This window comes from Shewanella kaireitica, from assembly GCF_023284045.1.
Taxonomy (GTDB): domain Bacteria; phylum Pseudomonadota; class Gammaproteobacteria; order Enterobacterales; family Shewanellaceae; genus Shewanella; species Shewanella kaireitica.
In genome coordinates this window covers 1-57671 of the sequence record NZ_JAKIKQ010000008.1, presented here as the reverse complement: position 1 = coordinate 57671, position 57671 = coordinate 1, and the positions used below count along the sequence as shown (strand labels likewise).

Sequence of the window (57671 nt, the reverse complement as noted above, 5' to 3'; positions counted from 1 at the left end):
CATTAACTATTTTACCCGCCATTTCACTGGCGCTAGTCACTAGCATTGTCGCCTATGGTTCTTTAGGGTTAGCGCCTTTTCCTGGTATGCAGCAAGTCGCGATATTCTGCGCTGCAGGGCTGATCGGCGCATACTTAACCTTGGTGTTTGCTTACCCTAAATTGGCTTGCGCGAAACTTAAAGATAGCCAGCATCTTCTCGATATAGCTGATCGCTACCAAAACTTTATGCTTAAGCGTGTTATGCCATCATCTCGATTAACCAGTAGCATATGGTTACTAGTCGGTATGACTTTTACAGCGATGGGATTGAACCAACTTCGCAGTGACGATGATATTCGCCAGTTGCAGCACACTCCCACAGCTATTCAACAACAAGAAGACAGTTTACGCACGGTGCTAAGTGGCGGCACTGACAATCAGTTCTTGCTGGTTCACGCTAATAGTGAAGAGGCGCTTAAGTTACAGCTTGAGCAGCTCGAGCCACTACTTGAGTCGGCAGCTAAACAACAGTTGATAGGAAACCATTTCAGTTTAAGTCGCTTTCTTCCGAGTGAGAAAACCCAAGCGAGTAACTATCTGCTACAGCAACAGATCTATCTAGATAATTTAACTGAAATCTTAGCCAGATTAGGTATTGAAGAGAGCATAGCTCAACCACTTGTGGATGAGTATCACGCCGCAAATGGCCGCTATATCGAGGCAAATACATTTATAAACTCAGCAGCTGGCCAGCAGTTAGCTCCATTGTGGCTTATACCTGAGCAAGGCTCAGATTACGGCGCGATTGTCATGCTCGGCGGTATTAAACAACTTGATAAACTCTCAACGCTGTTTAGCAACAACCCCAATGTACAGTTGATTGATAAAGTCGGTGAGATCTCAAAACTGATGAGCCACTACCGACAACTTACCTTAGCATTACTGGTTATCGCGCTGATTGCAGCATTAGCTATTTTTACATTGAGGTTCGGCATTAAGTTAGCCATTATTGTCGTCTGTGTACCTGCGTTTTCAGCTTTATTAACCCTATCCGCTTTAGGTTTACTTCAGGCACCATTGACACTATTTCATGCCTTAGCACTAATTTTAGTGTTTGGGATCGGTATCGACTACAGCCTGTTTTTTGCTGAAGCCAAACAACAGACTCGCGGCGTGATGATGGCGGTGCTTATGTCTGCCACCTCTACCCTACTGGCCTTTGGTTTACTCGCCTTTAGCCAAACCCCAGCGATTAGCGCGTTCGGTTTAACACTACTAATCGGTATTAGCTTTACCTTTTTACTCTCTCCCTTTATTCAGATTTTCACAAGGAAAACAGCCGAATGCTAAGCACTCACGCACATCAAAACACTACCAGTGTTGAAGAGGTCGATGTCGCCATTATAGGTGCAGGGCCATCAGGTAGCATTGTTGCAAGCTTGCTGCATGCCCAAGGAAAGCGTGTGCTAGTGCTTGAAAAGCAACATTTTCCACGCTTTTCCATTGGGGAGAGTTTGCTACCTTGCTGCATGCAGGTAATAGCAGAAGCCAATATGCTTGACGCGGTTAACCGAGCGGGCTTTCAATATAAAGATGGCGCCGCATTTAGATGTGGCGACCGATATACCACTTTTGATTTTAACGATAAGTTTAGCCAAGGACCGGGCACAACTTTTCAAGTTGAGCGGGCAAAGTTCGATAAACTACTGGCAGATGAAGCCACCAAGCAGGGTGTTGAAATCCGTTATGGCCAATCGGTAGAATCGGTCGATTTAACCGACGTGCCGCAACTCAGCGTAAAAAATGAAGCGGGCGAAAGCTACAGTGTCAACGCCAAGTTTATCCTAGATGCCAGTGGTTTTGGTCGCGTATTACCGCGATTACTTGAGTTAGAAAAACCATCGAGCTTACCGACACGCACTGCAGTATTTAATCATATTCAAGACAACATCACTTGCAGCGACTTTGACCGAAATAAGATCCTTATTAGCGTTCATCCAAAGAACCAAGATATTTGGTATTGGCTTATTCCATTTAGCGATGGCCGCTGCTCTATTGGCGTAGTAGCTGAGCCCCACCAGCTTGGCGATTTAACCGCTAATCTAGACGATGTATTGCTAGAGATGATCTCTCAAGAGCCAGGACTTAAGCGATTATTAGCCAATGCTGAGCTGATTAACGATAGCGGGATATTAAAGGGTTACTCCGCTAACGTGACCACCTTAGCAACAGACAAATTTGCACTGCTTGGTAATGCTGGAGAGTTCCTCGACCCCGTATTTTCATCGGGCGTCACCATTGCGATGCAGTCTGCGTCTTTAGCAGCCAAAGCGCTGGTTAAGCAACTCGACGGTGAAAGTATTAATTGGCAAACTGAATATGCTGAGCCGTTGATGAAAGGGGTCGATACCTTTAGAACTTATGTTGAAGCATGGTATGACTGCCGCTTTCAAGAGGCTATCTTCTATCAAAATCCTGATGTCACCATTAAGCAGATGATCTGCTCAATACTCGCTGGCTATGCATGGGATCAGAATAATCCCTTCGTTAGTGAGTCTAAAAGACGCCTTAATATGGTTGTAGAGCTATGCCGCAGTTAGGATTCCGATTAAAAACACTCGCCATTGTTGCGCTACTGCTATTAACGGGCTGTAGCCAAACACTGCAAAGACAGACCTGCGTTGAGCTTCCAAGCGATGTGAGTTATTGCCTTGCGCCGATTACTGGTAGCGGTCAGAACCCACAAGCAGCAGTAGCTGAGCGCAGCCTGACACAAAAAGCCACCATAAAAACTCAGTTAAGCCAGCATGAATTATTAACTCAACTTGAGCTTACCGCACTGCAGTTAACCTTAGTCGGTTTGGCTCCACTAGGGCAGCCACTATTCACCCTCACTTATGACGATCATCAGCTCATTAGTGAGCAAAGTGCACTGCTCGGCTCGCAATTTAAGGCAGAGTACCTGCTAGCTATTATGCAGCTTATCTATTGGGATGAAGACAGTATTAATCAACATCTACAAAATGGTTATATACAAGGCTATAATTGCGATGCAGGCTATTGCCGAAGGCTTTATGTCGATAAGCAACACAGTGTTATTGACGATGAGGCAATTGTCACAATTAGTTATAGTCAGCGGAACCTTTGGTCAGCTAACGTCAAACTCAATATAGATGCAGCGAACTTTGAGCTCATCATCAACCCGTTATAAACCTGTTATGGTGATTTAAAGTGAACTCAAAGACTGCAATAGCAATAACACAGATAGGTTTATGTACGCCATTAGGTGACAGCCCATCCGCCGTGTTCAATAACCTGATTAATGCCAACATTGACGGTATGAAATGGCGCGACGACTTAATGCTTGAGCGTCCTGCACTTGTGGGTGAGGTCCGTAGCGTATTGCAACCATTAGCTATAAAATGGCAGCATTTTGATACCCGTAATAATCAAATAGCGTTAGTCGCAGCTAAGCAGATTAAACAGCAAGTCTTAGCAGCCAAAGAGCAATATGGCGCAGATAGAGTGGCGGTAATCATCGGCACCAGCACCTCAGGTATTGCCACTGGTGAGCAAGCTTTGGCTCAACACAGTCAGTACGGCGAGTTCCCGACTGGATACGACTATGCGCAGCAAGAATTAGGCGATACCAGCCAATTCTTACGGCATTACTTTGGCCTAAGCGGCCCGTGCCTGACCGTTTCAACAGCCTGCTCTTCAAGTGCTAAAGCCTTTGCAAGTGCCCGCAGAATGCTCAATGCTGATCTGTGTGATATCGCTATTGTTGGCGGTGTCGACTCCCTGTGCCAATTAACCCTCAATGGTTTTAACTCGCTTGAGTCAATTTCCAAGGGACATTGTCAGCCTTTTAGTGTCAATCGTGACGGTATCAATATTGGTGAAGGGGCAGCGCTATTTCTGTTAGCCCGCGCAACGGAGCGGGATGAAATACTATTAGCTGGAGTAGGTGAATCAAGCGATGCCTACCATATCTCCGCACCGCACCCTGATGGCATAGGTGCTATCACAGCTATGCACTCAGCGCTAAATATGGCGCAGTTAGCACCAGAGAAAATTAGTTACTTAAACTTGCACGGCACCGCAACACCGAAAAATGACGCAATGGAAAGCCGCGCCGTCAATACGGTATTTAGTCATCATCCACCTGCATGCAGCTCGACTAAACCGCTGATTGGCCACACCTTGGGAGCGGCTGGAGCCATTGAGGCGGCGTTTTGCTACCTGCTACTTAGTGACTTAAATACTGACAGCCTATTACCTCCACAAGTGTGGGACGGACAGCAAGATCCCAATAACCCAGTATTACCTTTAGTCGTTCAAGGGGATTGTGCTCCACTACAGCATGTTATGAGTAACTCTTTCGCCTTTGGCGGCAGTAATGCCAGCCTAATTCTTAGCAGGAATAGACAAACAACCGAGCGAGCGAATACAGATGTTTGATATAACCACCCTTGCCAGTCAAGACGTTGAGCAGTTTATTCCTCACCGACAACCCATGGTGTTGATTAGTCAGTTACTTGAGTTTGAAGCCGATAGCTTGCTCACTCAAACTGTTATCAGCAGCGCTAGCGCCTATTTTGATGAAAGCCTATCTGGTGTGCCCAACTATGTCGGCATTGAATATATGGCGCAAAGTATTGCCGCCTTAGCAGGAGTAGAAGCACGGCTAAGAGACGATATTATTAGAGTGGGTTTCCTGCTGGGCACCCGTAAGCTGAAGATGCATATCACCCATTTTAAAGACGGCGAGACCTATCAAACCCATGTCACTCGACTCTATCAAGAGGACTCAGGTCTAGCGGTATTTGATTGTAAGGTAATGCACAATAAACAGCTGGTTGCTGAGGCTAATGTTAATGTATTTCAGCCACAAGATACCCAAGCCTATATTGCTGAAGCCACTGATTAATAAAAAATAACATCATAGACAACAGCGTAATCCCATTAAGCAAATCTAAGGGCGCTGTTAGGGAGAAAAGATGACTAAAAGAATCCTCATTACAGGTTCTAGCCGCGGTATTGGCAAAGCAGTCGCGTTAAAACTGGCAGAATCTGGATTTGATATCGCCATGCATTATCACCAAAATATAGACGCCGCCAATGAAACAAAGTACGCATTAGAGCAACTCGGTGTATCGGTATCTTGCCTTAAATTTGATATTGCCGATCGCGCAGCAGTTAAACAAGCTATTGAGCAAGATATCGAACAACATGGCGCCTATTACGGCGTTGTCTTAAATGCTGGCATAAACTGTGATACCGCTTTTCCTGCGATGACGGAGTCAGAGTGGGACAGCGTAGTACATACTAACCTTGATGGCTTTTATAATGTTATTCACCCAACCGTGATGCCGATGGTACAAGCAAGGCAAGGCGGGCGCATTGTCACCATGGCTTCAGTATCGGGTATTGCAGGTAATCGCGGCCAAGTTAACTACAGCGCCTCAAAAGCCGGCATTATCGGTGCCACTAAAGCGCTATCACTTGAGCTAGCGAAACGCAAAATCACCGTCAACTGCATTGCTCCTGGCCTTATCGAAACTGATATGGTGTCAGATATTCCAAAAGATATGGTCAACACGATTGTGCCGATGCGACGGATGGGCAAAGCCTCTGAAATCGCAGGGCTGGCTAATTTCTTGATGTCAGATGACGCAGCCTATATCACACGCCAAGTGATTTCGGTTAATGGAGGCATGATATGAACCGCCTGCCACGCAGAGTCGTAATTACAGGCATAGGCGGAATAACCGCTCTAGGCCACGACTGGCAAACCATTGCTGCTAACCTAAAAGCACAGAAAAACTGTGTCGTTAAGCTTGATGAGTGGGATAAATTTGATGGACTAAATACCCGCTTAGCCGCTCCAGTTACCGACTTTCAGCAGCCAGCGCACTATTCACGTAAAAAAATTCGCTCCATGGGACGAGTATCCATTATGGCCACCCGCGCCAGTGAGCTCGCGCTGATTGATGCCAATCTGCTGGACGATCCTGTCGTCACTTCCGGCGCGATGGGAATAGCCTACGGCTCATCTACTGGCAGTACCGACCCGATTATCGCCTTTGGCGATATGCTCAAAACTGGTGATATGTCTGGCGTCACTGCTACCAGCTACATACGTATGATGGCGCATACTACCGCAGTCAATGTTGGAGTATTTTTTGGCTTAAAAGGCCGAGTGCATACGACAAGCAGCGCGTGTACCTCTGGCAGTCAAGGCATTGGTTACTCCTACGAAGCGATCAAATACGGCCAGCAAGATCTTATGCTAGCCGGTGGCGGTGAAGAGCTTTGCCCAACAGAAGCCGTGGTGTTCGATACCCTGTTTGCTACCAGTACCCAAAATGATACTCCAGCCGAAACACCGAAACCCTTCGATAAACAGCGTGACGGATTAGTGATTGGTGAAGGCGCATGTACCTTAGTGCTTGAAGAACTTGAACATGCAAAGGCTCGCGGCGCAAAAATCTATGCTGAAATAGTAGGTTTCGGCACCAACTCTGATGGCTTACATGTCACTCAGCCAAATGCTGACACCATGGAAAAAGCCATTAGATTGGCACTCAAAGATGCCCAAATCGATGCTGGAAAAATTGGTTATGTGAATGCTCATGGCACCGCTACTGATCGCGGTGATATTGCTGAAACGCAGGCGACTCATGCGGTTTTTGGTGGCTCACAACCAATATCATCGCTGAAAAGTTATACCGGGCACACCTTAGGTGCTTGCGGGGCGCTTGAAGCTTGGACGAGCATAGAGATGATGAATGAAGGCTGGTTTGCCCCAACACTGAACCTCACGGAGATTGACCCCGAATGTGGGCAGCTCGACTATATCAAAGACGCTATTAGGCAGATTGAAACCGATTATGTCATGAGTAATAACTTTGCCTTTGGCGGCATTAACACCTCTCTCATCTTTAAAAAGTGGTCTAGTTAACGCTCAGACAGTGCCTCCAGCTTGGGGGCTATGTTTTCAAAAAACATTGATTAGAGAAATCTTATTGAATTAAGTCTAATGATAAGTTTTAATAGACCCTCTACTATTGACGTCACAACGAGAGAAAACCTATGTCTGAAGTAACACTGTCGAAACTGTCTCATTGTGAGCCTGGTGATAAATGTTGGCAACTGATTAAGCAAGGTGCCTTGGTGATTGATGTACGCAGCCCACAAGAGTTTGCTGGCGGCCACCTACCACAAGCGGTTAATGTTCCGTTGGATACTTTAGCCACTTGGGTTGCCCGTGTTAGCAACCCTCAGCAAATATTTTTACTCTATTGCGGTGCAGGGATCAGAGCGCAAAAAGGCTGTGATATTCTATCAGCAAGTGGCCTTCCAAGCGTAGTCAACGCAGGTGCCCTTAAAGATTTACTCGCCTGTGAGCCAAAGCGTTAACCAGTTGCTTAAATGAGATGCCGTAATCTTTACGGCTTTAACACTGGCTAGACAAAATGATTTAAACTCTCCTTTCTGACCTCCAGCCTCCTCTACTTTCAGCAAAAAACATCAAAAAATTGATAATTTTTTCACCTTCATAAACATAAACATACTCGATAAACCAACGTAAAACAGTAATGACAGGTAGACAAAATGTAACTAAATTGTGATCGTTATTTTTTTGAAGGCCGTATAGCGAGATGAACCCAAACAAAACAAGGGAAATCCTATGCAACGCCTATATCCTAGTGCCTTAATTATTTCTGCACTCGCATTAACAGCATGTGGTAGTGATGATGACAATAATCCAAGCCCAGAACCAGCAGTGCTCACTGTTGTTGATACATCACAAGTTCGTGTCATCCATGCCAGTGCAGATGCCCCCATGGTCAATATCACCGCTAACGGAGCTAGCCTACTCACTGATGTTGACTATGCTCAATCTTCAGGACTGCTAACTGTTGATTCCGCAACTTATGCCATAACTGTCGATGCCAAACTTCCAGGCGATGACACCCTCACTGTATTAGAAGCCAATTTGGATGCCGAAGCAGATATGGAGTACACCGCTGTCGCAGTCGGCAGTGTCGCGGATAACAACTTAGGGCTGGTACTAATTGCCAATGCTGCAGCAGAAATTGCCGCCGATTACGCCCGCGTACAAGTGCTGCACGGCACTGTTGGTGTAGGTGAAGTTGATGTATACGTTACCGAACCAAACGCAGATATCAGTATGATGTCAGCAACTCTATCGCTTGATTATCTCGCTTATACTGATCAGATTGAACTCGCTGCAGGAGATTACCAGATCCGTATTACCGCTGCGGACCAAAAAGATGTCGTTTATGACTCTGGGGCTGTCAGCTTAATGGCGCAGGCAGACTACTTACTCACTGCCGTTACTAATGTATGGAGCGGAGCTGCCCCTGTAGCGCTACTTGCTGCGCTGCCTGAAGGGCAAGCATTAATCCAAGACAAGGATGCTGGCGCTGATTTACGAGTTATTCATGCTGTCGCCGACGCTCCCGCTGTTGATGTATTCTTAGACGGCTCAACGACGCCTGCAGTTGATATGTTGTCTTTCAAGCAAGTCACTGGATTTTTAAATGTACCTGAAGGTGACCACACTGTGACAGTTGCTGCTGATGCAGACAATTCAGTGGTAGTTATTGACGCTGCCGAAGTCACTTTGGAGCAGGGAATGAGTTACTCAGCATTCGCGGTAGGTTCACTAACAGACTCAGATATTTCACCATTCATTGTAATGGAAAGTCCTCGCAGAATTGCCACCGCAGCCAAGCTTAGTGTATCGCACACTTCATACTCAGCGGGTAATGTAGACATCTACTTAACGGCTACTGACGATATCAGTGATGCCACTCCAGCGTTAAGCGATGTACCCTTTATGGCGACTTCAGGAGCATTGTCAATTGCTGCTGGTGACTATGTGGTTAACGTGACTCCACATGACAGCAAAACCGTGGCTATTGGTCCACTGCCAGTAAGCTTAATGGCAGGTGGGATCTACAGTGTAGCTGCCGTCGACAATATGGGCGGTGGAGTACCTTTAGGTGTAATTTTAATGGACGACTTTGTAGCAAAATAAAAGACTAAAGACTTACAAAGCGGCATGCTTCTAATGCCGCTTTTTTGTGTGAAAAATTTAGTCACTGCTTTTCGGTCGACTGACGAAACGACCATCAAATACGGCACACAGTTTATCAGCACACCAAAGCTCTATAGATAAATTGACTCGAATTCGTTTACCACGTTGCAATGCTGATAGATCTGTATCTATCCATTCTGTTTTGGCAACAGGATCTGCAGTAATAGGGGCAATATAACGAACATTGGCATCCGCCAGCACGATATCAGCATCCACCTTCGCCAGCTGTTGTTGCAGCCACACCATGCCCCAACCCGTTAGGGTCATAAGCGTATAAATACTGCCGGCAAACATAGTTTGATGCAGATTCACATTGGGGGTTAATGGCGCAGTAACACTAAAACTTTGCCCGGAAAAACTGAGAGGAGCGATCTGCATAAACTGACTAACGGGAATCGTCTGATACCAAGTGCTTTGCAGTTGCTTTAGTAAGCTATCTTCGTCAAAAGCCAGTTTTTGCATAACCACTATACCTGCAAATTAAAGGTAACGGGGCCGTCATTGACCAAGGACACTTTCATGTCAGCAGCAAACTCACCCGTTTGTGTGTTAACGCCTTTCGAAAGACAAAAATCAACAAAAGCTTGGTAAAGTTCTCGCGCTTGTTCAGGTGTTCCCGCACCCGAAAAACTTGGGCGTAGACCGCGACCAGTATCTGCTGCTAAGGTAAACTGCGACACCACTAATAAACTGCCACCCGCTTGCTCTAGATTGAGGTTCATTTTACCATTCTCATCGGAGAAGACTCGATAACTCATCACCTTAGTTGCCAGTTTTTCCATTTTGGCTAAATCATCTTCGCGCTCAACACCTAATAGCACTAACAGGCCTTTATCTATCTCTCCAATGGTTTCACCATCAACGACTACGTTAGCTTCACTTACACGTTGAATTAAGGCAATCACTTACACACTCTCCCTTAAAAATTAATAGCTTAAATAAAAAATCGAAGACGAATGCTGCGCTTACGGATAACTGAGCGATCGCAAGTTCACTTTCGGAAAATAGTTTTCCCGCATTCTATAGGTTGGCATTTATACCGACAAATTCTAAAAAAACAATTGATGGGCTAAAGCCCAACCTACAGAAGATACATACTTTTCGTAAGCGCAAAGTTACGTATATAACCAAGTCACATCCGTAAGGTCATTTGTCTTAGCGTTCTCTACAACCTTTATTAGCCTTGCCTAAAGCCAAGAGCTTTCTGCTCCTAAGCCTTATTTTCCTTGAGCCTTGTTTAAATCGACTGAATATTCTGCATAACTGGGATCGGTTTAATCACATCTTCCGCCCCCTCAGGTAGCGACTTGCCAACCTGACGTAAACCTTCATCAGTCCACAATATAAAGCGACGGATCTCTTCCATGCTAATGGTATCAACAAAGGTTGCCGCACCTTGCACTTGGATGACTGCCCCTCGCTCTCTCACGACAAACTTAGCAAAGTTAAGTTTCTGATTAAGGGTACCAATCATCACTAATATCTCTTTGCTACCCACATACTTAGGATGAATAGCATAGAAGCGGTTCATTAAAATGCGGTCAATCCCTTCAGGGTTAATGCTAGGTTGTAAGATAAACTGGCTACTATCAAACTCCACAGCCACACCATTAGGACCCGCTTTCTTCGCTAAATAACTTTTATTCAATAGCGCTTCTAAAAGTTTGTCAGCAGCCTCTGCATCTGTCATATCACCAAGAGTCACGCTATCTGGGGCTTTAGTCGTTACTTCAACTTCAGTATTACTCTCTGTTGCTGCGCATGCTGTCAGCCCTAACATTAAAGCTATGATTATTAATTTTCTCATTTATGCTTATTTCCTTTCTCTATTATTTGGGCCATTTCCCGAATCGCGCTTACCACGGCTCTTGTCATTTTTATATCAGCCAAGGCATGGTAACCGCCTTTAATTTCCACCAAGTTAATGTGTTGGTTTTTGTAGTCTTGTAAAAAGCTTAATAGCACTCCAATCGGGCAAACCCAATCTAGCTCTCCTTGTATAATGACGGTTCGCGCCTGAATATTTACGAGTGAATCACATAGTTGTTCGAAAGCAGCAAAATAATTATTAGCCACATAATAAAGCTCGATGCTTGCTAACACCTGACTGAGATTTGTATTTTCCTTATATTGCTTACAACCTGGGTAAGCCAAAGCCATTTCCCAACGGAGCCAACGACGGGTAAAATCCTTGCGAACGCTAGCGCATTGATTATCCAATCCATCTCTATAACATGAAAAAAGCTGCTGCTTATCGGAGCTTGCAACAACACTAAAATCAAGCTGCTCAGATGGAAATAACCGCGCAGCCCCTTGTTGTCCATATAACCACCGAATACTCTCTTCGCTAGGAATGAACGCCCCCCACAACACCTGTTCGATGACTCTAGTAGGGTACGCCGCTGCGTATAACAGCCCTAGTGTTGCACCAAACGAACCTCCAGCAAGAGTCCATTTTGATATGTCCAGCCACTCTCGAACCTGTTCTATATCCGTGAGTAGCTTATTAACATTATTGTGCTTGAGCTCACCTCTAGGACGCGACAGCCCCGCCCCCCTTTGATCCATGAAAATGACTCGATATATAGACAGATCAAACAAAACGAGCTCTTCGGTTGAACAACCAGCTCCAGGACCGCCATGCAGATATAACAGCGGGATCCCATCCATATTGCCATATTGAGCCACGTAAAGTTCATGCCCATCGCCAACGGTCAGCCAGTCCCGTGATATTGACTGACACTCCACCTTTTTAAGCTCCGTCTTCAGCAGTCGGTTTCGTCTTTTTTGCAGCTTGCTTTGTTCTTTCTGCCGCTAAATCCAATTCTTCTAACTGAGCCGCTTCCGCTAACCGTGCCGCTCTGGCGATCTGACGCTCACGTAAATACTCTGGCATTGCAGCGGTAATTTCAGCACCAACTAACACTATGATCCAGGAAACATATACCCAAACAAACAAAATCGGGATCACCGCTAACGCGCCGTAAATAGCTTCATAACTAGGGAATTGAGTCACGTAAAATGCAAAGCCTTTTTTACCAAGTTCAAACAACATTGCTGCGACAATCGCTCCCAAGAGAGCATGGAAAAACTTTACCTTCTTATTTGGCACCACCATATAGAGCAGCAAAAATGCCGCTACAGAGAACATCATCGGCAAGCGCTCAATGATTAATGGCACCACGCCAGACAGCTCTGAGTCATTAAATAGCTTAAGCGACACCAGATAGGAAGTTGCAACCAGACTTGCCCCCACCAATACAGGCCCGAGTGTCAGCACCATCCAATACATAGAGAAGGAAACCGCGATCTGACGCTTCTCTTTAGTACGCCAAATACTGTTGAGTGACTTATCTATTGCAGAAATCAGCATTAGCGCCACCACAACCAAAGCGGCAATACCGACGGTTGTCCCTTTAGACGCATTATCAACAAACTCATTAATATAGAGCTGTACCGTATCCCCCGCAGCTGGTAAGAAGTTGTCATAAACAAATCCTTCAAGTTGACCTCGTATACCAGCAAAAACTGGAAATGCCGACAACATAGAAAACATCACCGCAACGATTGGAACTAAAGACAACAAGGTAACGTAAGCAAGATGCCCTGCCTTAATGTTGACTTGATCCTCTTTAAAGCGGCGCAGCAAATGTAAAAAAAATGCCCAAATACTCCACAAAAAAGACCGAAATTGATTTACTGCTATCTTATTTTTCACTTGTTACTCTTGATTCTGTTAAAGTTGTACCAAATCTGTACGACGATAAATGATTTATTTAGATCTATATCGGTACAATAAAGCTTATAACCTTCTCTTTACAAGTATAAGGATTGAATTGATGTCTCAACAAGGTTCCGCAGGCAATGTTATCGCCGCTATCGCAAGCTTTTTCTTTCCCGGTCTAGGGCAATTAGTACAAGGTCGCATATTAGCCGCATTGGTGTTTTGTATTGTCGCGGTAGTCGGTTATGCCATGTGGTGGTTAATCTTCCCAGCTATCATCGGCGGTATTGCACACCTGTGGAGTATTATCGATGCGGCTAAATTTCGCGCCAACTAGTGAATTTTACTTTAAGCCTAAATTTTAGAATCACTTTCAGGACTGAATAAGATGAAAAAAATATTATCGGTTGTCATTGTTAGTGCCAGTTTATTGCTGACTGGCTGTCAAAGCGCCTACTACGGTGCAATGGAAAAAGTCGGTTATCATAAACGCGATATCATGGTCGATCGTGTTGAAGACGCTAAAGAGTCTCAAGAGGAAGCACAGGAGCAGTTTAGCTCTGCACTTGAAGAGATGCAGGCACTGCTTAATCATGACGGTGGCGACTTAGAAAGTGCCTACAATAAAGCAAAAGATGAGTATGAGTCAGCCCAAGATGCCGCCGATGATGTGACTAAGCGTATTGATAAAGTTGAAGATGTGGCCGAAGCCTTATTTGATGAGTGGCAAACAGAAATTGGCGAAATAAGCAAAGCCAGCCTTCGCCGCAATAGTGAGTCGAAACTAAAAGAGACTCGTCGTTCATATACTCAGTTAGTAAAAAGTATGCGTCGCGCAGAAAGTAAGATGCCACCAGTACTCACGGCGATGAAAGACAATATGCTGTACTTAAAGCACAACCTTAACGCCCAAGCCATTGGTGCAATCAAAGGTGAATTTACTAGCTTGCAAACTGATATATCAGGGCTTATCAAAGAGATGAATAAGTCGATTGATGAATCAACCAAGTTTATTGCTTCATTAGAAGGCAAATAAGCGCAGTCTAAAGTGAGGTTCCTAGATATTGACCTCTAGGAGCCATACTTGTGATCTTTCCCTTACTTTTTCACAAGCCATTTCCAATTACTCGATCCGCTGCACATCCTTGCTGCCGCAAAAGAACTTAATTGCTATAAAGCTTTCACATTAGTATCAATCATTACTAAACGTATTTGCTATGAGCTTTATCGAATCCTTAACGCTTACATTGGCACTCACCTACAGTGTTAGTCTGCTTTATTGGAGTGGCAAAAAATGGGGAGCAGCAGCAAGCGGAGTCCTCGTTTCAGCCGCTGTCTTATCAAGTCTATATTGGCCCCTAATAGCTGCTCTCGCGATTGCCGTCATCATCATAGGGATAGTTAACAAGTTCCAGCCTCAAGTCGCTCAGGGCGATATGAGGAGCAATAACCTTCGTGAAGGAGTCCAACATCTGCTGGCATTATCGATGCTGCTGGTTGGGGTGCAATTTGCCGTGAACAGTGCACTGCTCAAAGCTGGCGTGACCCCTTGGCTAATGCGCCCAGATGTGGGCGACGCCTTTCTGCCCATTGCAGGCGGCATCGAACTAAAAGCCATTGTGACACTGGGTATATGGGATCAAACTCACCCAGCAGCTGCAGTCATGCTCACCGTCGTGCTATTAACTGGCTTGCTCTGTAAACGTGCTTTTTGCGGCTGGGCTTGTCCACTTGGGATCGCTGGAGAGTATCTGTATAAACTCAGAAAGCGCTTTATCAAAGCTGAATACTTGCCACCAGCATGGTTGGATTGGCCGCTAAGAATGCTCAAGTATCTAATCTTAGCTGGCTTGCTATACATTATTATAGGGATGCCAGCCGCTGGTATACCGGGCTATTTGAATAGTAATTACCACAAGATAGCCGATCTCAAAATGGCGCTGTTTTTTATCACTCCAGGCTTAGTCACGTTAATTTGTTTTGGCTTTATCTTGAGTTTGTCAGCATGGCGCCGACAAGGCTTTTGCCGTTACATCTGCCCTTATGGAGCACTACTGGGGCTAGTTAGCTTTCTAAGCCCCTTTAAAATTCGCCGTAGCACACAGCATTGCTTGATTGAAAGTAAAGGCATGAACTGTGATAAGTGCACTCGTGCTTGTCCGGCGAATATTAGCGTACACACTCAAGGTAATGTTCGCTCAGATGAGTGCCAAGCCTGTATGCGCTGTGTGTCGGCTTGCCCAAAGAAAGAAGCTTTAACGTTTAGTACCCGTAACGGCATAAAACTGTCTGCACGAGGCCTGACGATCGGGTTAATTGCACTACTGTTTTTAATTCCACTTATCGCCTATCTAAGTGGTTTCTGGGTCAGCCAGACTCCAACAGAAACGAGGATGTATTTGATCCAACATTTAAACTCGATAGGTCACTAGCGGCTTATTAAAGCAAAAGCTATTGGGCAATTCATCACTATGAGTTGCCCTTTTTTAAATCTAAATTTTTGTTAATGGAGAAAGTTGGAACCATCTAAAACTTTCGCACTCTGACTATATGAGGCCAATGTTTACGCGCCAATTTTATTAGCTAACCACTGTAAAATGCTTTGCTAAATATTTGTTTTCTTGTTTTGTTCATCATCCCAACTGCACATTCCTAGTTAGGTTTGGCACCAGATTCAGTTTCGACGCTAGCGCACTCCAAATTGAACAACTTTTACGGCAATCCATATGGGTTGCCTTTTTTTTGTTATATCGCCCCTAAAACTTCATTGCCCATAAATGACAACAAAATGGTTTTGGGGTCAGTGTAACGCAACAAGCTACTACCAGATGGAACACTCTTACTCATAAAGAGTTGGCCATGTATTAATACCAGCACTACCCATCCATGGGTACTGGCATAAATGTTCCAGACACAAAAAAGCCCCGAGCATTTTCATGCTCAGGGCTTTTATAACTTTATGCTTGAAACAAACTAACTGCGCAGCATTAGCTGCAGCAAATTATTTTGCGTCTTTAGCAGTACGGTTATGACGCTTACGCTCGTTTTCAGTCAAGTAACGCTTACGAACACGAATGTTCTCAGGAGTTACTTCTACTAGCTCGTCATCATCGATGAACTCAAGCGCTTGCTCAAGTGTCATTTCGATATGTGGAGTTAGTACCTGTGCTTCATCAGTACCTGATGCACGCATGTTGGTAAGCTGCTTACCTTTCAAACAGTTAACTGTAAGATCGTTAGCACGAGCATGTAGACCAACTACCTGACCTTCATAAACTTCTGCAGCGTGAGTGATAAATAGACGACCACGCTCTTGAAGGTTAAACAATGCAAATGTCAGTGCTTTACCAGTTGCGTTTGAGATCAATACGCCACGAGCACGTTGACCAATATCACCGCCTTTCACAGGACCGTAATGGTCGAATGAATGGTAGATAAGACCAGTACCAGAAGTCGCTGTCATGAACTCAGTTTGGAATCCGATTAGACCACGGCTAGGAATAACGAAGTCGATACGTACACGACCCTTACCATCTAGCTGCATGTCACGCATGTCACCTTTACGTGTACCAAGCTTCTCGATGACTGCACCTTGATGCTCTTCTTCAACATCAACAGTTAGTGTTTCGTATGGTTCACACATCTCGCCATCGATCTCTTTTTCGATAACTTCTGGACGAGATACTGCTAGCTCGTAACCTTCACGACGCATGTTTTCAATCAAGATTGAAAGGTGAAGTTCACCACGACCCGATACGCGGAAACGATCTGGGCTGTCAGTTTCTTCAACGCGAAGTGCAACATTGTGTACTAGTTCCTGCTCTAGACGCTCAAGGATGTTACGTGAAGTTACGTACTTACCTTCTTTACCCGCGAATGGAGAAGTGTTGACTTGGAAAGTCATTGTTAGTGTTGGCTCATCTACAGACAGTGCTGGCAATGCTTCTACAGAAGTAGGTGCACAGATAGTGTCTGAAATTTGTAGCTGACCAAGACCAGTAATTGCTACGATGTCGCCAGCGTTAGCTTCGCTAACTTCGTGACGCTCAAGACCCATGTAACCAAGTACTTGGCCCATCTTACCGTTACGAGTCTTACCATCAGCGCCAAGTACTGTAACTTGCTGGTTAGTTTTAACACTACCACGCTTGATGCGACCAATACCGATAACACCCACGTATGAGTTGTAATCGATTTGCGAGATTTGCATCTGGAAATCACCTTCAGCATCAGCATCTGGTGAAGAAACTTTTTCAACGATAGTTTCGAATAGCGGCGTCATGTTGTCGCTAGTTTCGTCTGGATCTAAAGTTGCAAAACCGTTTAGTGCAGAAGCATAAACGATTGGGAAGTCTAACTGCTCGTCAGTTGCGCCTAGGTTGTCAAACAAGTCGAATACTTGATCGATAACCCAATCAGGACGTGCGCCTGGACGGTCAATCTTGTTAATAACAACGATTGGCTTAAGACCTTGAGCAAATGCTTTCTTAGTCACGAAGCGAGTTTGTGGCATTGGACCATCTACTGCATCAACTAGTAGTAATACTGAGTCAACCATAGATAGAACACGCTCTACCTCACCACCGAAATCGGCGTGACCAGGGGTATCAACGATGTTGATACGGTAATCGTTCCACTTGATGGCAGTGTTCTTGGCCAGAATCGTGATACCACGTTCTTTTTCAAGATCATTTGAATCCATCACCCGCTCAGTGGCTTCTCCTCGAGACTCAAGGGTTCCTGACTGCGCCAGCATCTTATCAACCAAGGTAGTCTTACCATGGTCAACGTGTGCAATAATGGCGATGTTACGTAAATTCTCTAACACGGCTAAACCTCTTACCATCGGTATAAAAATATAGGGGGTACTGACAACTGCTAAACCAAACTAGTATAGTAGTTGCAATAAAAAGCGTGACATTCTACTCTAGGTAGCAAGTATCTCACAGGATTATTTTTAACCAATCGTTAAAAATAACGCTTGCGCGTTGCTTTTCTTCGCCATAACGCCCGCTTTATATACACTTTTAATCCATCACTTTAATGATATTAATTCTACTCTACTCTCTGTTGCGCAGCCCTTTTCAGCTGTTTGAGGTGATTTTTCGCCGTTGTGCTGCCAAAAATCCTGTTTAATTTGTTTTTAGTAGCACTTCCCTGTTTTGGCATTTCAATAACGGTGCCCTTCTACAACGTTTTACTGTCTTGTATTGAAATAACACTTATCTATATTTGGTCGACTTTTCTTTGAATTACACCCTATGAAAAATTCTTCTGCTTGTTATTCTGGGCGCCAGCTTTTGTATTTAGAAAAGTTGCTTCTAAATAGATTGCACGATTATGACGCACGCACCAAAATGATCCACCTATCGCACCATTACAGTGCATAAAACTGCGATGCAAGTTTTCATCTCAGCCCATAATTGATTAATATCAAATAGTTATAGGTTTGGCACAACTCTAGCTTTAAACAAAGCAGAATCGCACTATGCGCTAAACATTAAGATAAGAACAAGGGATCACCCTTTACCCTACTCGGAGACTTTAGAATGTCAGCTGAATCAGTTTTACAACAACTAAAAGAATTAGAAGTTAAGTTTGTTGATTTGCGTTTTACCGACACCATAGGTAAAGAGCAACATGTTTCAATTCCTAGCCATCAGGTTGATGAAGACTTTTTCGAAGATGGTAAAATGTTCGATGGTTCTTCAATCTCAGGCTGGAAAGGCATTAACGAATCAGACATGGTACTCATGCCAGATGCTGCAAGTTTCGTACTTGACCCTTTCACAGCAGAAACAACAGCTAACATTCGTTGTGACATCCTAAACCCTGGCACTATGACAGGTTACAACCGTGACCCTCGTTCAATCGCTAAGAAAGCAGAAGACTACTTACGCTCTACAGGTATCGCAGATACAGTATTGATTGGTCCAGAGCCAGAGTTCTTCCTATTTGATGATGTTAAGTATGGCGCTGACATGTCTGGTTGCTTCTACAAAGTAGATGCTGAAGAAGCAGCTTGGAATTCAGGTACTAGCTACGAAGATGGCAACAAAGGTCATCGTCCAGGTGTTAAAGGCGGTTACTTCCCAGTAGCTCCAGTTGATTCATCACAAGATATCCGTAGTGCTATGTGTTTAGTACTCGAAGAGATGGGCCAAGTTGTTGAAGCGCATCACCATGAAGTAGCAACTGCCGGTCAAAACGAAATTGCGACTCGCTTTAATACTCTTACGCTTAAGGCTGATGAAGTTCAGGTGCTTAAGTATGTTATTCATAACGTTGCTCACGCTTACAATAAGACAGCTACGTTTATGCCTAAGCCAATCGTTGGTGATAACGGTAGCGGTATGCACGTTCACCAGTCTCTAGCTAAAGATGGCGTTAACATCTTTGCTGGTGACAAGTATGGCGGATTGAGCGAAACCGCACTATTTTACATCGGTGGTATCATCAAGCATGCGCGTGCAATTAACGCATTTGCTAACCCATCAACTAACTCTTACAAGCGTCTTATCCCGCACTTTGAAGCGCCAGTAATGCTTGCTTACTCAGCAGCTAACCGTAGTGCTTCGATCCGCATCCCAGTGGTACCAAGTGCAAAAGCGCGTCGTATTGAGCTACGTTTTGGTGACCCAATGGCTAACCCATACTTAGCATTCTCAGCAATGTTGATGGCTGGCCTTGACGGTATTCAAAACAAGATCCACCCAGGTGAAGCAATGGATAAAGATCTTTATGATCTTCCTGCTGAAGAAGCCGCTGAAATCCCAACAGTTGCGACTTCACTAGAAAATGCACTTGAGTGCCTAGACGCTGACCGTGAATTCTTAACTCGTGGTGACGTATTCAGCAATGACTTCATTGATTCTTACATCAAACTTAAGTCTGTTGACGTTGAGCGTGTTAACCAAACAACTCACCCAGTAGAGTTCGAGCTTTACTACAGCTTGTAATCTATAAGCCACTGTAGTGGCTTAACGGGTACAGAGTGCAAAGCCCTAAGCAGAAATGCTTAGGGCTTTTTTGTGTTTACAAATCAAACATTTCTATTTTGTACAATGCGACTACTTTGATCTACAGCTATAGTTATGACGGTAATACCAATTGCATTAAGTATTTGAGCAGTTCAGACCCCCTCAGTCTTTTCAATTCAAAGCGCATTGGTAAAGAAATGGTTATTCCCTTTTAAGCCAATGCAAAGCAGAAGTGGAAAGACTGAGGGGGTCACGTAGTGCGGGTTTCAAAACGCTGTATGCTTCGCTATGGGATTTGGATATAGAATAACTATTAGCTCAAACCCCACTACTTGCCTACAGCGTTTTGAATTCCCGCTGAATGGTCAAACTTTTAATGCAATTGGTATAACAAGCATTAACATTTACCGTATTTGTCACTCAAAAAGGAACTGCTATGCCTGCTGGGATCTACGTTCAATGCCGCTCTATTTTTTCTATTTTCACACTCATGTTGATGGGAATATTTAGTGCTAACGCTATCGAGTGGCCGCAGGAAGTGACCGCTAAAGAGGGTAACATTGTGGTGTATCAGCCGCAGCCAGAATCGTTAGACGGCAATATCTTGCAAGGGCGCGCCGCTATGTCTTTAGAGCTCATCGATAGAGATGACCCTATTTTTGGTGCCTTCTGGTTCAGTGCTCGCATTGACACAAGCACTGATAACGCAACCGTTAGGGATGTTAGAGTGACTCGAGTGCGCTGGCCAGAGTCAACCGAAGCCGATGAACAACGCTTTACCCAAGTGGTAGAAAAATCCATTGGCACCAGCAGCTTTACTATCTCGATGGAGCGCCTTTCTGCCAGCCTTGCCAACGCTAAACAGGAAAAGCAAAGCCTAGAGAATATTAAAAATGATGCGCCTAACATTATTTTTCGTCAGCAACTTACAGTACTCCTCTCCTATGATGGTTCACCGCAATTTAGAGAGATCGAAAATAGTCCTTATGAGCGAGCGCTAAACACCCCCTTTGCCGTGGCGCGCAACAAACAAACCAAGAAAATGTACTTAAGCAGTGGCACTTTTTGGTATACAGCAGACAACCCTATGGGGCCTTGGCAAGTCACTGAGTACCCGCCTGAAGATCTAGTAAAAATGCTGCCAAAATCCGATGATGCAGAAGCAAAAAATACCGGAACAGCGCCAGCTGTAATAGCAGTGAAAACCCCAACTGAATTGGTTGCAACCGATGGTAAACCCAAATGGAAGAGCCTAACCGAAGGTAAGTTGCTTTATGTCAGTAATACTGAGACAGCTTGGATAAGAGAGGTCTCTTCCGGTGACATGTACCTGTTACTTTCTGGGCGCTGGTTTCAAGCTAAAAAAGAAGCAGGCCCTTGGGCATTTGTCCGTGCTGATAAACTTCCTGCAAGCTTTAATGATATTCCACCCGAATCAGATATTGGTGGACTAAGGGTATCCGTCGCGGGCACAACCGAAGCGGATCAAGCTATGCTTGACGCCCAGATCCCTCAAACTGCTGCAATTAAACGCAGTGAAGCTAAGCTCAACGTCGAGTATGATGGCGAGCCAAAATTTGACGCGATCCCAGGCACTAAAGTCGCTTATGCGGTCAATACCGCGACTCAAGTTCTAAAAATAAATGGTCAATACTATGCCGTCGATAATGCCGTTTGGTTTGTTGCATCTGCCGCAAAAGGACCATGGAAAGTTGCCGATAATGTTCCAACAGATGAGATAGCAAAAATCCCTCCAAGCTCGCCAGTTTACAACACCACTTATGTCGAGATTTATGACTCGACCCCCGAGGTTGTCTATGTTGGTTATACCCCTGGTTACATGTGGTCTTACCCCTATTACGGGGTACCAGTATATGGCACAGGTTGGTACTACCCACCCTACTGGGGGCGTTACTACTACCCTCGTCCACCAACTTGGGGGCTGCATGTGGGCTATAACCCTTGGACAGGCTGGAACGTTGGCGTAAGTTGGAGTAATGGCTTCTTCAGTGTAGGTGTAGGTTGGAGCGCTGGCTGGGGGAACCATTATTATCCGGGTCGTTGCTGTGGTGGATATTACGGTGGAGGTTACCGACGCCCAGTGGTCATAAACACTGGCGACATCAACATCGGCAATAGCGTCAGTATTGGCAATAGAACTAACATCTCTAATAAGGTTGCTCGTAACAATAATATTTCAGGTAATCGTGTCGGTAAAAACAATCTATATAATCGTCCAGAGAATCGTGTGCGTAATGCCGATGCCAGCAAAATAAACAGCAACTTCAAACAGGCAACTCACAATAAGAATCGTGCTAATAATGTTTTTGCAGATAAAAATGGCAACGTAGCACGAGATTTAAACGGTGAGTGGCAAAGCCGTAACAAAGGCAATTGGACACCTGCCCCCCAGACTAGAGATCGAGTCGAAACAGGGCTAAATAACCGCGATATCAGTCAGCCGGTGACGCTGCCTTCTAGGCCAAATACTGAGTTAAACAGGCCTAGCAATATGAATAGGCAGATGAATAATCGTAATTTTGATCGTGAAAGCCTAAACCGCTCTCGTAATGCTCGTCAGCATGGCATGGTGCGCGAGGGGCGCAGAGGACGTTAACCCCGCTTTCACCATAGGAAAAGGCTTGCACATCGCAAGCCTTTTATATTTATGTATCCATACCTACGTCGCCCAGACTAAGTTGACACTCTGTTAATGGCTCGTTAGTTTAACGGTTAAAACACACCATAAGTCAGTGTTCTGACATCAAATAATAAGTGGCTCCTGATCTATGTGGCAAAAACTTCAACCCTATCGTTCTTCGATAATTCTTTTGTCGGCGCTACTCATTGGTGGCGCTATCGGTATCGTGTTACCAGAGTTTGCTTTATCGCTAAAACCCATAGGCCAAGTGTTTCTAAATTTACTGTTTATGATCATTGTGCCGCTAGTCGCGATTAGTGTGACCTCCTCTATTGCCCGCATGACCGACTTAAAAAAGTTAGGCATCATTCTTATCACGTTGTTCATGGTGTCTATTGCCATGGCGATCATTCCTGCAGTATCGATTGTCGGTTTAGCATTGGCTTTTGACCCTGCACAAGGTGTGGTACTCGATCTGCATCAACAGGTTGAAGCCGGATCTGGCAACATGGATTTTGTTGGACTACTGACCACCAATGACTTTGTCGGCTTACTGTCTAAATCTAACATACTGGCACTCATCATCATGTCAGTCATTGCCGGTATTGCGATTGGTCAATCAGGCAAAGATGGTGAGAAAGTCTCAGCCATGCTAGACAGCCTCAATACTGTGATAATGAAAATCGTTTCTATATTAATGGTCGCCGCGCCTGTAGGTTTAGGCGCTTACTTTGCCTCAACCATGGCTAGCCAAGATACCGAATTGCTCAGCACTTTTGCCCGCGCTATTGGCCTATTCTTTGTCGCCGCCTTTTTCTATTTTACTGTTGGTTCAACAACTTACGCATGGCTTGGTGGTGGAGTAACAGGCGTTACTCAGTTTTGGAAGAATGCGGTTGACCCATCGGTCACTGCATTAGGTACCAGCTCCTCGTTAGCCACATTACCAGTCAATATTCGTGCTGCAAATAAGATGGGGATAAAAGAGGAGATCGCCGACATCTGCCTGCCTTTGTTGGTTAACCTCAATAAAGGCGGGGCATCAATGACCACCGCGTTGAAGATTGTCTTTATCTATTCAATCTTAGGCTTGGATTTTAGCGCCGATGTTTTTGCTCTGACAGTACTTATCTCAGTGCTATCCGCCTTTATTATAAGTGGCGTACCTGGCGGTGCATTTTTAGGTGAAATTTTCATTGTTACCACCCTTGGGTTACCTATCGAAGTGATCCCCATTCTGGTCATTATTGGCGCAGTTACCGACGCCCCGGCAACATTAATTAATGTCATACATGACCTTAATGCTACCCAGATCATCGAGCGAATTAATGGCAAGCGCTATAAAAGCGCAACGATTATTGAATAAGTGCCGATAACAAAATGAGTAATAAAGATGAATTTAAGCTAGCATTATCAGCTTCTTATAGATGTGACACCTGAAGTGTCATATGCCTATAGTGTGACTGTCATATCAATGACGCCGTAGACAATGGTAATTTGTGTTCAACTTGCTGCAATTCAAATACAAACACAGCAAGGAGCACAAAATGGAAAACTCAATGACTCGACATAAAATGGATACCACTATGGAAATGGCTACAATCACCAATGGATATTGGTACTATTTTGATGATGCAGGAGTGCGTATTACCGCTCACGGTTCAGGGTATTCAGGCCAAGAAACCGTCTATGTTAATGATGAGGTAGTGAGTGATAAGCGTAATCTTGGAATGAAAAGCTCGCACGAGTTCTGCCACATGGGCAATGATTATGAGGTCAGATTTCAAATCACCAATCTTCTTACAGCTACTGTTGCTTGCGCCCTTTATAAAAATGGCGAGTATGTCACTACAGAAGCCAAGGCCTATCGCAATATGGATGGCAAATCAGCCCTCAAGCTAATATCACTATTTTTTGTCGCGGGGCTCATTTTTGGTGGGCTAGCAGCCTGGTTAACCCATCAGTTTATAGCTTGATTAAAAGCTAGATATATCGAAAAAGCTAAAGGAGCAGTGGAGTAAAATATGGAGATTGATGCGATAACCGTAAAAGCACTGCGCCAGTCTAAAGGCTGGACACAACAGCATTTGGCCGATGCTTGTGCTATTAGCTTACGCACGGTTCAGCGAGTAGAAAAAGAGGGCAGCGCATCAAGTGAGACATTGTTGGGTTTGTGTGCGGTGCTGGAGGTTGAACAAAAAAACTTGTTACAGATCCCAATTCCCGACCGCCAACAGATGCAACAAGTCTCTTTGCGATCTCAATCAATAATACTCGCTATTGCAGTGATATCTGGTGGCTGTATCGGTGCCATTATCACCTATCTAGCAATAAGCTAACACAAAGCCCAGGTTAAACACTTGGGCTTGTATAATATCTTCACGCTGCTAAAAATTTGCCTTGGCAATTACTGCCTTTGTGGCATGGTAAATACTGCAACTCTGCCGTCATGCCCAGCAGCAACCACAGTGTCGTTATCAATAGCCAGCGAATAGTAACCTTGTTTTAGTCCGTCTATCTGCAGCGGTTGCCAACTGTAACCATGGTCAAATGAAATATCTGTAGCGAGCTTTCCAGTCGCGATACAAGTAGCTTGATAACAAACCATTGCTGTGCGCAGGCCCGGTGTCGATTTTCGGGTTTTATGCCACACCTTATTCTTTAAATATACCATATTGGCATCATGCTTATCCCGTTGCTGGTAGTCGCCACCAACCACAAAAATATCATTAACGCTATTTTTAGAAATGCCATATCCGCCAGCAGTTTGAGTGTCATCAAACAAGGGGATATGCGTTCGTTGCCAATACTCGCCAAAGTCTTGCGAGGTATAAATCGAGCTACTGTAGCCGCCAGTAGTAAACCATGCTTGGCCAGACTCACCGACCATTAAGGTGTTACCGCTGGCCGCAAATGCCACTTCCCTATCGAGCATTTCCGGCAATCTGCCCCGAGCAATTCGTTGCCAACTCTGTCCACCATCACGGGTTCGTAAGATAACAAAGCAGCCGTCAACAGGATCGCCTAACAACAAACCATTATTTCTATCCCAAAACGCAATCGAATCAAAAAAGCCTGCTTCATGTTTGTTTTCCAACAATAACTGCCATGAAGCGCCCTGATCTTCGGTAATGTAGAGTTTAGATAACTCGCCTTCACCTGCCCCCATCACTATCGCCGTATTGGCATCAAATACTTCAATATCACGAAAATCGGTTAATGGTTGGTTTTTAACAGAAACATCGAGCCAAGTTTTCCCTGCATCCTTGGATAGGAACACGCTATTTTTAGACCCACTAACCCAGAAGACACCGTCAGCAGCAGCGCTACCACGAAATGATAGATTGGCATCTATTTGCTGGGTATTCCAGACACTGGAGACAGCTGAAAAACTGAATAGACAAAGTAACGACATGATTAACTTCATTAAACTCACCTTGTAATACTGAAGTACTGTAACTATCACCTAATACTAGGTAATAGGCAACTAACGCTTAAAAGACAAAACCATCTCAATCATCCTAATTCCCTCAGCGAACATTAGCACTCGATTAATTAAGCCAATATTAAACAACAACTTAGCTTAAAGTAAATTCAAAAAACAGTGGACAATTATTGTGCAACACGCCTAAACTGTGATCTCAATCACAGTTTTATGGAAGGAACTAATAATGAAAATATCCCTTACGACTCCATTGATACTAGCAACACTTCTATTCTCAACAACAACTTTGGCAGCAATGGCGCCTGTGGCAAAGTGTAACGATTGCAGTGCAGCAGCCGCACTTGATGCAGCCAAGGCATTAGCTGCAGACAATGTTTATGTCGTTGACTTTGTAAATGCAACAGCTCAGAAATTTGTATCTGATGATAAAGGCAACACTGTAGTCGCGAAAATGAGTCTGGGTGATATCACTAGATTAAACCAACAGTTTGACTACCGAAAAACACACTTACGTGCACTTAATCGCTAGACTTTGATGATCTTTCAAGGTTGTTGTTGCCGCAGCTTATGACTCTTTTGATAAAGCTGAGGCTATGGGGTTTAGTCATTCTCCGCAAGTAACCTATAACGCAGTAAAAATTGCTAAGAAGCGCAACCCTTCGAGTTCGTTTCAATGCTTTTATCACTGCGTTACGCGCTTTTCACTTAGCTCGATGCCTTTAGCTACCTATACCTGCAGCAAAAGCGTCGCTTAGCTTTATATTGATTTAATCAGCTGTAAGAATCCTTGGATATCGGCCTCATCATTATAAATATGCGGTGATACTCGCATTCCCAAACTCCGTACATCAACACTCACATTAGCGCTTTTTAGTGTTTGTAAGACTTGTTGCTGCTTATCTGCAAAATCTAAAATGATGGTACCGCTGCGCTGGCTTTTCTCGCGAGGAGAAACCACTTTGTCTTCTAATTCCTCAGTAATAACATCGAGTAACTGTTGGTTATGTTTCCGCAGCGCAATCGAGCCCACGCGACTAAAATATTCAATGCTGTGAGATGCTATGGCATAAGGGGCAATAGAGGGAGTACCGCCCCAAAACTTCAGTGCGCTTTGATGATAGCGAAAATCATGAATATCAAACTCAAACGGATTCTCATGGCTAAACCAGCCGACATCTTTAGGTTGGCAACTAGCTAAATGTTGGCCTTTAACCCACAGGTAAGCAGCCCCTGGCCCACCACATAGCCATTTAACGCTAGAACCTATCATGAAATCGGCCTGCAACGCGTTAAGATCTAGCGGTACAACCCCTGCTGACTGTGCGATATCGATTAAGCTCAATGCCCCTTTTGCTTTAGCCGTTTCGACAATCTTCTCTATTGGCGATAGCTGTCCCGTGTTTGAGTAAGCATGACTAACAAACACCATATCAACATCTGAAGTAATATAGCTATCCCATACATTAGCGTCAGTAATGTCGCTTTCAGCGGGGATAAACCGCAGCTCACAACCATTAGGTAATGCCTTCTTCAGCGCAAACCCCATGCTCGGAAAATCAAGCTCACTCATTAACACTACAGCGTCATTTTGCTGCAAGCGTTCTACTGACATCACCAACTTTGTCAGCGCACTCGACAGGTTAACTTGCGGGCAAAACTCACTAGCAGGGGCGTTAAACAATGTTGATAGCACCTGAGTGAAACGTTCGATAATACCAAGCCAATCTCCCCAAGGCTCAACACCAGAATCTTGCCACGGCGTAAAGAACTGTTGCTTAAAAGATTGCTCTGCTGATTTTAGTGGCCGCCCCACCGAGTGGTTCAATAGGTAACAACCCGGAGCCAACATAAAATCATTTTTAAAGTCTTTCATATTAAAGCGCCTCTAAACTGGCTTTGAGCGACTTAATATCATCATAACGCGTGTTGATATCACTGCGCTCAGCGGCAGCTCTGCGATCGCGTAGTTTTTCTAATGCATTCAAAAGTACCGGTAATGGTGGACCACTGGCGGTCACCTTGTCCATATGCTGTTGCTGCAGTTTCTTTGAAGGAGCAGCAATGTACTTGTTCACTAGCTCGTTATGATGTTGAATTGCAGTATCACCATGCAAAGCGCAAACCTCTAAGAACAGTGTTACATTTTCTGTAAACCACGGTTGCTGATTTAGATGCTGTAGTGCTAGAAGCTCATCCATAAAGCTGGTTCGGCGCATGCAATCACGCAAAATGCTTTGATCTTCTGGCATCATATACAAAAACTTATCCACCAGCATTTGCGAATAGGCAGGCTCATTAGCCTCACACAGTCCTAACAACATATCGATGACGTTAATGCCAGCAAAGTCACCCGCATTGGCACCACGATACACCTGACTGCCCACTCTATATGGCTTGTAATAGGGCCTTACACAATAGAAAAAGTCATCAGTATCGAGCTTTTTAAATAACTGTTGATTTGATTCTTTAACATCAACTAGCGCTTGCTTCGCGACCTTAAGTAAATCAGCGGCAATAGGGTGGGTGATCCCAAGAGGCTCAATTTTAATCAACGCGTCGGCTGCACGCTTATACGACAAAATCCCCTTAGTGTTGTAATCAACAAATAGCTTTTCCGCAGGCAGGTTAGTAAAGCGTTTATAGAGACCGTTCTGCGCACTGTTATGGGTGGTTAAATGAGCTGTGGCAAATCTTGGCGTAACACCGATAGAGGCGCCAATGTGCATTGCTAGCGCCGATGCTTCAGTGAGTGGTGAAACCCTTTCCCGGGAAGGCTCAGTGATCTCATGACGGCGACAAGCCGCCATATACAAACCCACATTTCCCAATAGATCAAAGGCATGATCAAAGCCTTCATCGGTATTTCCCTCTGCCAACAGGGTCGCAATCATCTCACGTCCTTCGGCTTCCAAGGCTTGCTTAAGGTGTTCACCAACACCTTCAACATTGGCGCGATCGGCCTGCTCAGCATAAAGTTGCTCTAATTCGGTATTAATCTCGACAAATCGAGTGCGGATCCAGTGATCAAAAGCTCGGGTATTGAGGGTCATTTAGTGAGTCCTATTTTTGTTCTTATTTTGTTGAATTAGCCTATCAGTATCTTTCAGGTTGAAATCATCATTTTTCGTTGAATAACTTCATATTAAGATCGGATTCCACTACAAAATAACGCTATAGTGTTGAAATAGACTAAAAATAAATAATGGGATGACTCATTGGATAGTAAAGATCGTAATATTCTCGCTATTTTGCAAAAGCATGGTCGCATTGCAATCTCTGAGCTAGCCTCACGACTCAATATGTCTGATACCCCTTGCCTTCGCAGAGTCAGAAAACTCGAAGATAGCGGTGTTATCAGCGGCTACGCAGCTCAAATAGAGCCAAAAGAGGTCGGCCTTAACGTTGTGGTATATGCGTTTGTTCGCCTGACTGAGAATTCTGACCATCACGCCGAGCGATTTGAAACAGCGATGCAAAACCTTGAGCAAGTGATGGAGTGTTCAGTGGTCACAGGTGGACACGACTATGTGCTAAAAATTGTCGCGACTGATCTGCTTAGCTACGAAAGTTTTGTAAAAAAATCCCTGGGGAGCCTCCAATGTATTGCCGGTATAGAGTCAACCGTAGTGCTAAAACAGAACTTTTCGCGCAGCACATTACCGTTATAACTGCACTGTAATTAACGAATAGTCAGTAACTTAAGCACAACGATTGCCTTCGTACCGCTCTAAAATATCGCCGTTAATTGGACAATTAAAAAATCACTAGACGACCGGTCTAATACAGCGTACTATCAGCGTCATGAAAATTGAATCTCAGCAGACACGTCAACATATTATCGATTCTGGCTATAGCCTTATTTCGAGTAAAGGCTTTTCAAATGTCGGTTTATCGCAGATCTTAAAATTTGCCGATGTACCAAAAGGCTCGTTCTACCACTACTTCAAATCTAAGGAGCAGTTTGGCGAGGAGATAATCAATAGCTACTTCAAAGGATACATTAGTAGTATCGATGAATTGTTTGAGTCTCGACATGGGTCGGGTCTTGAGCGGCTGATGAGCTATTGGTTACGCTGGCAAACAACACAGAGCGATTGCAGTATCGACCAGAAGTGCTTAGTGGTTAAGCTCAGCGCTGAAGTTGCCGACCTATCTGAATCAATGCGCCTTGCGCTTGATAAAGGTTCATCGGCTGTAATTGCTCGTCTAGCTGGATGTATTCAAGCTGGTATTGAAGATGGCTCACTGCCAACAATGCAAGCTGACATAACTGCAGAAACCTTATACCAGCTTTGGTTAGGTGCTAGCCTAAAAAATAAGTTATCCCGTGATCCAAATGCAATCGAGCGCGTATTGCAAGTCACCAAAGCCCTGCTGGCTCAGCCCATCCCTCCGCTGAATTAGCCAGCAGTTTTATCTCCCCCGCCTATGCTTAAGGCGGGTATTTTTTGGCTGTTAACTAGACGACTGGTCTACTAAACAGTATTTATTCGATGTATACATCGATAGACAGGAACAATTATGTATAGCTTTGATTATTACAACCCAACACACATTAGCTTTGGTGAAGGAAAGATTGCAGAACTGGACAACCTAGTGGCAAAAGATGCCAAAGTCTTAGTACTATTTGGTGGTAGCAGCGCAGAAAAAACAGGCACTTTAGGCGAAGTAAAAACCGCACTAGGCCAACGTGAAATCGTTGAGTTTGGCGGTATCGAAGCCAACCCAACTTATGAGACGTTAATGCAAGCTGTTGAAATCGTTAAACAGCAGAAAATCGACTTTCTTCTCGCTGTAGGTGGTGGCTCAGTTATTGATGGCACTAAGTTTGTTGCGGCTGCAGCACTTTTTGAAGGTGAACCATGGGATATTCTTTTAAGCTGGGGCGCAAAAGTGACTCAAGCAATGCCTTTCGGTACAGTATTGACACTGCCAGCAACAGGCTCTGAAATGAACAGCGCCAGCGTTGTGACTCGCAAAGAGTACCAAGCCAAGCTGTCATTTATGAGCGATCACGTATATCCAAAGTTCTCCGTTTTAGATCCGAGCAAAACCTTTACCTTACCTGAGCGTCAAGTCGCCAACGGTGTGGTAGATGCATTTATTCATATTACTGAGCAATATTTAACCTACCCTGTCAATGCTGCCGTGCAAGACCGCTTTGCAGAAGGGTTGCTACAAACATTGATTGAGCTTGGCCCTAAAGCACTCAGTGAACCAAAAGATTTTGATGTTAGAGCTAACCTAATGTGGGTAGCCACTATGGCACTTAGCGGTGTAATTGGCCGCGGCGTTCCCCATGACTGGGCAACTCATATGATTGGTCATGAACTTACAGCACTGTATGACATCGACCACGCCCGCACTATCGCCATCGTATTACCAGGCATGCTTGATTGTCGCCGTGAAGGTAAGCAAGCGAAGTTACTGCAATATGCCGAACGTGTGTGGGGATTAACTCAAGGCACTAACGACGAAATTATTGATGCTGCAATCGCTAAAACACGCGAGTTTTTCGAAGCTATGGGTATCAAGACTCGCCTAACCGACTATGGTTTAGATGCCAGCAGTATCGACAAAGTGATCGAACAACTAGAAGCTCACGGCATGACAGCTTTAGGCGAAAAGCAAGATGTTGACCTTGCCATGAGTCGCAAAATTTTAGAGCGTAACCTGTAAGCATAATGATGGTATTGCAATCACTTACTGCATAGCTCGCTGGTAAAGCGAGTTATGCCTACAACAATTAAGCATGAAAAGGATTATTTAATGAATGTATTAATGGTACTAACCTCACACGACAAACTGGGCGATACAGGATTAAAAACAGGTTTTTGGTTGGAAGAGTTTGCCAGCCCATACTATCGCTTTAAAGACAGCGGATTTAACGTCACCCTCGCATCACCAGCTGGCGGCCAACCACCACTCGATCCAAGCAGTGAGCAACCAGACTTTCAAACGGCAGCGACAGATAGATTCAATAAGGACAGTGATGCGCAGCAACAACTTGCTAGCACCCAAGTGCTTGCAGAAGTTAACGCTGATGATTATGACGCTGTTTTTTACCCAGGCGGTCACGGCCCACTTTGGGATCTAACCAATGATGCGAATTCGATTTCACTGATAGAGAGTTTTTATCAAGCAAGTAAACCTGTCGGCCTGGTATGTCATGCACCAGGGGCGCTTAAAAATGTCAAAGCTGCTGATGGCACGCCATTAGTTGCCGGTAAAAAAGTGACAGGTTTTACCAACACAGAAGAAGCCGCAGTACAACTAACTGACATAGTGCCTTACCTTGTTGAAGATATGATGCTAGCTCACGGTGCGCTCTATAGTAAGAGTGATGACTGGGCGAGCTATTTAGCCGTTGATGGCAACCTCATTACCGGTCAAAATCCTGCATCTTCTGAAGTTGTGGCCGATGAGATCATCAAGCAGCTTAAGTAATAACTATCGCTAGTTATAAGCGGCGTACTTTTGGGTTCGCCGCTCAATATATTTTGTAAAGGACTGCCAATGATCACTCTGCATCATCTCAACAAATCACGCTCAAAGCGGATTATCTGGTTACTTGAAGAGCTGGGACTAGACTATCAAGTTAAAGCGTATCAGCGAGATAGCCAAACCTTCTTAGCGCCACCAGAGCTTAAAGCGATCCACCCGTTGGGTAAATCTCCAGTGATTGAATATAAGCAACAGGTTATTGCCGAGTCAGGTGCGATCACCGAGTATCTGATTGATACTCATGCAGCTGGTAAGCTCGCTCCAGAAAAAGGCAGTAGTGATTATGTCGAGTACCTTCAATGGCTGCACTTTGCAGAAAGCTCCGCCATATTGCCTTTACTGCTTAGAATGTTTGTCGCTAAAGATGGCTGCCAAACCAATTTTTTAGAAGGTTACGCTGCCGTAGAAACTGAAAAAATTCTTAGCTATGTCAACCAAGCTTTAGCCGGAAAACGCTACTTAGTTGCAGATAAGCTCACAGGGGCAGACATCATGATGTCGTTCATCGTAGAGCTGTTAGTGGCCAGTGGTGAAGCGGAGAAATATCCTCATATCGCTACCTATGCCAAACAGTTAGCTCAACACGCTAACAACATTAAGGCGAGTGAGATTGAGCTAAAGTACGAGAATAGCTAATCTATACCCGTTCTACTTGAAGAAGTAAAAAGGCAGCTTATAGCTGCCTTTATTATTTTCGGATTTTACATTTCGCCGCAGTGTCAAAATAGCGAACGCTAGCTTCGCCATGATGCTCCCAAAACTCAAAGTTTTGCCCTTGATACTTAGCGCCACTCGCACTGATCACATTGCTGGCAATCAACTGTTGATCATCAAAGCTAAAAACTGCGGTTACGGGTTCTAATTGAGTATAAAAAACCGCAGTGATCTGTAGGTACTCACCGCAATCAAACACCACACTGGCAGGGACTTCCAATAACCCTCCCTCAATCTGCAATTCAATGATGCGGCTTTGATAATTTTGCGCTATGCATTGACGAACACCTGCTGACTTCCAGCAATCATTGCGCCCTTTTATCCAACCTCTTTGCATCGCCTTAGGTTGCTCTACAGCAGGAATATTTGGTAGCGCTTGATGATACACTTGCGACAACTGTCGATCTAACTTAGCCAGTCCTTCATCGTTGCAGATCAGTGTTTCAACTTCACCACTAGCCTTGCTACAGTCAAAACTTGGCGACGCCGCTAATGATGGGAAACTGATAAAAAGAGTCAACATTAGCCATAATCTTATTGTCATAAACCCCTCTCCGAAATTTATTCAGCTTAACTGCACTCGGATAGATCTAATTCAACTATCGGTAAGCTGCCTAAACCAACAACATTGCCGCGATTAGGCGTAAAATAATACAGGTAACAAGCATCCTGATTAACATTATTACCCTGTGGAAAAATCACAAAACCGCGGCCACGCTCTGCGCTATAACCACGACTATTAAACCAACCACGATTTCTCTCACGCGCACACCAGGCAGTAGTAGAATTATCTTCAGTACACTGGTTATTAGTCACAAATGTCACGCTATCAAAGTCAACAATCTGGTCGAAGGTATCTTCCCAGCGCCCATCAGGATATTGACCACGCACCTCTATCACTTGGCCATTTTCAAGCGTGAAACTTCGATTGTCAGCACTTAAATTTTCCGGCCTAAGCGCAATTTGGGCAGCCACTAGATCTCGCGCTGACTTTAAACTGCCTTGCATGCCTTTTAATACCGACGTTTCTGCATCTGTTCTTAAATCGAGGAATTTCGGCGCTGCAATCACAGCCAAAATTCCCAGTACAATAATGACTACAACCAGCTCAATTAAGGTAAAGCCTGGATTGAATTTTTTCACGCACTATTCCCTATATTTACCCTATCCATGTGCGCAAGGCGCAGCCATTCAAACAGTAGCACAAAAGTCGCACAGACTTATATTTAACATGAATATCTTAAGAATCAGTATAAGTTAGCGGCAACAAAGTTCATGATTTATTGTTAAAAAGGCGTTAATCTGACTAAGCCAATGTTCATCAAGGAAACCACTATGCGCCTCAGTTTACTTATCTTAGCTCTACTCATTAGCCCGCTGAACCATGCAACGGTATATAAGTGGGTAGATGAAGATGGCAAAGTTCATTTTTCTGACGAGCCTGTAAAGAATGCCGAAGTGGTAGAGTTTAATAAAAATACCGAAAACCAAGTAAAACTTCCCCAGCCTTATATCAAGGCAGAGTCCACTCAACTACCGGCTGATCGCCTCAATTATAAAATGCGTATCACTTCGCCAAGCGAAGAGGAAACCATTAGAAGCAACGAAGGTGAGATCTCAATCGCGGTACAGCTTGAGCCAAAACTCGCCTCCTCTCACCTACTTGTTCTATTTATGGATGGCAAGCAGTATGGAGATGCGCAGCAAAGAGGCTTATTTCGAGTGACCAATATAGATCGTGGCGAGCATAGCTTTATTATCAAGGCACTAACACAAGACGGCAAACTACTTGCATCTACCCCACCAAGAAAAGTATTTCTTCATCGAACAATACAAAATAGAGCTAGATAGTGCTTTCAATAAAGGTGATGAAACACATTAAAACCTTTGAATACAAAGCATTAAACTTGAAAAGTTAGCATTATTGCTTCGGTGAAGTCTAGTTGCAGAGCGCACCACTTTGGTGCACCATAGTGGTGCAACCAAATTAAAGTCCCAAAATGGTGCAACTGAATAAGGCGGAGTCGTAGATGGATACAGGTTTATTGCTCAATCACTTAGTGACTGCGGTGCTAGTCATAAATGATGAACTCGAGCTGCTTTATACTAATGTCGCTACAGAGCAACTCTTAGGCGTGAGTAACAATAAGCTGCTTGAGTTGAGCCTTCCCAACCATTATCAAACCTTAGCAGTCGACCTACCACTGCTTCAAGTCGCCATAAGAGATAATCAAGGCCTTACGGTTAACACCGTATCACTCGTCACTCTTGATGGGCAGCAGCATACTGTTGATGTCACCTTAACCCCAATTGAACAAGAAAATAGCCAAGCATTACTAGAGCTGAGACAGGTGGATCAGCAACGACGGATCCACCAACAACTCACTCAAGATGCCCAGCAACAAGCGGCACAATTTCTAGTAAGAAATCTCGCTCATGAGATCAAAAACCCATTAGGAGGCTTGCGCGGCGCGGCGCAACTTTTATCGCGAGAACTTAAAGAGCCTGAGCTCAATGAGTTTACCGACCTTATTATTGAGCAAGCAGATCGGCTACGAGGCTTGGTTGACCGGTTATTAGGCCCACAAAAACCAACTCAGCATAGCCTCTATAACATCCATGAAGTGGTACATAAGGTATTGCAGCTGGTCAATCTAACTCTGCCGCAAAATATTAACCTAACCCAAGATTATGATCCCTCGATCCCTGATATCGAAATGGATCCCGATCAGCTGCAGCAAGCTCTGCTTAATATTGTGCAAAATGCGGTACAAGCACTCGACAAAGCTGGCGGGAATATCAGTATAAAAACCCGTACTCAGCATCAAGTAACTATTGGCACCCAGCGGCATAAATTAGTATTGATGCTATCCGTTATTGATAACGGCCCTGGCATTAATCCCGAGCTGATGGACACGTTATTTTACCCTATGGTAACCGGCCGCGAACAAGGCTCAGGTTTAGGCTTATCTATTGCCCATAACTTTGCCCGCCTCCACGGCGGACGCATTGATTGTGACTCATCTATCGGTCGTACCGCTTTCACCATCACCTTACCCATCAATAGTTAATTGAGGAATATATAAACATGACAGAACAAGTGTGGGTCCTCGATGATGATAGCTCTATTCGTTGGGTACTTGAAAAATCGCTCAAAAGTGCCAACTTAAGCAGCGCCAGCTTCGCTGCTGCAGAGTCGCTTTGGGATGCTTTAGAAATGGCGGAGCCCAAAGTCATCGTGTCTGATATTCGTATGCCAGGCACCGACGGGTTAACTTTACTGGAGCGCTTGCAAAGCCACTACCCGCATATTCCCGTTATTATTATGACGGCACACTCAGATCTTGATAGCGCCGTTAGCGCCTACCAAGCTGGCGCATTTGAATACCTGCCAAAACCATTTGATATCGATGAAGCCATCTCCTTGGTTGAGCGAGCGATAACACATGCTAACGAACAAAATAGCAGCAACACTGCAGCAGAGCCTGTTATTGCTACACCTGAAATTATTGGCGAAGCCCCGGCGATGCAAGAAGTCTTTAGAGCCATTGGCCGACTATCACGATCATCAATTAGCGTATTGATTAATGGCCAATCAGGAACGGGTAAAGAACTAGTAGCAAGCGCACTGCACAAACACAGCCCGAGAAAAGATAAATCTTTTATAGCCATCAACATGGCTGCAATTCCCAAAGATCTCATTGAGTCAGAGCTGTTTGGCCATGAAAAAGGCGCCTTTACTGGCGCTGGTAGTGTGCGCCAAGGTCGATTTGAACAGGCTAATGGCGGCACGCTGTTTCTCGATGAAATAGGAGACATGCCACTAGATGTACAAACACGTTTACTCAGGGTCTTAGCAGATGGGCAGTTTTACCGAGTTGGTGGTCACTCGCCAGTGCAAGTCGATGTGCGAATTATTGCTGCAACCCACCAAAATCTAGAATTACTGGTGCAGCAAGGAGAGTTTCGAGAAGATCTGTTTCATCGACTCAATGTTATTAGAGTGCACCTGCCACCTTTATCGCAACGACGAGAAGATATTGCTCAGCTGGCTCGCCACTTTCTAGCCATTGCCGCAAAAGAGATCGATGTAGAACCCAAAACATTAACCAAAGAAACTGCCAATAAGCTGGCGACTTTGCCTTGGCCTGGTAATGTACGTCAACTGGAGAATACTTGTCGCTGGTTAACGGTAATGGCCTCTGGGCAAGAGATCCTCCCCCAAGACTTACCGCCAGAATTGTTACAGGACACCAATGTATCCACAGAAAAAAGTAGTCATGATAATGATTGGGAAACAGCGCTCAAACTTTGGATCGACCAACGTCTAGCTGATGGAGAGAGTGACTTGCTAACAGAAGTTCAGCCAGCCTTTGAGCGTATCTTATTGGAAACTGCACTTAAGCATACTAATGGTCATAAACAGGAAGCCGCTAAGCGCTTAGGTTGGGGGCGTAATACCTTAACTCGCAAGCTTAAAGAACTCGCAATGGAATAGCTGACACCTCAGACTTAAAACGAAAAAAGGATATCAAACGATATCCTTTTTTATTACTAGCAAGGTACAGCATTAACTCAGCTTAGAACTGGTAATGCATACCTAACGTAACGTTCGACAGATCCATATCAATATCTTGGGTACCAAAATCATCTGAATCAAGGTCGGCAGAGGTAAAGTCATAACCCAAACGGATATTTAACTTATCAGTGACTGCAGCATTAACACCCGCACCAACAGTTAAACCGAAACCTGAGTAATCAACGTCACGAATGAAGCTATCTGCAACAACAGCTACTGATGCCACACCGATTTTACCGTACAAAGAAAACGTATCGTTAAGCACAAGCGTAAACTTTGGCGCAACACTAAAAGATGCAGCATGTATGCTAGCAAATTCATTATCAACAAAGTCGTTAGTAAGGTAGATAGTCCCCTCTAGACCAAACCATTCGTTAAAGTTGTACCCACCGTAAGCACCATAACTTTGCCCCGATTCAGAGTCACCTTCAACTTCAGCTGAAAACGCACCAATTTGACCACCAACATAAGCACCAATACGATCTGTCTCTGCAGAAGCAACTGTTGAAGTCGTTAATCCAAGTACCGCTAACGCTATAATTGACAATTTTTTCATGATTCATTCCCTACATCGTTTTTGATGCGAAGGAATTTATCACGGTGACGATACAAATTGCTACACTTATATGTAAACAATTATTTTAATTACCTTTTACCAACCACAAGACCTCTAAAGCGCAACATTTGACCAACAAGCATGCTCTAATCTTTGCAGTAAACTCCCCCATTTTCACACGGGATCTTGGTGAATAATCACCTCTGCTTCAACAAACTCTTGTCGGATCCTGGCAGAGGTAGCAACCGCTAACTGATGGGCTTGCTCAAGACTTAGCGCTCCATCTAACTCTAAATGGAATTGAATGAACATGGTCTTGCCTGACTCACGGGTACGAAGATCATGAATACCTCTAACTTGGGGATCGTTAATAGCGATATCAGTGATTTTATCTCGCGTTTCGTCGTCAAGTTCACGATCAAGCAGCGATTGCACAGAACGATATGCCAGTCCAACCGCTTGTTGACCAATAAACAGTGCGATTAACACCGCGAATAAGCCATCGGCCCACCACCAGCCATACTGCGATAGCACTAACGCCAGCAACACCGCAGCATTTAAAAATAGGTCTGACTTATAGTGCAGCGCATCAGCTTCAACCACAGTGCTAGAGGTTGCTGCAAGCGCCCTTTTCTGCAGCATCACCAGTGCAAATGTCATGACTATCGCAATAATAGAAACAATCACACCTAAAGTGGCATGCTTAACTTCTACAGGATTAATTAGACGCTCACCACCATGGAAAAATAACAGAAAGGCTGAGCCTAAAATAAAGGCTGATTGTGCAAGGGCCGCTAATGGCTCCGCTTTACCATGACCATAACGATGATCTTGATCTGCAGGCACTATTGCATAACGAATCGCAATAAAGTTAACGATAGAAGCCAAAGCATCAGCAAAAGAATCTGTCAAAGAAGCCAGCATACTGGCTGAGCCAGAATACATCCATGCGGCAAGCTTAATAACAATAAGGGTTAAAGCTGTCGCAACCGCAGCGCGGCTAGCCAGCTTCACCCAGAAGTCATATTGGGAAGAGTCATTCATAAGATCTGTTTACTAATACAGTAAGGGAAACACAGAGCTTAAGTTTATAACAAACTTGGAAGAAAATCCGATGACTCCTCCCAAGTTAATACAATCAGCTTAATAGAAACAAGTAATCAACGAGTCAGTCAATTACTTAATTCACAATAGCGACTTGTTATCTTTTACCGTGTTTAGCAAAACGTTGCTTAAACTTCTCTTGCTGCTCAGGCGTCAACAACTGATAGGCTTGGTTTTGCAATTTCAACATATCTACGGCTTTTTGCTGACGTGCTTCTTGCTTAGCCGCTAATGCTTGCCTAACTTCATCTTCACTAAAGTTAGTGGCAGTAATAAAGTTCAACATCTGCTCTTTCTGTGCAGCCCTTTCCTCTTTTGATGGACGGCTCTGCTTCATCTCATCACGATGCGAAGTAAACAATGCCTTTAATTCAGTTTTTTGTTCATCTGTTAGATCTAAACCGCGGAACATTTTGCGCATGTCTTTATGACCGCCACGATCACCTTTCATTTGGTGATACCCTTGTTTACCATGACCGTCGCCAGAGTCTTTAGCATTATCAGCAGCGTAAACACCCGCAGTTAATAATGTAGTGCTAGCCACTATGGCGAGCAAACTTGCTTTCAATGTATTGTTTTTCATAATGGTAGCCTCTTTAGGTTTTACTGAGCTTGGCATCGCTAAGCTGTAATTAACGCTTTCCAGTATAGAGATTGCAATGTAAGTGAGGGTTTAGCTTGCGTAAAACACTGTAAATCTCCTGCAACTAAACGTGTCAACTACCATCTTTACGTTCAATTACACTCCTAAACTGCAATTGACACCAAACAAGGTATACTCCAAATATTAAGACAGTGAAAAAGGGTTAACATGAGCCGTATATTGTTGATAGATGATGACTTAGGTCTTTCAGAACTGCTGGCACAGCTATTAGAACTTGAAGGGTTTGAACTGACGTTAGCCCATGACGGACAGGCAGGACTCGATCTCGCCGTTGAACGAGCGTTTGACCTTATCTTGTTAGATGTCATGCTCCCAAAACTCAACGGCTTTGAAGTATTGCGGGCACTACGCACTAAAAAGCAAACTCCGGTACTGATGTTAACCGCACGAGGCGATGAGATAGACAGAGTTGTCGGCCTTGAAATTGGCGCTGATGACTATCTGCCGAAACCTTTTAATGACCGTGAACTTGTTGCTCGGATCCGCGCCATCATTCGCCGCACTCACGTACAACAGGATGATAAAACACAAAATGTACATAATTTCGGCGATCTCAAGTTAGATCCTGCTCGTCAAGAAGTACATTGCCAAGAGCAGCTTATTGTACTCACTGGCACTGAATTTAGTTTGCTATTTGAGCTGGTACAAAATGCTGGAGAACTTGCATCAAAAGAGACACTCAGCGAAAAAGTGTTAGGTAAAAAACTGATGCCGTTTGATCGTAGTTTAGATATGCATCTGTCTAACTTACGAAAAAAAATGCCCGAGCGTATTGATGGTCGTCCACGAGTGAAAACCATACGTGGTAAAGGCTATATCTGGTTACCTTAAATGCCAATAAGAAAAAGCCCCAATAATATTTTTGTAAAATTGCTACTCGGTTTTTGGCTCTGTAGCTCACTCATCATTGCGCTAATCGGCCTTTTACCACTGCTGCAGCAAAATCATGATCAGTCGGCACTTCCACCTCATCTTGAACGACTACTATCAAAGTTCGCCCAGCGAATAATTGAATCCCCACAAGTGATGCAGCCAGAACGGATGAAACGTTTTAGCCGCTTTAAAGAAAGCAACGGCCGCCCGGTGAGGATCTACCTTGTCGATGAAAATGCCAATGTGCTTAACACCCATAAACCTTCACGTGCGCTGCGTCGATTTATGTTATTGGCTGATGAAGCAGGCAAACCAATCAAACACCAATTCAGAGATGAGCTGCTATTTGGCCCTTATGAGTTCCAAGTTGAGGGCAAGCCATATGCACTCTACGGCCGATTGCCAGAGCACCATCCTCGCCCATGGTTTTTCTTCTTTATCGACAATAAGTTGCTCACATTGAGTATCGCAATCGTACTCTCTGGCCTGCTATGTGGATTGCTCGCTTGGCATCTTGGTAAACCATTACGTTCTCTTAAAAGTAGTGCAGATGCGTTAGCCAACGGCGATCTTAGTAGCCGTGTCGACACAGCGACCGCTAAGCGTAATGATGAAATTGGTCAATTGGCACAAGCTTTTAATGGTATGGCCGATTCTGTTGAAGATATGGTCAACAGCCAACAACGACTCATAAGCGATATTTCTCATGAGCTGCGCACTCCTCTGACACGGTTAAAACTATCATTGGCATTGAGCCGCAAGAAAGGGCAAGACACACAGGAAACGGAACGAATAGAGTATGAAGCCGACCAGCTAGAGCAGATGATTGCAGAACTATTAGAGCTTTCAAGAGTAAAGCTCAATGCCAATGAGTCTAAACATCAGTTAGAACTTGCAGAAGCGTTGAGTCAGGTGCTCGATGACGCTGACTTTGAAGCACAACAACAGAACAAGCTACTGCATATTGATATAGATGAATCGATACAGCTGCCCATTTACCCAAGGCCGCTCACGCGAGCCGTAGAGAACTTACTGCGCAATGCAATTCGTTATGCAACGTCGCAAGTTACGATTCAAACTTCAATTTCAGCCCAACAGCTGAAGCTTGAAATTATTGATGATGGCCCAGGGATCCCAGATGCTGCCGATTTAGAAGCAATTTTCAAACCCTTTTATCGACCACAATCAGCGAGAGATAGAGAGTCTGGCGGTTGGGGCTTAGGCTTAGCGATTGCAGAAGCGGCTATTAGCGCCCATCAAGGCAAAATAGAGGCCGACAATTGTCAGCCTCATGGTTTGAAAGTTACGATTACACTTCCATTGCAATAAATAACGTTATTGGCTAAGCAGCGCTTGCCGTTGTGTCGAGCTCTGCAAGCCAATTGATATAGTAATTTAACGTTGGTAGGCGTTTATTTGAATGTCCAAGTAACTGCGCCAACGCATAACTAAATTGATAGTAGAGATTTGGATCGTTATATTGCTTATCTGCGTCGTTACAGTTTATCTGGGCTCCGCGCAAGTAGTTAGCCACCAACTCGGCCCTGTTGAAACCTTCCACAACCCCCATAGACTCAACCAGATAACGATTCCATTCAATGTATTCAGTATAAACCTGTTCAAAAGCATAGCGGTTATCATCCGTCGCTTGTGCTAGTAACTCAGAATTAGGCATCACTCGAGCGATGATGAAACGATCATGTAAAAGATCGTCACGAATTGACCAACAGTGGTGCATTAGAAAACATTTGAGATAATCCGGATAAAGCTCGCTATCAATCGCCGCTCTTTCTAATCGGTGCTTAAAATGTGCCGTCGCCACTGCAACCACCAAATCTGCTTCACTCGGGAAATGATTATAGATAGTCCCTTTAGAAATTTGACTGGCTTCAACCAAATGAGACCGGCGCAAATCAAAACTTTTATGGCCACGTAAACATCGCTCTGCCACGTCAGTCAAATAGCTCTCTCGCTGCTGCCAATTACTCATGTCGACCTCTTCACAAATCTAACAATAAACTCAATTTAACTTCACATTCATACATTAGCAGCCTAGGAGCTATAGGGTTATTGAGTAATACTGATACCATCATGAATAAACTCAATAGCCCATGCTTAAAATTGAACTATTAGAAAGCTTCATTGCAGTAGTTGAATGTGGAAACTTATCCAAAGCGGCGGACAAACTATGCCGAACACAGTCAACGATTAGCTTGCAAATCAAAAAGTTGGAAGAGAGTGTCGGCCAACCTTTATTGTTAAGAGACAATAAGGGAGTCAGCTTAACTGAGTCAGGAAAGACGCTGCTTAACTATGCATACAAGATGATGCAGCTTAGTTCTCAAGCACTTGACGAGCTTAAAGAATGTCAAAACCGTGAAGTCATACGACTCGGAGTACCGACAGATTACATCAATCGATATCTAGGTAGCTGCTTACTTGAGTTTATTCGCGAATTTACCTGTATTGAGTTAGTCATTGATACCGATGTAAGCGGTAATCTTTATAAACGCTTACATAACGGCGAATTCGATGTCATTGTGGCCACGCATTGGCAAGCGCCTGCGGCGGGTCATGGCGAATTGTTGTTTGAACGCCGATTCCATTGGGTAGCCGCTAAAGGAGGAGCCGCCCATAAACGTGAAACGGTGCCTGTTGCACTTTACCCAGAAAACTGCCCTATTCGAGCGCAAGTATTTGCTAATCATCAAATATCGATGCGACCAATGAGCGTACTGCTATCGACACCCTCACCTGCAGCCATGTGCTTAGCAGTAGAGAATGATATTGTTATCTCGCCCATTGCCGAATTTCGTATTAACGACAAGATGCAGATCCTCGATCCAGTCGAGCATAACATTCCACCGTTACCAGTATTTAATGAGTCGCTGTACCTCAATCCAGAAACACAAACTGATGCGACCCACCAGCTCATTAACCTGATTAAAGCCAACGTGACTGAATTGGGCGAAGTATCACCTACTAAAGAAGTGGATTCAGATTACCAATAAAGTTGTCTAAACATAAAAATGCCAACGATAACGTTGGCATTTTTGTTTAACAGGCTTGTCTAGAAGTAGTAAGCAAAGTTAACGTTGAAGCGATGATCCCAATCATCATTAGCTTGGGTCAACCCAAGGCTGTTGCCACCTAGCCAAAGCACATTTTTTGCTGCGTAATAATCAACGTAGACGAATACTGGTCCATAGCTTAATGAAACACCGGTGGTATTCAGTATAGAGTCATCATATTCATCAAAATCTGGCTGAACCATGCTGAAATCATTGTAGATAGTATAGCTACCCCAAGATGTGGCGATGCTCTTTGATAGGTTAGCCGTGTAGATATTACCTTTACTGGCTACTTCAAAGAAACTATCTAACATACCCATACCAATCTTATTTGGATCGATACGACCATCATCATATTGGTCATAGTCATAAGCTAAATATTGTGCCTGAAAACCCCAACCATCGTAATTCATATCCAGATGCACGGCATAATTAAGGGTGTCACCGTTTTCGCCAAATTCGGTATTGTATAGCTGACCATACTCAACCGATGCACCAATAACCGTGGTTAAATCTCCACTGTTTAAGGTGAAACTCTGACGACCTGCGATGGTGTTAGTTTCTTCGTTATTGTAGTCAATATCACCGATGGTGCCTTTAGCAACCGTACCAGCAAAATCTCGATGATCACTACTACCGTATACCGCATTTTTAATAAATGCGACTTCCGTTAGTGAAACGCCACTTTCATATTTAGCGCCAACACCGACACCATAATCATCTTCAAAACCTAGATAGTAGTTTAAGCTATACCACCAGTTATGTGATGCATAACCTTTATTACCAAAAGGCTTACTTATTACACCACCGCTAACGGTAAGATCTTCATTAATATCCCAATAGGCATAACCATACTTTAAAAAGTCATAGCCTTGGTAAAAACGATATTCTGCTGCAACACCAATATCATTCCATTTATCAGCAAAAGTAATAGAAACCAAATTAAAATCGAAGTCACCAGCTTTATCTTTTGACGATTCAGAATAATCGCTATAACTATAATTAGCTCTTACAGAACCACCAATTTTTAAATCGTCAGCGACTGCCGGAGTAAAAAGCATAGGAAATAGTACTCCAGCCACAGCTAAGCTTATAATTTTGTTTTTCATCATTACCTCTAATCGAATCCTTTCCATCACAAAAACATTTAAAGTCATTTTTTATGTTAATAAAAACCTTTAAAATAAATGTGGTGGATGTATTTGTTATTTTTTATTATCTAATTTACACAATATTCCTTGGCGTTAGCAGCAAGGGGAGCTCCTGCCACTAATACCTAAAATATATTTACCACTTCAACTTAGTTAAATCACACTGAATAACTTCACCACGTTTAGCAGGTGTTCCTGGGTTTGCAGCTGATTCACAAAGTAGAGTCGTACCATAGTCATTACGCTTGTCATGAGCATTACTTCGAGCCCATACAGACACAATTGCCCGCTCTTCAGGCTTGGCTTCACAACTGCCGTCGATGTCAAAAGCGTGAATAGTATTTTGATGGAAGTACATGAGTGGATCTTGTTCTGCACTTGCTGATAACCACATCGTTTGCGAGTTATGTTGACCTTCATCGAACTGTACGCGACGCATACTATCGTCTTCTTTAACCGTCTTAACTAATGGTGAGTCTTCACGCACAGCCATTGTTTTAAACTGATTGGTACATGCAGGAACACGCATGTTGTAGTACATTTCAGAAATAGCATGGTTATGGAACGGATAAAGAGTATCAACTGACTGCACTGTCATACCCACTTCAGCACCGACCTTTTCACCATTGATTTCGTCAATACGCAACAAGCCCCAGTGACCAAAAATTTCTGCGTAGGCGTAACCGCCACGAATGTTATTAAAGTTCTTGTCATTACGCTTACTTTCTTCAGCATACATAGGGAACCAACCCGCAGCTGCCCATAGGTTTGGCAATGCATTAGCGCTAATGTCATAAGGGAATACGGCAGGCATTTTAACTTCATCACCTGTCACCATTTTGTAGAAGTTTTTGGTGAATTGCTCACCATACTTTTTAACGTCTTTGTCGGTGACTTTCTTATCAAAAAACTCTTTAAATGTCGTACGCTTAAAATGCTGCGCAACCGGTGAGTTTTTAGTTAACTCTCCGCCTGGATTGTAGATCCAACTAACCTCTTCTCTGGCACCAAAACATTTTTTAGCTTCATCTTTATTATTCAATACTTGATAGATATTCTTGACCATGAGCTGCATATCGCGTCTATCCATGACGCACATGCTCTGGCCACCTTCGGTTGAATCAATCAAGGCTGAGTCTGAATTTAAACAACCACTCGATTGGTCATTGGTCAACGCCACCGCATAAGCTTCTAAGTAGCTTAATGTTTCATTCCATAAAATATCAATGTACTTTTGATCTTTAGCTGAATAACTTGGTTGTTCCCCCAAACAAACAAATTCAGCAGACTTCACTTCTTTGGCATCTAGAAAGTCAGGAATATCTGCAGCAATAGCACCATTAGATAATAATAGAGCTCCTAATAATATTTTAATCTTCATACATCACACCTGTTTATTTATAATTATTTACATCAGGAATAATACATGTGGAACTGATTCCAAAAATTGGTAACAACCCAACTTTAAATAAAAAACAAAAATTAAATAACCACATAAAAGAGTTAACAATATTACTAGCGAATTATAAAGCTACAACTAAAAAAGAGAACTGAAAAATATAAAAACAAAAAAGACCTCTAATAGAGGCCGAATAAAATTCTTTGCAGGGAATTTTTAAATTTAAATAAAAATGGCTATAACTAATAACAGTTATAGCCACTACCTAATTTTTTAGGACAATTGAGATGGAACTTAACTCAAAGTAAAGCTAATTATTACTCTTTAAACTTATCAAATTTGAATGTATGGCAGTTACTACAAAGTGGTTGCTTTGGAGTATGTTCACCATGGCATTCTTGACAAGGTAACTCTTTACCGTAGTGAAGGTTATTATGTGGGTTTTGCCACTTATCTTCTTCACTACGTGCAGTTTGCTCAGCTAAGTCATCAACATCATGACACTGCAAACAGGCTTGGTCTGATGGGAACTGCTTGATGCCATTGTCATGACATGTCTTACAGTCTTTACCAATCACTTCCTTATGGTGGTCACGTATTTCAACAGCTTGTACCGATAAGCTTAATAGGCAACCTAAGGTTAGTGCCAACACCGCTTTTAATTTAATCATCACTCATTCCTCTTATTATCTGGCAAAATTAGGCTTTCATGACACTGCGAGCAGCTGTCATACCCATCACCATGCATTCAGGAATTGAGCAACTACCTAAGCGACTCACACCGTGAATACCACCACACACTTCACCTGCTGCGTACAAACCTGGAATTGATTGACCAGTAAAGCTATCTTTTACTGCTGCGTCAGTATTGATCTGTACACCACCTTGGCAGTAGTGAACTTTTGGCCACAAGCGGACCACGGTAAATGGCGCTTGAATAAACTTGTCTTTGGCTTTTGTCATGTTCTTGCCAAATTGCTTATCTTCACCTGATTTAACGTACTCATTGTACTCAGCAATTTGTGCTTTAAGTGGCTTAAGTGGCACATCAAAATGCTTAGCCAATTCTTCAACCGTATCGAACTTCCAACCTACGTTGTACTTAATCACTTTCTTAGTATTTGGATGCTTTTTAGAATCCTTATAGCTAGTGATCAAAATTGGAGGAAGTGCTTCACCTTTCTCATCACGGCAAGCTAGTTCAGCATCAGCACGAGTCTTACGGTCAGCAATTTCATTCATAAAACGCTTACCCGTTAGACGGTTAACAGCCATTGAATGAGGGAAATTGTAGATTGAGTAGTTAGATACATAGCCAAAACCACCTTCATCTGGTGATGCCCATGGGCCAGATTGGATGTGTGCTAAATGAACAGGGATAGCACCTAGACGGAACATCTCGTACATACCTTCACCCGTAGCGCCTGGTGCATTGGTACAACCCACTTCTGAAGTAAGTGTTGGATCTTGCGCCATACGTAAATCGACGTTTTGCGCAAAGCCACCAGTAGCCATGATCACGCCACGTTTTGCGCGGATATTGCTAACTTTACCAGGCTGATCTTCACCAAAGTGATAGTTTTCGCGCATTTTAACGCCAACGATTTCACCTTGTTTACCCACTAAGAAACCTTCAAACTTAGCGCGGTTATGAGTATGCACACCAAGCTTACGGCATTCATTAAGCAATGGTTGAGTAATACCAGCACCACAACTAACGGTAGTCTGATAAGTACGAGCGACCGAGTGACCACCAAGCTGTTGTAGGTACGGATGGTATTCAGAACCTGCATCTAGTGTCATTTGCAATGCTTCAACAGCATGTTCTGCAACATGACGTAGTAGCGCTTCATCGGCGATACCACGGCCAGATTTAAGCTGATCATTAACCATACGATCAACTGAATCTTTAACACCTTCCTGCTTCTGCATAGGTGTACCTGGCGCAGCGAATAAACCGCCGTTAATCGCAGAGTTACCGCCGAAGTAGGACATCTTTTCGAAAATATGAACGTCTTTTGCACCTTTACGCGTAGCTTCAATTGCTGCCGCAAGTCCCGCAAAACCCGAACCAATAATTAGGACTTCAACTTCTTTATCCCACTTAACACCATCCGCTTTCTCAGAAATAGCCATTGCTGGTGCAGCCATTGCGACACCCGCAGCTGCTCCCATTCCTTTAATGAAATTACGGCGTCCCAGCAGATTGTTATTGCTCATCTGTCATCACCTTTTAGTTTTAATCGACAGGAACATAATAGGACTGGAACCAGTTCCAAAACGGGAGTAAAACGGCGGATTATTTAAAACAATAAAATAACATCTGAGAATTCAAAGCTAGGTCTAATGTTCAAGGTTTTTACTACTTTAGGAGTATTTTGGAATCTATTCCAAACAATGCGCCGTAGCAACAAGTTGCCTGCAAGTACCATTACAACGCTAATTTAGCGATTCCACCAATCTTAACTTTACTTTTATAGCCACCAAAAACAAACAAAAGTAATCTTAATAAGCCAATGGGGTTTCAATGGTTAATAAATCGTAAAATCCAGCAGGAGAAGAATGTCGGAATGTAAGCAATAGTTCCGAGAAATACACTTTCATGCCATCATTAAGCTTGCCAAGCAGAGAAGCGACTGCGGAGCGCACGATAAGCTAAGGAATCCAATGGAATTAGAAGAGATCTACCGCCAAGATCTGAGCCTACTGATAGCGTTACAAATTTTGGTAGAAGAACGCAGTGTCACTCAAGCGGCTAAAAGGTTGCACCTTAGTCAATCAGCCACGAGCCGTATTCTGGCTAGGTTGCGCGAGATGCTCAACGACCCGCTATTTTCTCGGGTCGGGCAACAACTCGTACCAACACAGTTTGCGCTCGACTGTTACCAACAGCTACAGCAGCCAACTGGGCAACTCATTAATTTATTAACGCCGAAAGCATTCGTGCCAAATGAGTGTCAGCAACAGTTCTCTATTGCGGTAACCGATTATGCGATGCAGGCATTAGTGCCCTTCATCTTACCCAATATTTATCAGCAAGCCCCTAATATCAGGCTTGAGATTTTACCAGTGCAACACACTGAGTTACAGGCGCAGCTCAGTGTCAAAGGGGCTGATATGGCGATATGTCGTGCTATAGGGCAAACAGCCAATTTACAACATACATTTTTAGGTAAAGTAGGCGTTAGCTGCTTGCTCTCACCCAACCATCCTCTTGCGAATAACGATATAAGCTTAGAAGATTATCTCAACTACCCTCATGCAACGATAGCCATCAGTGATGGAGTCAAAGCACTACTCGATGATGCGATTAGCCACTACCCTGCACGTACGGAGTTACTTAGAACGCCACATATTGACACCGCGCTCGCCCTGCAATCGATTCACCCTATTATCATTACCCTACCAGAAGGAATGGCGGAAATAGTAGCCCAACGCCATAGACTTAAAGTCAAACCGCTACCCTTTAAATTACCCAGCTTAGATTACAAACTTTTTTGGCATTCTCGCTGCGAGCAAGACAAAGCACAAAAGTGGTTACGTGAAGAAGTAAGCACTGCCACACAAAAATTGTTAGCCCAAAGTCCACAGAATTTATAGTGAAGATAAATCTGCTGGAATGAAGCCACAAAAAAGCCCAACTAATAAGCTGGGCTTTAATATATCTTTAGCTTAAAGCTGAACTAGCACTCGACCAGTAACTTGGCCTTTAATAATACGTTGTGCAAACTCAGGTACTTGCTCAAGTGTAATAGCCTCGCAAGCATCTTGATAGTAACTTGCTGGCAGTAATTTAAGCACATCTTGCCAAGCTGCTTGGCGCTTATCGAATGGGCATGATACTGAGTCCACACCCAGCAGGTTTACACCGCGTAAGATGAACGGCATCACGGTCGTTGGCAATGCAAAGCCGCCCGCTAAACCACAAATTGCTGCTGCGCCGCCGTACTGCATCTGTGCTAATGCGGTTGCTAATACCTTATTACCTACAGTATCAACCACACCCGCCCAGCGCTGCTTTTCCAGCGGTCTAGCATCGACCTCAAGCTCACTACGCTCTATAACTTCACTTGCACCTAGCTTACTCAATAGCGGTCCGTTCTGCTCAACACGACCAGAGCTTGCCACCACGCGATAACCTAACTGCGCTAGCAAGGTTACCGCAACACTACCAACGCCACCGCTGGCGCCCGTCACCAGAACATCGCCATCGCTAGGCTTAATTCCTGCTTGCTGTAATGCCTGAACACATAACATGGCAGTCAAACCTGCTGTGCCAATTTGCATCGCTTTAGCTGCGTCGCAATTTTCAGGCATTGGTACTAACCAGTCTGCTTTAACCCGCGCTTTTTCAGCTAAGCCACCCCAGTGATTTTCACCGACGCCCCAGCCAGTTAAAATAACTTTATCACCCGTCTTATAACGCTCATCGCTTGATTCGATTACTGTTCCAGCAAAATCGATACCTGGCACCATAGGAAAATTACGGATAATCCGTCCTACCCCAGTAACGGCCAAGCCATCTTTGTAATTCAAAGAAGAACATGCAACTTCAACTAATACATCACCTTCAGGCAGTTCAGCCTCAGACATTTGACGAACGTTAGCGTAAGTAAGCTTTTCTTCTTGGGTTAATACAAGTGCATTAAACATGACGAGTTCCTATTTAGACTGATAGAGAGAGCATAGGCTATAAACAACTATGACTGAAGTGCATATTTTGCATAGAAGCAATGCGCTGCGCGCATAAATTGCGATAAATTAGTCTACCGAGTCTTAATATAGCCAATTCCACTCATAACAAACTACTCGACTTTATTCCTATACCTTGACGATTACTTTGGGGCTACACTGAGTTGTCGCATAAAAAACGTACAAGGAATAACAGTATGATTTATAGCAAACCAGGAACAGCCGATGCTGTGATTAATTTCAAATCACAGTACCAAAATTTTATTGGTGGTGAGTGGGTTAAGCCTGTCAATGGACGCTACTTTGATAATCCTTCCCCTGTTGATGGGCAAGTTTTTTGCCAGATCCCACGCTCTGATGCCAGTGATATTGGGCTTGCACTTGATGCCGCCCATCAAGCTAAAGATAGTTGGGGCAAAACGTCGGTCACCGAACGCTCCAATATTTTACTCCGAATTGCAGATCGTATTGAGCAGAATATTGAAGCACTCGCTATCGCTGAAACATGGGATAACGGCAAAGCTGTGCGAGAAACATTAGCTGCTGATCTACCGTTAGTTGTTGATCACTTTCGTTACTTCGCAGGTTGTATTCGTGCTCAAGAGGGTAGCGCAGCAGATATTGATGCCAATACCGTTAGTTATCACTTCCCAGAGCCTTTAGGAGTCGTCGGACAAATCATTCCATGGAATTTCCCTATATTAATGGCAGCATGGAAGATCGCACCTGCACTCGCAGCGGGCAATTGCGTCGTATTAAAACCCGCAGAACAAACCCCTGCTTCGATTCTAGTCATGCTTGAGCTTATTGAAGATCTGCTCCCTAAAGGCATTCTCAATGTCGTTAACGGCTTTGGTAATGAAGCCGGTCAGGCATTAGCTACAAGCACTCGAATCGCCAAACTGGCATTTACTGGCTCCACAGAAATCGGTCATCATATTTTAAAATGTGCCGCAGAATCTTTAATCCCCTCCACCGTAGAGTTAGGCGGTAAGTCTCCTAATGTCTATTTTGCCGACGTGATGGCTCATGAAGATGAATATCTCGATAAAGCAGTGGAAGGCATGTTACTGGCTTTCTTCAATCAAGGGGAAGTGTGTACCTGTCCATCTCGAGTATTGATCCAAGAATCTATCTACGACAAGTTTATTGCCAAAGTCATTGAGCGTAGTAAAACCATAAAGCAGAGCAACCCACTCGATACCGAAACTCAGGTGGGTGCTCAAGCCTCTCAAGAACAATTTGATAAAATTCTGAGTTACCTACAAATCGGTAAAAATGAAGGCGCGGAAGTACTCGTAGGTGGAGACTCTTGCCAGCTTGAAGGTGAACATGGTGAGGGCTTCTACATTCGCCCAACGATCTTAAAAGGCACTAATGACATGCGGGTCTTTCAAGAGGAGATATTTGGCCCTGTTATCTCAGTCACCACCTTTAAAGATGAAGCCGAAGCACTGGCTATTGCCAATGATACCGAATACGGCTTAGGTGCCGGAGTATGGACGCGCGACATGAATACCGCTCAAAGAATGGGTCGCGGTATTCAAGCAGGCCGGGTATGGATAAACTGCTACCATGCCTACCCTGCCCATGCGGCATTTGGCGGTTATAAAAAATCTGGTATTGGCCGTGAAACCCATAAGATGATGCTCGACCACTATCAAAACACCAAGAACTTACTTGTTAGTTACGATGCGAATCCACTTGGCTTCTTTTAAAAACGATCAATAATCATAAAAATATAGCCTGCTCAGATACAAAGCCAAATATAGTCACTGTTTACTGCACTATATTTGGCTTTAACTTTCTGAAAGCTTGCGATCTCCGCTACCGAGTTTCCATTCAAGAAAAACCATCTTGCTGGCTTTTCACTATAGGAATCTAGAAGCTTACTTTAAAATATTATCCATATAATATTAGTGGATATTACGCCATGACCTTACTAACACGCCTCAGTCAAATTACTCGCGACGTAACACTTTCCCCCAAGCAGAAGTCTAATTTTTTAGCGCTAGAAGCGGATTCAAGCTTGCCATATGTTGAGGTGTCGGAACCTGTTAGACAAGCTATGGACTCAGGTATTATCGGTGATATGTTTGAAGGCCATGCCCCATTTAAACCTAGATATGTTTTGCCTGACTATGCAAAATACCTACATCAGGGCTCTGAGTACTTAGAACTAAGCCCAGCGAAAGACCTAGATGAGGCACTTAATTCATTAGCCATCATTTACCATCACGTCCCATCAGTAACCAATATTCCGGTTTACCTAGGTCAACTCGATGAAGTTTTACTGCCTTTCTGTCAGGGTCTTGATACGGAAAGCCTATACCGTAAGCTAAAGCTTTTCTGGATCATGCTAGATCGCACCCTTCCAGATGCTTTTATGCACGTTAATATCGGACCGACCGATAACATCGTCTGCCGCACAATTTTAAGAATTGATGCAGATCTGAAGCAAATTGCTCCCAATCTGACATTTATGTACGACCCACAAGTAACACCCGACGAATTACTACAGATAGCAGCATCTAATATTTGCGAATGTAGTAAACCGCATATTGCCAACTTCCCTATGCATGCTAAGGCTTACGATAAAAAGGGCTTTGGTATCGTTAGCTGCTATAACTCTTTACCACTTGCTGGCGGCTCGAATACTTTAGTTAGACTTAACCTCAAAGCGGTTGCATTAAAAGCTGCTGACATTGCTGACTTTTTCGAAAATACCCTGCCACACTACTGTCAGTTAACTTACGAACTAATTAATGCTCGTTGCAAATTCCTTCATCAAGAGTCTAACTTCTTCAATAGCTTTTTAGTCAAAGAGGGCTTAATTGAAGAATCTCGCTTTGCCCCAATGTTTGGCATTTATGGTATGGCGGAAGCGGTTAATATTCTGCGCGGACATCCAGAGTTAACGGAGTCAAATTCAGAAAAACCAAGCCCGTATTATGGTCACGACCGTGCAGCCAATGAGCTGGGGCATCAAATATCTAAAGCTCTTGATGCTATCATCAAATCAACCCCTGTTGATTTCGGTTATAACGAACGTGCCTTACTGCACTCTCAAGGCGGAATTAGTCTAGATAAAGATGTGACTCCAGGGGTGCGAATTCCCTATGGCACGGAACCCAATCCTATTGCCCACATACAAGCATTGGCAGAACATCACCAGTACTACACCTCTGGGATCAGTGACATTCTTACTATTGATGAAACAATTAAATCAAATCCGCTAGCAATGTTCCAACTCTGTAAAGGGGCATTAAGCTTAGGTTTCCGCGAGTTTACCGCGAATGTTGCTTCAAACGATTTGGTTCGAATCACTGGCTATATGATTAAGCTATCTGATATTGAAAAATTCAAAGAGAATGGATCCAGAACTAACACGACTGGCTTAGGTGCAGAAGCTGCAGCAAATACTAAGATATTACTGCGTCAGCCTCGAGTTATAGCGCATGAATTGACACCAAGCTATACGGATTAAACTTTGACTAATATAGCGGTGGTTAACCAGATAATCCCCTTTTCTTGCGTTGACGGTCCTGGCAGCAGGCTCGTTATCTTTATGCAAGGCTGTAACTACCGCTGTAAAAGCTGTCACAACCCCCACACAATAGATTTATGTAATAACTGTGGTGATTGCCTACCAAGCTGTCCAACGCAAGCGCTAAGCTTGATAACAAGCAACAATAAACCGCAGGTTATCTGGAATGAAGCATTATGCATTCAGTGTGATCTTTGCTTAAGTGCATGCCCTAAGCAGTCAAGTCCAAAAACTCAACGTTATAGTGTAGAGCAGTTGCTAACTCAGCTCCGCCAACAGGTGCGCTTTCTTAATGGCATTACCATAAGCGGTGGCGAAGCGAGCCTTCAATTGCCTTTTATCTTCGAATTGTTCAGTGCTATAAAAGCGGATGATGAGTTAGCACATTTAACCTGCATGTTAGATAGCAATGGCAGCCTGAGTATTAACGGTTGGAAACAATTACTGCCTGTTTTAGATGGAGCAATGATTGACTTAAAATCCTGGCAACAAGATACCCATCGTTTTATTACGGGTAGAGGCAACCACCGAGTTATTAACGCGATAGAGTTATTAGCCTCAAAGGGGAAACTGCATGAAGTACGCTTACTTCATATTCCTGGAATTAGCGATTTCGACACTGAGATTACTGCTGTGGCAAACCATCTCAAAACCTTACCTAAAAAAGTTCGAATCAAACTCAATGCATTCCAGCACCATGGCGTGACAGGAGCCGCCCTAAATTGGCCTACTTGCAGCGAAGCACAGATTAAACAACTAGCAACAGAGCTTACGCAACACGGTGTGATTAATATAGTACTACCAAGCCCTTATCTGTAGCACTTATCTAAGGGTTTTAGCTAAGGTTTTTAACTAGAGTGCTTTGTCATTAAATAGCTCTGCAGTAACCTTTTTAAGTTGCTCGTAGAACCAACGATGGGCAGGGTCATTCATACTTTGCTTGTGCCACACCAGACTATAGGCGACTTCGCCATAATCGAAAGGTAACCTTTTAGTGATTAATCCCTTAGCTTGCAAAGCATTGTCCGCCCAGTAACGTGAACAGGTAAATAACAGCTCACTGTTATGGCACATTAAAGCGGCACTACCAAAATCAGCAACAGATAATGGAGTTGCACGATTTAGAGCTAGTTGTTCAAGTTTCAACTCAAAAAAAGGCCGATTGAGATCAACATCACTGATCCCAATATGGCTGTAATCTAGGTAATCATCTATGGAAATTGTGCTTTTATCTGCTAGCGGATGAGCGGCGTTCATCAAACATACCATTTCATCATTAATCAGTGTCTCCCAAACCAGATCCTGCTGAGCGATTGGCGGTTGGCTTCGGTCATGGGGTAATAGGATAAAATCTAAACTACCTTTTACGACGCCCTCGAAGCCAATACTGTCTTTAGCATGAATATCGAGCTTAATATGCGGGGCTTGTTGCAGTACATCTGCCACCAATTTGGCAGCAATTAACTCAAACGTACTTTCACGCATGGCTAATGAAAAACTCCCCTCATAATCTGCTGGAGAAAACTCCTCTTGAGTTATTAGCAGATTCATATCATGAATGATTTGATGTACATTCGGCCCTAAACGCCGTGCTAAAGGCGTAGCCACCAACTTATTACCGTGACGATAGAAAAGTTCATCATCTAAGCTTTGTCGTAATTGGCTCAACGTCTTACTTACAGAAGAGGGGCTTAAACATAAACGCTTAGCACTTGCTGTTACACTTTGGGTATCAAGCATCACATGTAAGGTAATTAAATGCTTCATACTGATCCGTGAGAGTTTAGCGATATCCATCATAGTGCCTATTAGTGGAGGGAGCTCTAATATAGTGCAATATAGACCTAATTGAGTTTTGTGCATATCAAGCTAACTCGGATATACGAGCAAACTCACGTCACGGCGCTATTTTCAGCACCCCATTGTTTGCCGTATAATGTTTTACTCTTTGAATAATGATCAAATCAAAGCGCTTAATCTCTCGTATCAATCAAGTGAGTAGATGTTCAGTTTATTTACTGCCCAATACTTACGATTGGAGTAGATCTCAGCTCTTACATTTTAGGCAGGCCCGCATGTTTCATATAGCACTTTACGAACCGGAAATTGCACCAAATACCGGTAATATAATAAGACTCATCGCTAATAATGGCTGCCAGCTGCACCTCATTGAGCCTTTAGGTTTTGACTTGGAAGATAAAAAGTTACGTCGTGCTGGTTTAGACTACGCAGACTTGGCAAAGGTTACTCACCATAAAGATTTCGAATCGTTTCTCAAAGCAATGCAAGGCAAACGAATAATGGCTTGTACCACTAAAGGTAGCCGCCCACATTCAGAGTTAACCTTTCAACAGGATGATGTGTTACTTTTTGGCCCAGAAAGTCGTGGTTTACCTGCGGATATCATAGATTCGATCCCAACTGAGCAACGACTTAGAATTCCAATGATGTCTACTAGCCGCAGTCTAAATCTCTCTAACGCCGTAGCGATCATCAGCTACGAAGCTTGGCGACAACTAGATTACTCTGGAGTTTAAGCCTTTTAGATGCTCGTTATACTTCAAGCGAGCTACTTAAGATAATCACCGCTACATTAAGGCCGTCTCTTGGCGGCTTTATCTTATGCAAACTCAATAACCCATCCTTAGTACCTTTCCATCAAGTCACTCAGATTCCATAATACAATTAGCTATGCACACTGCAAGACAGCTTCTCATCACAAGCACAATATAAGAAGCGCTAATCACTAAATAATTAATTGACTCAAATTACAGACGTAAAAAAGCCCGTTGCGTTAGCAACGGGCTTATACCAATTGCATTAAGTATTTGGCCAGTTCAGAACCCCTCAGTCTTTTCAATTCAAAGCGCATCGGTAAAGAAATGGTTATTCCCTTTTAAGCCAATGCAAAGCAGA

General features: G+C 43.8%; 56 protein-coding genes (1 of these 56 running past the window's edge). 34 read left to right on the top strand and 22 right to left on the bottom strand.

The genetic code is table 11. The features are described 5' to 3' along the window. The 9 genes from L2730_RS11855 to L2730_RS11815 all read left to right on the top strand — a co-directional run. Positions 1–1331: the 3' portion of an MMPL family transporter gene (locus L2730_RS11855; protein ID WP_248974792.1), read on the top strand. The gene continues 1087 nt to the left of window position 1, outside the view; the window shows 1331 of its 2418 coding nt (coding positions 1088–2418); the start codon falls outside the window, past its left edge; it ends in the stop codon at positions 1329–1331. Then, the gene (locus L2730_RS11850; protein ID WP_248974791.1) at positions 1325–2581 is read left to right on the top strand and encodes an NAD(P)/FAD-dependent oxidoreductase; all 1257 of its coding nucleotides are present in this window, start codon (positions 1325–1327) and stop codon (positions 2579–2581) included. The genes L2730_RS11855 and L2730_RS11850 overlap by 7 nt, the downstream gene beginning before the upstream one ends. Further along, a complete protein-coding gene (locus L2730_RS11845; protein ID WP_248974790.1) occupies positions 2569–3192 on the top strand; it encodes a DUF3261 domain-containing protein in 624 nt (207 codons plus the stop codon). Before L2730_RS11850 ends, L2730_RS11845 begins: the two co-directional genes overlap by 13 nt. A gap of 20 nt (positions 3193–3212) precedes the next feature. Further along, positions 3213–4442, top strand: a complete 1230-nt coding sequence (locus tag L2730_RS11840; protein WP_248974789.1) for a beta-ketoacyl-[acyl-carrier-protein] synthase family protein — start codon at positions 3213–3215, stop codon at positions 4440–4442. Further along, positions 4435–4911, top strand: coding sequence for a hotdog family protein (locus tag L2730_RS11835; RefSeq protein WP_248974788.1), 477 nt, complete (start codon positions 4435–4437; stop codon positions 4909–4911). Before L2730_RS11840 ends, L2730_RS11835 begins: the two co-directional genes overlap by 8 nt. A gap of 70 nt (positions 4912–4981) precedes the next feature. Continuing rightward, positions 4982–5707 (top strand): 3-ketoacyl-ACP reductase FabG2, encoded by a 726-nt coding sequence (locus tag L2730_RS11830; protein ID WP_248974787.1) that lies wholly within the window; start codon positions 4982–4984, stop codon positions 5705–5707. Beyond that, positions 5704–6945, top strand: a complete 1242-nt coding sequence (locus L2730_RS11825; protein WP_248974786.1) for a beta-ketoacyl-ACP synthase — start codon at positions 5704–5706, stop codon at positions 6943–6945. Before L2730_RS11830 ends, L2730_RS11825 begins: the two co-directional genes overlap by 4 nt. A 131-nt stretch (positions 6946–7076) precedes the next feature. After that, positions 7077–7403: a rhodanese-like domain-containing protein gene (locus L2730_RS11820; protein WP_248974785.1), complete on the top strand. Its 327-nt coding sequence runs from the start codon at positions 7077–7079 to the stop codon at positions 7401–7403. Positions 7404–7674: 271 nt separating this feature from the next. Continuing rightward, on the top strand, positions 7675–9051 hold the full coding sequence (locus L2730_RS11815) for a DUF4397 domain-containing protein (RefSeq protein ID WP_248974784.1): 1377 nt from the start codon (positions 7675–7677) through the stop codon (positions 9049–9051). Positions 9052–9108: 57 nt separating this feature from the next. Here L2730_RS11815 and L2730_RS11810 read toward each other — a convergent pair whose 3' ends face one another. The 5 genes from L2730_RS11810 to L2730_RS11790 all read right to left on the bottom strand — a co-directional run bounded on the left by L2730_RS11810 (position 9109) and on the right by L2730_RS11790 (position 12829). Next, the gene (locus L2730_RS11810; RefSeq protein ID WP_248974783.1) at positions 9109–9573 is read right to left on the bottom strand and encodes a thioesterase domain-containing protein; all 465 of its coding nucleotides are present in this window, start codon (positions 9571–9573) and stop codon (positions 9109–9111) included. Between the two features lie 5 nt (positions 9574–9578). After that, the gene (gene dtd / locus L2730_RS11805; RefSeq protein WP_248974782.1) at positions 9579–10016 is read right to left on the bottom strand and encodes a D-aminoacyl-tRNA deacylase; all 438 of its coding nucleotides are present in this window, start codon (positions 10014–10016) and stop codon (positions 9579–9581) included. 332 nt (positions 10017–10348) lie between these two features. Further along, a complete protein-coding gene (locus L2730_RS11800) occupies positions 10349–10918 on the bottom strand; it encodes a hypothetical protein (protein ID WP_248974781.1) in 570 nt (189 codons plus the stop codon). Next, positions 10915–11859: an alpha/beta fold hydrolase gene (locus L2730_RS11795; protein WP_248974780.1), complete on the bottom strand. Its 945-nt coding sequence runs from the start codon at positions 11857–11859 to the stop codon at positions 10915–10917. Before L2730_RS11795 ends, L2730_RS11800 begins: the two co-directional genes overlap by 4 nt. A gap of 4 nt (positions 11860–11863) precedes the next feature. Continuing rightward, entirely contained in the window at positions 11864–12829 is a 966-nt protein-coding gene (locus L2730_RS11790; protein ID WP_248974779.1) for a virulence factor BrkB family protein, read from the bottom strand. A 121-nt stretch (positions 12830–12950) separates the two neighbouring features. Between L2730_RS11790 and L2730_RS11785 the strand changes: the two genes are divergently transcribed. The 3 genes from L2730_RS11785 to L2730_RS11775 all read left to right on the top strand — a co-directional run bounded on the left by L2730_RS11785 (position 12951) and on the right by L2730_RS11775 (position 15267). Continuing rightward, positions 12951–13172: a hypothetical protein gene (locus L2730_RS11785; protein ID WP_248974778.1), complete on the top strand. Its 222-nt coding sequence runs from the start codon at positions 12951–12953 to the stop codon at positions 13170–13172. Positions 13173–13223: 51 nt separating this feature from the next. Then, a complete protein-coding gene (locus L2730_RS11780; RefSeq protein WP_248974777.1) occupies positions 13224–13871 on the top strand; it encodes a DUF2959 domain-containing protein in 648 nt (215 codons plus the stop codon). Between the two features lie 181 nt (positions 13872–14052). Further along, positions 14053–15267 carry a 4Fe-4S binding protein gene (locus L2730_RS11775; protein WP_248974776.1) on the top strand — a complete coding sequence of 405 codons (1215 nt, stop codon included), beginning with the start codon at positions 14053–14055 and terminating at the stop codon, positions 15265–15267. A gap of 313 nt (positions 15268–15580) precedes the next feature. Here the strand turns inward: L2730_RS11775 and L2730_RS21985 are convergent, their stop codons facing one another. Further along, the gene (locus tag L2730_RS21985; RefSeq protein WP_283105723.1) at positions 15581–15712 is read right to left on the bottom strand and encodes a hypothetical protein; all 132 of its coding nucleotides are present in this window, start codon (positions 15710–15712) and stop codon (positions 15581–15583) included. Between the two features lie 124 nt (positions 15713–15836). Continuing rightward, entirely contained in the window at positions 15837–17681 is a 1845-nt protein-coding gene (gene typA, locus L2730_RS11770; RefSeq protein ID WP_283105722.1) for a translational GTPase TypA, read from the bottom strand. A 703-nt stretch (positions 17682–18384) separates the two neighbouring features. Here typA and glnA point away from each other — a divergent pair. The 5 genes from glnA to L2730_RS11745 all read left to right on the top strand — a co-directional run bounded on the left by glnA (position 18385) and on the right by L2730_RS11745 (position 24795). Next, entirely contained in the window at positions 18385–19794 is a 1410-nt protein-coding gene (gene glnA / locus L2730_RS11765; RefSeq protein WP_020910491.1) for a glutamate--ammonia ligase, read from the top strand. Positions 19795–20251: 457 nt separating this feature from the next. Beyond that, positions 20252–22432 carry a carbohydrate-binding family V/XII gene (locus tag L2730_RS11760; protein ID WP_248974774.1) on the top strand — a complete coding sequence of 727 codons (2181 nt, stop codon included), beginning with the start codon at positions 20252–20254 and terminating at the stop codon, positions 22430–22432. A 172-nt stretch (positions 22433–22604) separates the two neighbouring features. Beyond that, positions 22605–23822, top strand: coding sequence for a dicarboxylate/amino acid:cation symporter (locus L2730_RS11755; RefSeq protein WP_248974773.1), 1218 nt, complete (start codon positions 22605–22607; stop codon positions 23820–23822). A 181-nt stretch (positions 23823–24003) separates the two neighbouring features. Further along, entirely contained in the window at positions 24004–24432 is a 429-nt protein-coding gene (locus L2730_RS11750) for a hypothetical protein (protein WP_248974772.1), read from the top strand. Between the two features lie 48 nt (positions 24433–24480). Continuing rightward, a complete protein-coding gene (locus L2730_RS11745; RefSeq protein WP_248974771.1) occupies positions 24481–24795 on the top strand; it encodes a helix-turn-helix domain-containing protein in 315 nt (104 codons plus the stop codon). A gap of 68 nt (positions 24796–24863) precedes the next feature. Here the strand turns inward: L2730_RS11745 and L2730_RS11740 are convergent, their stop codons facing one another. Further along, positions 24864–25883 (bottom strand): WD40/YVTN/BNR-like repeat-containing protein, encoded by a 1020-nt coding sequence (locus L2730_RS11740; RefSeq protein WP_248974770.1) that lies wholly within the window; start codon positions 25881–25883, stop codon positions 24864–24866. Positions 25884–26127: 244 nt separating this feature from the next. Here L2730_RS11740 and L2730_RS11735 point away from each other — a divergent pair, with 244 nt between their 5' ends. Continuing rightward, complete coding sequence (locus tag L2730_RS11735; RefSeq protein WP_248974769.1) at positions 26128–26430, top strand: hypothetical protein; 303 nt, start codon at positions 26128–26130, stop codon at positions 26428–26430. A gap of 228 nt (positions 26431–26658) precedes the next feature. On the opposite strand, the gene L2730_RS11730 is transcribed toward L2730_RS11735, so the two are convergent. Both L2730_RS11730 and L2730_RS11725 read right to left on the bottom strand, forming a co-directional pair. Further along, entirely contained in the window at positions 26659–27774 is a 1116-nt protein-coding gene (locus tag L2730_RS11730; RefSeq protein WP_248974768.1) for an aminotransferase class V-fold PLP-dependent enzyme, read from the bottom strand. Position 27775: 1 nt separating this feature from the next. Then, positions 27776–28951, bottom strand: coding sequence for a PrnB family protein (locus L2730_RS11725; protein ID WP_248974767.1), 1176 nt, complete (start codon positions 28949–28951; stop codon positions 27776–27778). Positions 28952–29116: 165 nt separating this feature from the next. Between L2730_RS11725 and L2730_RS11720 the strand changes: the two genes are divergently transcribed. The 5 genes from L2730_RS11720 to L2730_RS11700 all read left to right on the top strand — a co-directional run bounded on the left by L2730_RS11720 (position 29117) and on the right by L2730_RS11700 (position 33041). Next, positions 29117–29569: an Lrp/AsnC family transcriptional regulator gene (locus L2730_RS11720; protein WP_248974766.1), complete on the top strand. Its 453-nt coding sequence runs from the start codon at positions 29117–29119 to the stop codon at positions 29567–29569. Between the two features lie 133 nt (positions 29570–29702). Continuing rightward, positions 29703–30305, top strand: a complete 603-nt coding sequence (locus tag L2730_RS11715; RefSeq protein ID WP_248974765.1) for a TetR/AcrR family transcriptional regulator — start codon at positions 29703–29705, stop codon at positions 30303–30305. Positions 30306–30422: 117 nt separating this feature from the next. Then, a complete protein-coding gene (locus L2730_RS11710; protein ID WP_248974764.1) occupies positions 30423–31580 on the top strand; it encodes an iron-containing alcohol dehydrogenase in 1158 nt (385 codons plus the stop codon). Between the two features lie 90 nt (positions 31581–31670). Then, the gene (locus tag L2730_RS11705) at positions 31671–32348 is read left to right on the top strand and encodes a type 1 glutamine amidotransferase domain-containing protein (RefSeq protein ID WP_248974763.1); all 678 of its coding nucleotides are present in this window, start codon (positions 31671–31673) and stop codon (positions 32346–32348) included. 69 nt (positions 32349–32417) lie between these two features. Next, positions 32418–33041, top strand: coding sequence for a glutathione S-transferase family protein (locus tag L2730_RS11700; protein ID WP_248974762.1), 624 nt, complete (start codon positions 32418–32420; stop codon positions 33039–33041). A 52-nt stretch (positions 33042–33093) separates the two neighbouring features. On the opposite strand, the gene L2730_RS11695 is transcribed toward L2730_RS11700, so the two are convergent. Next, positions 33094–33663 (bottom strand): MliC family protein, encoded by a 570-nt coding sequence (locus L2730_RS11695; protein ID WP_248974761.1) that lies wholly within the window; start codon positions 33661–33663, stop codon positions 33094–33096. A gap of 26 nt (positions 33664–33689) precedes the next feature. Beyond that, positions 33690–34262, bottom strand: coding sequence for a type II secretion system protein (locus L2730_RS21980; RefSeq protein ID WP_346347822.1), 573 nt, complete (start codon positions 34260–34262; stop codon positions 33690–33692). A gap of 192 nt (positions 34263–34454) precedes the next feature. Here L2730_RS21980 and L2730_RS11685 point away from each other — a divergent pair, with 192 nt between their 5' ends. The 3 genes from L2730_RS11685 (at position 34455) to glnG (ending at position 37617) form a co-directional block, all read left to right on the top strand. Beyond that, positions 34455–34970: a DUF4124 domain-containing protein gene (locus L2730_RS11685; RefSeq protein ID WP_248974760.1), complete on the top strand. Its 516-nt coding sequence runs from the start codon at positions 34455–34457 to the stop codon at positions 34968–34970. Positions 34971–35149: 179 nt separating this feature from the next. Beyond that, on the top strand, positions 35150–36190 hold the full coding sequence (gene glnL, locus L2730_RS11680; RefSeq protein WP_248974759.1) for a nitrogen regulation protein NR(II): 1041 nt from the start codon (positions 35150–35152) through the stop codon (positions 36188–36190). Between the two features lie 11 nt (positions 36191–36201). Beyond that, positions 36202–37617, top strand: a complete 1416-nt coding sequence (glnG, locus tag L2730_RS11675) for a nitrogen regulation protein NR(I) (RefSeq protein ID WP_248974869.1) — start codon at positions 36202–36204, stop codon at positions 37615–37617. A gap of 82 nt (positions 37618–37699) precedes the next feature. Here glnG and L2730_RS11670 read toward each other — a convergent pair whose 3' ends face one another. The 3 genes from L2730_RS11670 to L2730_RS11660 all read right to left on the bottom strand — a co-directional run bounded on the left by L2730_RS11670 (position 37700) and on the right by L2730_RS11660 (position 39941). Then, positions 37700–38254 (bottom strand): porin family protein, encoded by a 555-nt coding sequence (locus L2730_RS11670; protein WP_248974758.1) that lies wholly within the window; start codon positions 38252–38254, stop codon positions 37700–37702. 174 nt (positions 38255–38428) lie between these two features. Then, complete coding sequence (gene fieF / locus L2730_RS11665) at positions 38429–39298, bottom strand: cation efflux pump FieF (protein ID WP_248974757.1); 870 nt, start codon at positions 39296–39298, stop codon at positions 38429–38431. A gap of 157 nt (positions 39299–39455) precedes the next feature. Then, the gene (locus tag L2730_RS11660) at positions 39456–39941 is read right to left on the bottom strand and encodes a Spy/CpxP family protein refolding chaperone (RefSeq protein ID WP_248974756.1); all 486 of its coding nucleotides are present in this window, start codon (positions 39939–39941) and stop codon (positions 39456–39458) included. Positions 39942–40169: 228 nt separating this feature from the next. Between L2730_RS11660 and L2730_RS11655 the strand changes: the two genes are divergently transcribed. Then, positions 40170–40853 carry a response regulator gene (locus L2730_RS11655; RefSeq protein ID WP_248974755.1) on the top strand — a complete coding sequence of 228 codons (684 nt, stop codon included), beginning with the start codon at positions 40170–40172 and terminating at the stop codon, positions 40851–40853. Further along, entirely contained in the window at positions 40854–42224 is a 1371-nt protein-coding gene (locus L2730_RS11650; protein WP_248974754.1) for an ATP-binding protein, read from the top strand. Between the two features lie 13 nt (positions 42225–42237). On the opposite strand, the gene L2730_RS11645 is transcribed toward L2730_RS11650, so the two are convergent. After that, positions 42238–42885 carry a TetR/AcrR family transcriptional regulator gene (locus L2730_RS11645; protein WP_248974753.1) on the bottom strand — a complete coding sequence of 216 codons (648 nt, stop codon included), beginning with the start codon at positions 42883–42885 and terminating at the stop codon, positions 42238–42240. A 121-nt stretch (positions 42886–43006) separates the two neighbouring features. Between L2730_RS11645 and L2730_RS11640 the strand changes: the two genes are divergently transcribed. Then, on the top strand, positions 43007–43906 hold the full coding sequence (locus L2730_RS11640) for a LysR family transcriptional regulator (RefSeq protein ID WP_248974752.1): 900 nt from the start codon (positions 43007–43009) through the stop codon (positions 43904–43906). 59 nt (positions 43907–43965) lie between these two features. Here the strand turns inward: L2730_RS11640 and L2730_RS11635 are convergent, their stop codons facing one another. The 4 genes from L2730_RS11635 to ardA form a co-directional block, all read right to left on the bottom strand. After that, entirely contained in the window at positions 43966–45078 is a 1113-nt protein-coding gene (locus L2730_RS11635; protein ID WP_248974751.1) for a hypothetical protein, read from the bottom strand. A 175-nt stretch (positions 45079–45253) separates the two neighbouring features. Continuing rightward, positions 45254–46498, bottom strand: coding sequence for a dimethylsulfoniopropionate lyase DddY (gene dddY / locus L2730_RS11630; protein WP_248974750.1), 1245 nt, complete (start codon positions 46496–46498; stop codon positions 45254–45256). 335 nt (positions 46499–46833) lie between these two features. Beyond that, on the bottom strand, positions 46834–47187 hold the full coding sequence (gene ardB, locus L2730_RS11625; protein WP_248974749.1) for an acrylate reductase cytochrome subunit ArdB: 354 nt from the start codon (positions 47185–47187) through the stop codon (positions 46834–46836). A 28-nt stretch (positions 47188–47215) separates the two neighbouring features. After that, entirely contained in the window at positions 47216–48736 is a 1521-nt protein-coding gene (gene ardA / locus L2730_RS11620; RefSeq protein WP_248974748.1) for an acrylate reductase flavoprotein subunit ArdA, read from the bottom strand. Positions 48737–49183: 447 nt separating this feature from the next. Between ardA and L2730_RS11615 the strand changes: the two genes are divergently transcribed. Continuing rightward, positions 49184–50116, top strand: a complete 933-nt coding sequence (locus L2730_RS11615) for a LysR family transcriptional regulator (RefSeq protein WP_248974747.1) — start codon at positions 49184–49186, stop codon at positions 50114–50116. 72 nt (positions 50117–50188) lie between these two features. Here the strand turns inward: L2730_RS11615 and acuI are convergent, their stop codons facing one another. Continuing rightward, positions 50189–51169 carry an acrylyl-CoA reductase (NADPH) gene (gene acuI, locus L2730_RS11610; RefSeq protein ID WP_248974746.1) on the bottom strand — a complete coding sequence of 327 codons (981 nt, stop codon included), beginning with the start codon at positions 51167–51169 and terminating at the stop codon, positions 50189–50191. Between the two features lie 236 nt (positions 51170–51405). Between acuI and exaC the strand changes: the two genes are divergently transcribed. The 3 genes from exaC to L2730_RS11595 all read left to right on the top strand — a co-directional run bounded on the left by exaC (position 51406) and on the right by L2730_RS11595 (position 55574). Next, on the top strand, positions 51406–52926 hold the full coding sequence (gene exaC / locus L2730_RS11605) for an acetaldehyde dehydrogenase ExaC (RefSeq protein ID WP_248974745.1): 1521 nt from the start codon (positions 51406–51408) through the stop codon (positions 52924–52926). Between the two features lie 215 nt (positions 52927–53141). Then, positions 53142–54695, top strand: a complete 1554-nt coding sequence (locus tag L2730_RS11600) for a YjjI family glycine radical enzyme (RefSeq protein WP_248974744.1) — start codon at positions 53142–53144, stop codon at positions 54693–54695. A 3-nt stretch (positions 54696–54698) separates the two neighbouring features. Then, positions 54699–55574, top strand: a complete 876-nt coding sequence (locus tag L2730_RS11595; RefSeq protein ID WP_248974743.1) for a YjjW family glycine radical enzyme activase — start codon at positions 54699–54701, stop codon at positions 55572–55574. Between the two features lie 33 nt (positions 55575–55607). Here L2730_RS11595 and L2730_RS11590 read toward each other — a convergent pair whose 3' ends face one another. After that, positions 55608–56552, bottom strand: a complete 945-nt coding sequence (locus L2730_RS11590; RefSeq protein ID WP_248974868.1) for a LysR family transcriptional regulator — start codon at positions 56550–56552, stop codon at positions 55608–55610. 278 nt (positions 56553–56830) lie between these two features. On the opposite strand from L2730_RS11590, the gene trmL reads away from it, so the two are divergent. Beyond that, positions 56831–57292 (top strand): tRNA (uridine(34)/cytosine(34)/5-carboxymethylaminomethyluridine(34)-2'-O)-methyltransferase TrmL, encoded by a 462-nt coding sequence (trmL, locus tag L2730_RS11585; RefSeq protein ID WP_248974742.1) that lies wholly within the window; start codon positions 56831–56833, stop codon positions 57290–57292. Positions 57293–57671: the final 379 nt, after the last annotated feature.

Excerpts from the sequence above, each read along its gene's own strand:
- L2730_RS11820 (WP_248974785.1), top strand. The coding sequence starts at position 7,077 with ATGTCTGAAGTAACACTGTCGAAACTGTCTCATTGTGAGCCTGGTGAT.
- L2730_RS11695 (WP_248974761.1), bottom strand. The coding sequence starts at position 33,663 with ATGACAATAAGATTATGGCTAATGTTGACTCTTTTTATCAGTTTCCCA.
- acuI (WP_248974746.1), bottom strand. The coding sequence starts at position 51,169 with ATGTTTAATGCACTTGTATTAACCCAAGAAGAAAAGCTTACTTACGCT.
- L2730_RS11750 (WP_248974772.1), top strand. The coding sequence starts at position 24,004 with ATGGAAAACTCAATGACTCGACATAAAATGGATACCACTATGGAAATG.
- L2730_RS11830 (WP_248974787.1), top strand. The coding sequence starts at position 4,982 with ATGACTAAAAGAATCCTCATTACAGGTTCTAGCCGCGGTATTGGCAAA.
- L2730_RS11785 (WP_248974778.1), top strand. The coding sequence starts at position 12,951 with ATGTCTCAACAAGGTTCCGCAGGCAATGTTATCGCCGCTATCGCAAGC.
- typA (WP_283105722.1), bottom strand. The coding sequence starts at position 17,681 with ATGGTAAGAGGTTTAGCCGTGTTAGAGAATTTACGTAACATCGCCATT.
- glnA (WP_020910491.1), top strand. The coding sequence starts at position 18,385 with ATGTCAGCTGAATCAGTTTTACAACAACTAAAAGAATTAGAAGTTAAG.
- ardB (WP_248974749.1), bottom strand. The coding sequence starts at position 47,187 with ATGATTAAATTAAAAGCGGTGTTGGCACTAACCTTAGGTTGCCTATTA.
- L2730_RS11735 (WP_248974769.1), top strand. The coding sequence starts at position 26,128 with ATGAAAATATCCCTTACGACTCCATTGATACTAGCAACACTTCTATTC.
- L2730_RS11655 (WP_248974755.1), top strand. The coding sequence starts at position 40,170 with ATGAGCCGTATATTGTTGATAGATGATGACTTAGGTCTTTCAGAACTG.
- ardA (WP_248974748.1), bottom strand. The coding sequence starts at position 48,736 with ATGAGCAATAACAATCTGCTGGGACGCCGTAATTTCATTAAAGGAATG.
- L2730_RS11810 (WP_248974783.1), bottom strand. The coding sequence starts at position 9,573 with ATGCAAAAACTGGCTTTTGACGAAGATAGCTTACTAAAGCAACTGCAA.
- L2730_RS11700 (WP_248974762.1), top strand. The coding sequence starts at position 32,418 with ATGATCACTCTGCATCATCTCAACAAATCACGCTCAAAGCGGATTATC.
- L2730_RS11685 (WP_248974760.1), top strand. The coding sequence starts at position 34,455 with ATGCGCCTCAGTTTACTTATCTTAGCTCTACTCATTAGCCCGCTGAAC.
- L2730_RS11815 (WP_248974784.1), top strand. The coding sequence starts at position 7,675 with ATGCAACGCCTATATCCTAGTGCCTTAATTATTTCTGCACTCGCATTA.
- L2730_RS11745 (WP_248974771.1), top strand. The coding sequence starts at position 24,481 with ATGGAGATTGATGCGATAACCGTAAAAGCACTGCGCCAGTCTAAAGGC.
- L2730_RS11725 (WP_248974767.1), bottom strand. The coding sequence starts at position 28,951 with ATGACCCTCAATACCCGAGCTTTTGATCACTGGATCCGCACTCGATTT.
- L2730_RS11590 (WP_248974868.1), bottom strand. The coding sequence starts at position 56,552 with ATGGATATCGCTAAACTCTCACGGATCAGTATGAAGCATTTAATTACC.
- L2730_RS11740 (WP_248974770.1), bottom strand. The coding sequence starts at position 25,883 with ATGAAGTTAATCATGTCGTTACTTTGTCTATTCAGTTTTTCAGCTGTC.
- L2730_RS11650 (WP_248974754.1), top strand. The coding sequence starts at position 40,854 with ATGCCAATAAGAAAAAGCCCCAATAATATTTTTGTAAAATTGCTACTC.
- L2730_RS11705 (WP_248974763.1), top strand. The coding sequence starts at position 31,671 with ATGAATGTATTAATGGTACTAACCTCACACGACAAACTGGGCGATACA.
- L2730_RS11640 (WP_248974752.1), top strand. The coding sequence starts at position 43,007 with ATGCTTAAAATTGAACTATTAGAAAGCTTCATTGCAGTAGTTGAATGT.
- L2730_RS11780 (WP_248974777.1), top strand. The coding sequence starts at position 13,224 with ATGAAAAAAATATTATCGGTTGTCATTGTTAGTGCCAGTTTATTGCTG.
- L2730_RS11660 (WP_248974756.1), bottom strand. The coding sequence starts at position 39,941 with ATGAAAAACAATACATTGAAAGCAAGTTTGCTCGCCATAGTGGCTAGC.
- L2730_RS11635 (WP_248974751.1), bottom strand. The coding sequence starts at position 45,078 with ATGATGAAAAACAAAATTATAAGCTTAGCTGTGGCTGGAGTACTATTT.
- L2730_RS11850 (WP_248974791.1), top strand. The coding sequence starts at position 1,325 with ATGCTAAGCACTCACGCACATCAAAACACTACCAGTGTTGAAGAGGTC.
- L2730_RS11760 (WP_248974774.1), top strand. The coding sequence starts at position 20,252 with ATGCCTGCTGGGATCTACGTTCAATGCCGCTCTATTTTTTCTATTTTC.
- L2730_RS11800 (WP_248974781.1), bottom strand. The coding sequence starts at position 10,918 with ATGAGAAAATTAATAATCATAGCTTTAATGTTAGGGCTGACAGCATGC.
- L2730_RS11615 (WP_248974747.1), top strand. The coding sequence starts at position 49,184 with ATGGAATTAGAAGAGATCTACCGCCAAGATCTGAGCCTACTGATAGCG.
- L2730_RS11730 (WP_248974768.1), bottom strand. The coding sequence starts at position 27,774 with ATGAAAGACTTTAAAAATGATTTTATGTTGGCTCCGGGTTGTTACCTA.
- dddY (WP_248974750.1), bottom strand. The coding sequence starts at position 46,498 with ATGAAGATTAAAATATTATTAGGAGCTCTATTATTATCTAATGGTGCT.
- fieF (WP_248974757.1), bottom strand. The coding sequence starts at position 39,298 with ATGAATGACTCTTCCCAATATGACTTCTGGGTGAAGCTGGCTAGCCGC.
- L2730_RS11670 (WP_248974758.1), bottom strand. The coding sequence starts at position 38,254 with ATGAAAAAATTGTCAATTATAGCGTTAGCGGTACTTGGATTAACGACT.
- L2730_RS11600 (WP_248974744.1), top strand. The coding sequence starts at position 53,142 with ATGACCTTACTAACACGCCTCAGTCAAATTACTCGCGACGTAACACTT.
- L2730_RS11645 (WP_248974753.1), bottom strand. The coding sequence starts at position 42,885 with ATGAGTAATTGGCAGCAGCGAGAGAGCTATTTGACTGACGTGGCAGAG.
- L2730_RS11845 (WP_248974790.1), top strand. The coding sequence starts at position 2,569 with ATGCCGCAGTTAGGATTCCGATTAAAAACACTCGCCATTGTTGCGCTA.
- L2730_RS11710 (WP_248974764.1), top strand. The coding sequence starts at position 30,423 with ATGTATAGCTTTGATTATTACAACCCAACACACATTAGCTTTGGTGAA.
- L2730_RS11715 (WP_248974765.1), top strand. The coding sequence starts at position 29,703 with ATGAAAATTGAATCTCAGCAGACACGTCAACATATTATCGATTCTGGC.
- L2730_RS11835 (WP_248974788.1), top strand. The coding sequence starts at position 4,435 with ATGTTTGATATAACCACCCTTGCCAGTCAAGACGTTGAGCAGTTTATT.
- trmL (WP_248974742.1), top strand. The coding sequence starts at position 56,831 with ATGTTTCATATAGCACTTTACGAACCGGAAATTGCACCAAATACCGGT.
- L2730_RS11775 (WP_248974776.1), top strand. The coding sequence starts at position 14,053 with ATGAGCTTTATCGAATCCTTAACGCTTACATTGGCACTCACCTACAGT.
- glnL (WP_248974759.1), top strand. The coding sequence starts at position 35,150 with ATGGATACAGGTTTATTGCTCAATCACTTAGTGACTGCGGTGCTAGTC.
- L2730_RS11825 (WP_248974786.1), top strand. The coding sequence starts at position 5,704 with ATGAACCGCCTGCCACGCAGAGTCGTAATTACAGGCATAGGCGGAATA.
- L2730_RS11755 (WP_248974773.1), top strand. The coding sequence starts at position 22,605 with ATGTGGCAAAAACTTCAACCCTATCGTTCTTCGATAATTCTTTTGTCG.
- exaC (WP_248974745.1), top strand. The coding sequence starts at position 51,406 with ATGATTTATAGCAAACCAGGAACAGCCGATGCTGTGATTAATTTCAAA.